This is a genomic window from Streptomyces regalis (genome assembly GCF_001509475.1).
In the GTDB taxonomy this organism is placed as follows: Bacteria; Actinomycetota; Actinomycetes; order Streptomycetales; family Streptomycetaceae; genus Streptomyces; species Streptomyces regalis.
Genome location: NZ_LLZG01000400.1, coordinates 1 through 42,280, shown reverse-complemented (window position 1 = coordinate 42,280; position 42,280 = coordinate 1). Strand labels below are relative to the sequence as shown.

The window sequence follows — 42,280 nt, the reverse complement described above, 5'->3', positions numbered from 1 at the left end:
CGAGCGCCGTACGGCGGGTTCGGGGCGGGCGGCGGGTAGCCGTACGACGGCTGCTGCGAGGGCTGTGGGTGCTGCTGCGGGGTGCCGTACGCCGGGTGGGGCGGAGTGCCCGGTCCGGGCGGCGAGGTCGGGCCGCTCTGTTGCGCGGCCAGGGTGGGGAGTTGGTCCGGCGGCGTCGCTCCGGCGGCCGGAGCGTGCTCGGGGGAGGCGGCGGGAGTCGGCTCCCCGGAGCCCGGCACAGCCCCGGAGCCCACCTCCGGCGAACGCACCTCCACCGGGCCGCCCTGAGCCGCCGGGCCCCCCTCCGAGCCAGGCCGGACCGACCCCACCGGACCCACCGGACCCACTGGCCCCACCGGATCCTCCGCATCCAGCAACCGCACCGCGTGCCGCCCCAGCTGCGCCACCAGCGCACTCGGCAACCACGGATCCCGGGACCGCCCCCCGGAGACGGTGTCCTCGGCCCCCGTACGCTCCAGGATCCGGTCCAGCGTCGGCCGGGCGCCGGGGTCCTTGCGCAAGCAGTCGTGCACCAGCTCGGCGATCCCCTCGGGCACCCCCTCCAGATCGGGCTCCTCCTGGGCGATCCGGAACATCACGGCGTGCGCGCCGCTGTCGACGGATCCGAAGGGCAGCGTGCCGGTCGCGGCGTAGGAGAGCACCGAGCCGAGGCAGAACACGTCGCACGCGGGCGTGATCCGGTCCCCGCGCACCTGCTCGGGTGCCATGAACCCCGGCGACCCTATGAGCGCGCCGGTGCGCGTGAGCCCGCTCTCGCCGACCGTCTCCAGCGCGCGGGCGATCCCGAAGTCGATGACGCGGGGCCCGTCGATGGTGACCAGGACATTGGACGGTTTCAGATCCCGGTGCACTATCCCCGCGGCATGGATGTCCTTGAGCGCATACGCAAGACCGGCCGCCAGGATCCGTACCGAACGCTCGGGCAACGCCCCGTGGTCGCGCCCGACGACCTGCTGCAGGCTGGGCCCGGCCACATACCCGGTGGCGACCCAGGGCACGTCGGCCTCGGTGTCCGCGTCGAGCACCGGCGCGGTCCAGAACCCGCCGACCTGCCGCGCGGCCTGCACCTCCTGCCGGAACCGGGCCCGGAACTCCTCCTGTGCGGCCAGCTCCCGCCGTACGAGTTTGACGGCGACGGTACGGCCGCGATCCGACCGGGCGAGATACACGTCCCCCATGCCGCCCGCGCCCAGCCGCGCCAGCAGCCGATACACCCCGATCTGCTGCAAATCGCCCGGCCCCAGCTGCTCCATCACACGCCCCAACCCCACCCACGCAAACCCCCGCTTACGCAACGGCCCCACGATAGTGCGGCATATGCGGAGGTGAGCGGGGCTGCGCCTACGGTTCCGTAACAGGAACGGCGATCTGGTCGAGCACCTTCGACAACCGTTCCAGAATCCGTACGGCATCGGCGAGTTCCGCCTCCCCGAAGGCCTCAGCCAGCAGCTCCGCGAAGGCCGCGTGCCCGGGATTGATCCGGGAGATCGCCGCCCGCCCCTCCTCCGTGGGCGCGAGGAGCTTGGCGCGGCGGTGGGCCGGGTTGGGCCGGTACTCGGCAAGCCCCTTCTCCACCAGCAGGTCGGCGATGCGCTGCACGCTCTGCCGCGTGATACCCATGGCACGGGCGATCCCGGAGACGGGGAGGGGTTCACCGAGCACCGCGCCCAGCACCTGCCACCAGGCCGCCGTCAGCCCGGCCGGCCGGGCCAGTTCCTCGGCGACCGCGAGGAACTGGCCGTTGAGCCGGAAGACACCGAGCGCGCTGCGGCTGAGCAGGTCCTGGCGTTCGCGGCTCACAGAACGCCGGCCTTCTCGAGTACGGCGTACGCCGTCGCGTCGGAGTCGTGGAACAGGCGGTACCAGGCGTCGACGGCCTCGTCGTCGTACACGTGCAAGAGCCGAAGGACCTCCCGGGCGAAGGCGACGGGTTCGGTGGGCCCGGCGGTGACGAGCCCACCGTCGGTGACGGCGTCGGCCTCGACGTACCGCTCGCCGCCGCCGTACCCGGTCGCGGCCAGGTAGAAGGAGACCGCGCTGGTGTGGTCCCGGTCGTCGAGCAGGCCTTCGCGGGCCAGTCCGGCCGTCGCCCCGCAGATCGCGGCGACGGGCACACCGGCGTCGAGGAACTCCCGCGCCTTGCGGGCGAAGGGGGCAAGGTCGTCGCCTGCGTCCCAGAGGTCGGCGCCCGGGAGTATCAGCAGGGACGCGTCGGACGGCCGTACGTCGTCCAGGGCCAGGTCGGGCTGGATGCGCAGGCCGCCGACGGTGGTGACGGGTTCGCGGGTGGGGCCGACGGTGCGGATCTCGTATCCGGCGCGGGCGAGCTGCGCGGTGGCGTGGCCCGGCTCCCAGTCGGCCAGGCTGTCGTAGACGGCGAGGTACACGGGCTTGCTCATGGCTCCTCCTAAAGACCCCGAATATGACAACATGCTGTCACTTGGACAGTCTGCTGTCAATGACATTCTCGTGACCCGCGTCCCCCCCTCCTCCCCCCCCGCGTCGACAACCTGTCGCGGAAACCGGCCGACCGCAGACAGGACGCCGATATCGCGCCCGTAGCCCCGATACCTACGCTCGCCGCATGACCCCTCACCCCCATCCCGAGGTCGGCGCCGCCGTGAAGGCCGCGGACCGTGCGCATGTGTTCCACTCCTGGTCCGCGCAGGAGCTCATCGACCCGCTCGCCGTCGCCGGCGCGGAGGGGTCGTACTTCTGGGACTACGACGGCAGGCGCTACCTCGACTTCACCAGCGGGCTCGTCTACACGAACATCGGCTACCAGCACCCGAAGGTCGTCGCCGCGATACAGGAGCAGGCCGCACACCTGACCACCTTCGCGCCCGCCTTCGCCATCGAGGCCCGGTCGGAGGCGGCGCGGCTGATCGCCGAGCGGACGCCGGGTGACCTCGACAAGATCTTCTTCACCAACGGCGGCGCGGACGCCGTGGAGCACGCCGTACGGATGGCGCGGCTGCACACGGGGCGGCCGAAGGTGCTGTCGGCGTACCGCTCGTACCACGGGGGCACCCAGCAGGCCGTGAACATCACCGGCGACCCGCGCCGCTGGGCCTCCGACAGCGCCGCGGCCGGTGTCGTGCACTTCTGGACGCCGTTCCTCTACCGCTCCCGTTTCTACGCGGAGACCGAGGAGCAGGAGTGCGCGCGGGCGCTGGAGCACCTGGAGACGACGATCGCCTTCGAGGGGCCGTCGACCGTCGCCGCAATCATCCTGGAGACGATTCCGGGGACGGCGGGGATCATGGTGCCGCCGCCGGGATACCTGGCCGGGGTCCGTGAGATCTGCGACAAGTACAGGATCGTCTTCATCCTCGACGAGGTCATGGCGGGGTTCGGGCGGACCGGGGAGTGGTTCGCGGCGGACCTGTTCGACGTCACGCCGGACCTGATGACCTTCGCGAAGGGCGTGAACTCCGGGTATGTGCCGCTGGGCGGAGTCGCCATCTCCGGGGCCATCGCGGAGACGTTCGCGAAGCGGCCCTACCCGGGCGGTCTCACCTACTCCGGGCACCCGCTGGCCTGCGCGGCCGCCGTCGCGACGATCAACGTCATGGCGGAGGAGGGCATCGTCGAGAACGCCGCCCGGCTGGGCGCCGAGGTGGTCGGACCGGCGTTGCGCGAACTGGCCGAGCGGCACCCGAGCGTCGGGGAGGTGCGGGGCGTGGGCATGTTCTGGGCGCTCGAGCTGGTACGGAACCGGGAGACCCGCGAGCCCCTGGTGCCGTACAACGCGGCCGGCGAGGCGAACGCCCCGATGACGGCGTTCGGCTCCGCCGCGAAGGCGGGGGGCATCTGGCCGTTCGTGAACATGAACCGCACGCATGTCGTACCGCCGTGCAACGTGAGCGAGGCCGAGCTGAAGGAGGGGTTCGCGGCGCTGGACGCTGCGCTGGCTGTGGCGGACGAGTACGCGGAGTGACGGAGCCGCCACCGGCCATCGCTTCTCAGCGCAGGTCCGCATCATCCAGCCCGTCCGGCGTTTGAGGACGAGGCCCGTTCAGGGCCGAAGCGGGGGTCTGGGGGCCGTAGGCCCCCAGGAGGCGGGGGCGAGGAAACCGCCGTTCCCCGCAGAAGTACCCCCGACACCCGAACGCGTAAGGTGGCGTGCTCGTAGACATATACGTGCACGCCACCCCATCGCGCCGACGGGAGACGCCCTGACCATGCCCGCCAACGGCAGCAACGGCTCCGTAACCCGGAGCACCCTGCGGCAGCAGATCGCGGACGCGCTGCGGGACGAAGTACTGGCCGGGCGGCTGCAGGCAGGACGGGAATTCACCGTCAAGGAGATCGCCGAGCAGTACGGCGTCTCCGCAACCCCGGTACGCGAAGCCCTCGTCGACCTCTCCGCGCAGGGCCTCCTGGAGGCCGACCAGCACCGCGGCTTCCGCGTACACGAGTACTCCGTCAAGGACTACCGCGGCATCATCGAGGCCCGCGGCCTGGTCATCGACGGCATGTTCCAGGTCCTGGCCACCGAAGGCGCCGGCCACCGGGACGCCGACGACCCCCGCGTCCTGACCGCCGTGGCCGGGGTACGCCGCCGTGCCGAGGAGGCCCAGCGCGCCGCCACCGCCGGCGACCTCACCGTGCTCATCGGCTACGACCTGCGCTTCTGGCGCGAACTCGGCGCCCTCTTCGGCAACCCCTACCTCGCCGACTTCCTGCACCGGCTGCGCGTGCAGTCCTGGGTCTGCGCGGTCCAGCATCTGCGCCGCCTCGACGACCTGCGCGGCCACCTGTGGTCCCGGCACACCGACCTGGTCGACGCCCTGATGCTCCGCGACCTGCCGACGGCCCGTTCGATCATCGCCGCCCACGACGCGGACTCCCTCGCCCTGATCGAGCGACTGGCGTCCGGATGAGCCAGGAGCGGGAGCTGCCGGAGGAACCCGAACTCCCGGACCTCTCCGTGGTCATCCCCGGAGAAGCTGGTGGGCGGGCCGGGTAGGTGGGTCGACGGAGTGTGGGTATGGGACCTGCACGAGCGGGGACTTGCATGACAAGCCCCAGAAGGGCCTCATGAAGACCCGCATAAGGGGATCCGCCCCCGAGCCGCACCGATTACCCTTCCCTGACCAACGTGCTACGCGAGGAGCCCTCTTTTGGCCTGTGACCTGTGGCTGGTGCCGCTTGTCGACGTGTTGTGCCACACCCCCGACAACCCCTTCGCCGAGGAACTCGCGCAATACAACAAGGTGCTCGCCGAGGCCGGGCTGCCACCGGTGCCGGTGTACCAGTACATGCCGGGCCTGTCCGGCGACGTCGCCCCGGTCGCCGGCTTCGACTACGACGCGCTGCACTTCCTGCGCCGCGCGTACCTGCTCCAGGTGTGCCAGCTGCCGGTGACGCCGGTCGACGAACTGGGCGGCGACTACGAGCAACTCCTGGAGATGTTCGAGACGACGGCCCAGCAGTCGCACCTGGTCTGGCACTACGACCACGCGGGCGCGTACGTCCCCGTCGACTTCCCGAACCCGCTCTCCAACGAGGAACTCCTCGCGGGCGGCGGCCCGTTGGGCTCCTCGCAGGCGCTGCTGCGGGAGCTGGAGTTCGTGGCCCCGGTCATCGGCATCGACCCGGCCAACCCCCCGACGGCCCCCCAGCCCCCGCTCGCACCCACGGCCCTGGAGGAACCGGCCGTCGCCGCCCCGTACGACCCGAGCCCCTTCGCCCGCGAACGGCACGTCTGGCTGGGGCTGCACGCGGCAGCGACACGGAGCCTGGCGCAGGGTTCGATGATCGTCTTCAGCTGACCTTCAACTGGGACAGCCCTTTCTGCAGGTCGTCGAGGTTCATGACCGGCGTGTAGTCGACCTTGGCATCGAGTTGCAAGAAGAGACCCTCCGCGAGCGGGGGCATTTGGGAGCTGTCCTGCATGTCGAAGACCAGGAGCATGGTGCGCTGCCCCTGGTCGACGGTGAAGTAGGAGGCCTCCGGCTTGATCCGCTCCAGAAGCTCCTGGACCACCTGGGGCATCTTGCCGCTGCGGATGAGGTCGTTCGACTTCTCGGTGTCGAGATTGGCCTTGAGCAGCACGCGCATAGCACTCACCTTCTTCTGTGATCGCCCCCCACCACCGCACGCTAGGGGCGCTGCGCGCGCTTCGCCCGCTCACGGCTCCATCGGGTGGACCCCTAGGGGCCGAACGTGAGGGGCCCGTTGATGTCCCGTGCCTGGACGACGGGCCCCTGGAACGTCCCCCCGGAGATCTCGTTGTGCACGTCGCCGGCGCCGGTCCGCGCGTCGTCCCACGCCTCGGCCCGGTGACGCCAGGTTTCCAGGGCCTGGGCGAAGGCCGGATCCTGCCCGGCCCGCTGGGCCAACACCTCGGCGAGCTCCCTGGCTCGTTCCGCGTCGTCCGCCGCCGTACCGAGGGCGGTCAACTCGGCCTCGCCGCATGCGGGCTGCCCGGACGGCCGACGCCTGACCAGGTCCCGCAGCGAGGCCCAGATCTGCTGGCCGGCGGCGCCTGCGGTGCGCCGGCGAGGGCCATGAGCAGTTCAGGTGCGATCTGATCCACGAACACACTCTCCCATCACTTCACTGCGGTGTGGTCTCGTAGCGGGCAGTCTGGGCATGGACGTCGTTCACGATCTTCTGTGCCAGTTCCGCTTCGTCGTCGGGCACCTCGACCCGCACCCACAGCAGGAACGCATGGTCCTCGCCCTTGTCCAGGTCCCTGAGGCCCCAGCTCCGTTTCATCGACGTCCGGTACCGGGTCCCGTCGGCGGCGGAGCCGATGGCGTAGTACGTGCGGTCCTTGTCGTCCTCCCGCCAATCGGTCCGGTCGTGGTCGGGGATCCGGTCCAGGAAGTCGCGGGTCTCGCGGCTGTCGCACGAGGAGCCGCAGTACCGGGACCTGATCTCCACGCTCGTCTTCGGCACCCACCCCGCACGCTCCCACTCCGGCACCCTCCCGCAGCTGTAGCCCACGGTGTCCTTCGCGACCTCCTCCGGACGAAGCGGGCAGTGGAGGTGCTTGGGGGCACGGAAGACGAAGTAGGTGTACGGCAGGTACCAGAGGTAGGAGCGTTCCCCGGCCCGCCAGACCGCGCCGTGCAGGGCACGCGCCGGGCGGCGCTCGTAGTGGGCGAAGCGGTTGTCGGTCTCGGGGACGCGGGTGCGCGGCACGTCCGCCAGGGAGCGCTCGTCGTTCTCCGACGACGGCACGGCGTCGGAGAGTCCGGCCCGCCGCAGGGCGTTGCGGGTGAGGATCCGCGCGACCTCCGCGACCCTGTCCCGGGTTGCGAACTCCTCTGCGTAGGTGACGGAGAGAAGGACGTTGTCCACGCGGACCACGAAGGATGCCTCGTACGGGACTGTCTCCAGGGCGGTGCGGCGTGGCTGGGCGCTGTGCCCCACCATGCGGACGGACTGGTCTCCCAGTCCGGCGTCCGCGGTCGACTGAGACCCCGCGGCCAGGTTCCGCCGGATCTCACCGATCCGGGTGGCGGAGCCGAGCGCCGCACGGTACGGGCCGCCGGTGGTTCCTTCCCTCTTGTACAGCAGGGCCGACATGGTCACCTGAACGTCCGGCGCGAACGGCGACTGTTCGCCGGCCTGGCAGTGCTGCCGGCCGGTCGCGAGCTTCCTGCCGTCCACGGTGAGCCGTGGCAGGTCCGCGGCCAGCAGGTCGCAGGCGGCGGGCAACTGGGTCCTCGGCCCGGGGGCGGCGGCCATCACGAAGGGCCCGCGGGCCACGGCACCACCGACGGCGAGCAGCAGCAGGACGACGATCACGGCGGCCGTCCGTCGCACCGGCCTGGCTCTCCGGGTGGCCGTCGGCGATTGTTCGCCGTCACCCTGGACGGTGGCGTGCGCCGCGAGCCGGTCCCGCAGCTCGACGTGGCGGAACCGGTACACCCCGCCGCTCTGGCGCAGGACGCCCCGCCGGTGCGCGTCGTCGAGGAAGGCCATCAGCCGTCGGGGCAGGTCTCCCCTGAGGGCGACGTGCCCCCGGGCCAGGGCGAATCCGAACCACGCCGACTCCACCAGCGAGCCCAGGACGCAGCTGAGATACGCGAGTCCGAGTGTCCGGATCCAGGTGTCGATCGAGGCGATGTCCTGCCCGCCGTTCGTGTTCCAGAAGAGGAGCAGGCCGGCCGCCGACAGGCCGAGCAGTTCGACGGGCAGATACTCCTCGCCGTCCCTGGCGTAGGCGAGCCAGCCGAAGCGGATCGCCGCGCGCCGGTCGGCCAGCAGCAGGGCACGCGGGGAGGGCGCGACGGACGGGTCCGCCGGACTCCACAGCGGCTTCAGCGGCTTCCGGCACATCCGCCAGAGGACCACGACGGTCACCAGCCCGAAGAACTGCGCCGTTGTGCTCCCCCCGTAGTCCAGGACGAGCCACCAGAGGAACGCGAGGGCGCTCACCGAGAGGGCGGCGGACGCCTGGTTCGGGCCCCGCCGCAGCCCCGCCCGCACCTCCTGCCCCGTCGGCAGGCGCAACTGCCGCGGCCCGTTCTGCGGCCGCGTCCGAAAGACGTGGACGCAACCGAGCACGACCAGCGCCAGCACCGCGTACCCGCCGACGAACGACAACCCCACCCACCGATCCCACCAGGGCGTCCCGTACTCCCCATAGGAAACGGCGAGACAGCACACCGCGAACGCCGGCAGCAGCGCCGCCGTCCGCAGCAGCCGCGGCACGTCCTCCACCAGCCGCCACCAGGCGAACTCGTGCTCGCCGCCCGCCTTCATCCGCGCCGCGAGGAACGCGAGCCAGGCCCGCGCCCGCTCCGGGTCCCAGTTGCCGGGCCGGTCCCGTACGTCGTGCGAGGCGCTGTAGGCGACGCTCAGGAAGGCGTCCAGGAGATGCCGCTCGACATCCCGCCGGGTGCCGAACGCGCCGGGTGCGAGCAGTTCCTGCGGGTCTGTGCCGGACCCGCCGTACGCCTCCCGGGCGAGGCCCGCCATGAGCGGCGCGCCCAGCACGCCGCGCAGTCGGCGTACCTCGGGCGAGTCGTCGGAGTCGCTGGTGAGCCGCCGCAGGACGGGGGCCCACTTGGCGTCGGCGGCTCCCTCCGGGTTCAGATAGCGGTCCAGGGCGAGGGTGCTCAGCGGCCGCAGTTCGATCTCGGTGCGATCGAAGACGCTGCCGTCCCTCACATGCCGCCGGTACTCCGGCTCCCGGCTGGTCAGCACGAACGGGCGGCGGCCCGACGTACTCGCCCGGAGTTGCTCCAGGGCGTCGGCCCGCAGTTCGCCCGGGAGTTCGTCGAAACCGTCGAGGACCGGCAGCACCCGCTGCGTCTCGATCAGGCGCCGGGCCACGTCGGCGGCGGGCGCACCACGCACCGGCGTACAGGCACGCGGGTGGGCCGCCGCGATCTGTGCCCCCATCCATCCGATCAGCCCCTCGCGAGGGTTCCAGGACGCCAGCGGCACGACGACCGCGACCGGCGCCGCCGAGCCGGGCGGGCGGGTACGCACCAGTTCCTCGGCGAGGCGCAGGGCCAGGATGGACTTCCCGGCGCCCGCGCCGCCGAGCACGACGAGGCGGCGGGTGGGCAGTCGGGTGAAGTAGGCGGCAATGGAGAGCTGACCAACAGTGCCGGAGCCGGAGTCGATGTCTGCGCCGGGTCCGCCGCCGTGGACCGTCGTCCAGTCCACGTCGAGCGGGTACGGGTCGTTGACCTGCGTCAGCCGCTCGTCCTGGGCGTACTGCAGGGCGAGGTCCCGGGCGAGCGCGTCGGCGGCCCGGCCGAGGTTCTCCTCCGACAGCCACGCGGCCTCAGCGCGCCGTACGGCGGCCTCCCGGACGCTCAGCACGACGTACAGCGCGACGGCCAGCCCCAGCAACGCCGTGCCCGCGAGCGTGGGCCCGATACCGAGTCGGCGCAGGGGCGGCAGTTCGGGTGCGTTCAGGAGGCAGACCAGCCCGAGCACGGCGAGCGCGCCGCAGCCGACGATCCGCATCGGCGCCCCGACCTGGAGGATCAGGCGGTCGACCCGACCGACCATGACGACCGGCCCGTGGAATGTCCCCGAGTCGATCCTGTTCTGCACCGAAGTGCCGCCCCCGTCGCTCCGCACGCTCCCGTCCCCGTTCCCTCCGCCACACTCCTCTGCTCAACTCCCCTTACCCGCTTACCCGTTCCCCACGAACACCAGGGCCCCGGCCCATCTGAGCGGACCGGGGCGCCGGGCGAGGGCACCCGGCGGGCACCCTCGCCTTGTGGTCATCGCTGGCGCGGCAACCTGATGGTCCGTACGAGGGGCATGTCCGCGTACAGGTCGGGTTCGACGGTCAGCACATGGCGCCCGTCTGGCCAGTCCGGCGTCGGCCGGGACAGATGGACCGCGTGGCCGAGCCGCCACTCCACCCCGTCACGCAACAGCCCACCCACGGTGGACGCCCCGGCGAAGTCCAACTCGACGATCTCCACGGCGGGCAGCGCTCCGACATGCTCGGCAAGTCCCTTGCGCATGCCGTCGGCAGCGGCCAGGCAAAGCGCCGGAACGTACACATGCCGAGTGGGCCCGTGCTCGGTGTTCGCGACGAACTGAGAGGCCAGCGAGTTCCCCGAGCCGAGCGCCAGCAGGGCCGACTCGTCGAACACGACGCCGGTCGACCCGGCCCTCGCCGCGCTCACAGGCTGTCCACGGGCCGACCGGCCTCAAGGTCCTGCCAGACCTTCTCCACCCTGTCGTGGTCTTCGTCCGTGAGCGTCACCCCGAAGTGCGTCTCGCAGTACGCCTTCGTCTCCTCGTACCGCTTCCGCAGCTCCTCCTTGGTCGGCGTGGCCCCCGCCAGCTCGGCAATCAGGTCACGCATGGTCATCCCGCGCTCGCGGGCGAGGACCATGAGGCGGTCACGGACAGCGGGGTCGACCTTGACGGTGGTGTCAGCCATGACGACAGTATACCGTCGGTATACCACCTCAGGCCGCTCTAGTGCGACGGTCATCGAAAACACTCCATTTCTCTCGAAGGAACCGCCAGGCGAACCCTCGCCGCCTACGGAAATCAACCTCAACAGCCCCGACAGGAACGCCTGTTGGTGCCACCCGGCGATGCAGCCCGTCCCGCAGCCGAGCCTCGATGTGGCCGTACGCCGAGCCCGCCCACCGAGGCCAGCCACCCGTCACCGCCGCCCGCACCTGGGCACTGCTCGCGCCCCGCCGCCACCACTCCTCCACCAGCGGCGCGAGCCGCCGCGCCTCGGCGCCGTCGAGCGTGAGACGCCGGTCGTACTCCCCGAGCAGGAGGAGCAGACGGACGGCTGCGGCGGTCCGCCTGCCCGGCGACGCAGCCCGGCCGGGCACTTTTTTGGTTTCACCCGTTCGTGGCGCGGCTTCGTACGGGGCGTCGAACACCTCGTAGACGACGGAGAGTTGGCCTGCCGCCCCGTCGCCGCGCCCGTCCCGCACGACCCGCCGCAGATACCGTCGTTCCTCCAGTTCACGCAGGGCGGCGACGATCCCCGCCCGCTTCTCGACACTCGGCGAGGCCAGCGCGCGGAGGGTGACGCGGGTGTGGTGCGGGAGGGCCAGCAGGTACGTCAGTACGCTCACCGCGCGCCAGGAGATGCTCCGGTCACGGAGAAGGGCGGCAGACAGGCCTGAAAAGACGCGGGCAGGCGTCGTACGATGAGTACGCATCCGGAGGGACTGCTCCTGGTGTCGAGCCCCCGGGTGTTGGCGCACCGCGGGGGCATTTCTGTTGGCGTGACTCTAAGGCCACGCAGAGCGACGATTGCAAGTCGAAACCGCCTTTTCCCGGGCGGAAGTTCGCGTTCTTCACTCCTGAGAGTGAAGGGCGGTGCACAGCAGACGCGTGTGGACGAGGCGGTCGGGGGTCGTGGGCCGATAGCGCCAACTCAAGGGCCAGGTCGGACCGTTGAGCGCGGGTACCGGGATGTACGAGACATGGCCCGCGCTTGCGGTGAAGCGGGTGACGCCGTCGGGCCAGGCACGATGGGACACGCTGCCCACGGGCACGAGGAAGTACACCCCGCGCCGACCCGTCGCCGTCTCGACGATGGGCCCCGGATCGCCGCCGGTCATCCGCGCCAGCCAGTCGGCGACGTCCCGGCCCTTCTCGCCGTCGACTCTGATCGCGTCGAACTGGACGCCTGCCTTGCGGAGTTGAACGCCGGTGGCCGGGAGCCAGGTCAAGTCACTTTGCGTATTCACGGGGCCAGTTTGCGGGTGCGGGGCTAGCGTGATCCATGACTCTGAGTCGTCGGTTGAACACGGTTGAGTGGCGACGTCCGTGAGTTGTGACCGGTTGAGTTCGGTTGAGTTCGGAGGTGACCGCAATGGCGCGGGCGGAGAACAAGACGGAGGCAGGCGGTACGGCCCATTTGGTCGCCGCCCTGGCGAAGGCGTTGCGGGAGCAACACGGGTTGACGCAGCCGCAGTTGGGCGAGAAACTCGGGTACACGGCGGCGGCAATCAGCGCGATGGAGACGTGTGCGCAGCCCGCGAGTGATCAGATGCTGGTGGGGTTGGAGCAGGAGATCGGGGGCGGGCTGGGGGTCTTCGAGAAGGCACGTGAGTTGATGCGGCTGGACAAGTACCCGGCGCAGTTCAAGAACTACGTCCTGCTGGAGCAGCGGGCGTTGACGCTCTCCACGTACGTCACCTTCGTGGTCCACGGCCTCTTCCAGACGGAGGAGTACGCCCGTGCGCTGATCGGCGGCGGCTATCCACCGCTCAAGGACGAGCGCGTGGAAGAGCTGGTCGAGGCGCGGTTGGCGCGACGGTCGCTCTTCGACCGGGATCCGACGGCACTGATCGAGCTGATCATCGAGGAGTCCGCACTGCGACGTACGATCGGCAGCCGGGAGGTCATGCGCGGGCAGCTACTGCGCCTCGTGGAGTGCGCGAAGCGCCGCAACGTCACGGTCCATGTGCTGCCGATGGGCTGCGGGCTGGACGGTGAACACGCTGGCGACCGCGGTGACGTGACGCTCGTGGAAACCCCCGATCACGAGCACCTCGTCTACCTGGAGCCCCAGGACGAAAGCATCCTCGTCAGCGAGCCTGCCAAGGTGACGACATACATGCACCGCTATGCGAAGATCCGATCACAGGCCCTGGGTCCACGGGAATCGCTGGGCCTCATCGAGCAGTTGGCAGGAGAATTCCAGTGACCGGCACCCTGCGGTGGTTCAAGACCAGCTACAGCAGTGACAGTGGCGGCGAATGCCTCGAAGTCGCCTACGCCTGGCGCAAGTCGTCGTACAGCAGCAGCAGCGGCGGCGAATGCGTCGAAGTCGCCCTCTGCCCCCACACCGCCACCACCATCCACATCCGCGACTCCAAAAACCCCGACGGCCCAAACCTCACCGTCTCCACCGACGCCTGGGCCCTCTTCATCGGCGACGCCGCCCACTGAGGTCGCCGTCGAGGCGTTCCTTCAGTGCCGCCCCGGCCTTGAACAGGACATCGTGGATGCGGGACTTGTCGAACAGGGGAACATCCAGGTCCCTGACGGTTTCATTGACGTCCTGCATCCGCTGGAGCACCTCGCGGGGCAGCCACAGGCCGGCGTAGGGCGAGGGCGACGGAAGGCGCGGGACGCCCCGGCGGTACGGGCGGCCGGGATCGTCGTACTTCGCATGCCGGGCCAGGAGCAGGGCGAACCTCGCGTTCAGGTCGGCGTGGGCCAGGACCGGCAGCTTGGCGGAAGGGTGCTCGGCCTGCGCGACGGCCTCCTCGGAGAGGCCGATGTGCGGGATGACCAGTTCTCTGGGCAGAGCGAAACCGCTGAGGCGCACATAGTCGTAGGAGGCCAGGGCCGGCTGCGCGTGCGCCATGCTCACCGTCGGCTTCCCGAAGTGGGCCCAGATGACCGCGAGCGGGTGCAGAGCGGTGCCGCGCAGCCATGCGTAGCGCAGCACGTCGTCGTCGCTCTGCGCGGTGCGTATCCGCTTCTCGGCGAGGCGGGCAGCGCGGAACAGTGGTGAGGCGAACTTCCGGGACTCGTCCCCGGGTTCGAGGGCTCCGCGTATGAGCGCGACGATCTGTGGGGTGTCGTCCGACGCGTTGGGGTCCATCTCTTCAGGCCACTGGTACGGCCGCATTCCGTCAAGAAGCCAACGTTGTCCCCAGTTGCTCGTGTGAATGCTCAACTCCATGGTTTCAAAGGGGAGTTAATGCCTACGCTGGTTTGCGGAGCAGTCAGTGGTTCGTGAGCGACGGGGGATGCCCATGGAAGACGAAGTCCAGTCCACTCATGTGCGCAACGAGATCTGTGACGGATATTACGGCGATGTCGTCATGGCGGGCAGCATCCGCGGCGATGTGCACTTCCACCAGGGCCAGCGCGACGAACTGAGCAATCTCCAGAACCCGGTCATCGTCCGGGTGCGGCGGCAGCCCGGTTCGACCTTGGCCGACCTGGTCGTGGACGCCGACCCGCCGAGGCCCATGGCGCCCAGCGGCACGCTCTACATCGTCACTCTGCAGGCCCGGCCCACGACGCGGGCGGTGATTCTGCGCGCTGCCCGGGTCGTCGTGGAGTCCCGTCGGGCTCCTCGACCGGCCTGTCTCAAGCCCAGGATCGGCCGGGCGATGGCGCCCCGGTACTTCAAGACCGAGCTGGACACCGACCCGCCACAACTGCACGCGCAGGGGCCGGACTTCCCGTTCTCCATCAGCGCCACCGACGTGGAGGAGTTCCACTTCGAGGCCGTCGTGCGGAGCTACGAGGTCCGCTGGCGGATCGAGCTCGACTGGGAGTGTGCGGAATACGAGGGAACCGTCGTCATCGACAACAACGGCGAGCCGTTCGAGGCGTACCCAGTGGCCGCGCTCTATTCCGAGGACCGCGCTCCGTCCCCGATCAACTCGGGCTGCGGGTTCATCGGCCATGAACCCGGCTGCCCGGCTCTCCGCTTCGAGTCCGAGCCGGCCCCAGCGATCCGGCCCACTCAGCGGGCCGCCGTGTCCGACGACCCCTATCGTGCGGTACTGGACCGGGACGCCGGCCTGCGGGTGACCGATCCCGACGACCCGGCCTCCTGGGACGACTACCGCGCGCTCGCCAGTCAAGTGCGGATGCTGCTCGGCCGCCCGGACTTCGCCGGCCAGGAGTCCGCGCAGTTCCGTGACCTTCTCGTACGCGTCGTGCGCTACTTCTTCCTGTCGGGCCAGCATCAGGTCGGTATCACCGTCGCGCGCCCGGTTCACCGCCAGTGGGCCGCGAACCTCGGGGAGGATCACCGGGACACCCTGGCCATGGCCAACAGGCTCGCCGGATGCCTCTTCGGCTCCGGGAAGCACCAGGAGGCGCGCGCCCTGTGGGAGGACGCACTTCCCCGGCTCTGCAGGACACTGGGCGAATCGCACGCCGACACCCTGAGCGTTGTGGGCAACTTGGCCGCGAGCCTCAACGCGCTCGGCGAGCATGAGCGTGCCAGGGATCTGATGGAGGACAGGCTGCGGTTGAACAGGCAGGCGCTCGGCGACGACCACGCCGAAACCCTGCACGCGGTCTCCAACCTGGCGATCAGCCTCTACCAAACCCGGGACTTCGAGGGGGCGCGGGCTCTTCAGGAGGACGCGCTCACCCGCTATCGGCGCACCCTCGGCGAGGACCATCCCCAGACCCTGCACGAGGCCGCCAACCTCGCCTTCACCCTCGAGGAACTAGGAAAGGCCGAGGCCGCGAGGGCACTGGACGAGGACACCTGGCAGCGCCGCCGACGAGTGCTGGGCGAGAACCACCCGCAGACCCGGGCGTCAAAGGCGCGTTGCCGTCGGGAAGGCCCCGCGGGTCCCTAGTTACCGGGGTTCCCGAAATGAATGGACCCGTGGATGTCCCGCGCCTGGACGAGATTGCCGTGGACCGTGCCCTCGGACCGGTTGGTCACGTCACCGGAGCCGGTCGACGCCGGTGGCGCGGGCGCGGGCTCCAGTGCCTCGGCCTGACGGCGCCAGGCGTCGAGTGCCGCGGCGAAGTCGGGGTCCTGGCGGGCGCGCAACGCCAGGACCTCGGCCAGCGCGCCGGCCCGCTGCTCGCTGGCCGTCGCCTGCGCGAGAGCCGTCAGCTCCGCCTCGCCGTCCGATGACCGGCGGGTGACCAGTTCACGCAGCGTCGTCCAGATCTGCTGCCCCGCCGCACTCGCGGTGCCGCCCGCGACGGCCATGAGCAGTTCGGGTGTGATCGGGTCCATGGGCGCCTCCGATGTCGTCCAGGACTGAGCCTAGGGCACCAGAGACGATCACGGCGCTCGAACTCCCGTATGCCGAAGCCCTGTTGGCCTACCGTGTATCTTGCCGACGATCCGACAAGAGCCATCGCGCGAGGGGCACATGGCGCACGAGGGACCCGACCCGGCCGGGAATCCGGAGCAGCCGGGAAGTACGACGAACATCAACCTCGGCGACACCTTGAACCTGGTGCAGACCGGGGTCTTCAAGGGCAACGTCGTCTTCGCCGGAGGCAGCGGCACACCCTGGCCGGCCTTCGCCTGGCTGACGGCGTCGATGCTGCTGTCCGCCGCGGCGGGGCTCCTCGGCTGGCTGGCACTGGACCGCGTCTCGTCACCAGCGCCGGCTGGCCCGACGTGGGCGCTGGCCGGGGCCGGGCTCACCTGCCTGGGCGGCATGAGCTGGGGGCTGCGCAGGTGTTCGGCGGCGTGGCGGGCGTACCGCAGTCTCGGCATGCGCCACCGGCTGCTCGTCGCCGCCGACCATCTGGCCCACGCGACCGCGGCAGCCTGGCAGAAGGAAGAGAAGGCGCTGCGGCTGTACGACCCGAAGGCCATGCCGGTGCGCTGGCGGACGGCCACCGGCCACGACAGTTGGGAGATCATCTGCGACGGCGACAAGGACGTGTCACCGCGCGACCTGGACGGGCAGTTCGCGGACATCCTGGCGGTCTTCCGCAAGGTCCCCTCGCGCCGCCTGGTCGTCCTGGGCGGACCAGGGTCGGGGAAGTCCGTCCTCGCCGTGCGCTTCCTGCTGGACTACCTCACTGACCGCCGCGAAGACCAGCAGACCGCACCCGTCGCCGTACTCCTGTCCTTGTCCTCCTGGAACCCGTCAGCGCAGCCGAAGTTCATGGAGTGGGCCGCGAGCCGGATCGCCCGTGACTACCCCGCGCTCGCCGACATGGGCGGCACCGGTTCCTCGGCGGCGGCCGAACTGCTGGACAACGGACGGCTGCTGCTGGTCCTGGACGGATTCGACGAACTGGCCGCGGAGGCGCGCCCCCAGGTTCTGAGGGCCCTCAACGCCATGCGGGGCCGCGATGAGGGCAAGGTGCTGCTGACCAGCCGTCCTGCCGAGTACGCGGCGGCGGTCGAGGAAGCGGGGTTCCTGAGCGCCGCCGCGGTGATCGAGCTCGAATCGCTCGGCACCGAGGACCTACGGCACTTCCTGCCGCTGACCGTCGGCACCAACGGCCGTAAGACCTCGGATGGTTCGGACAACCACGACGGCCCGGGCGGCAAGGACCCGTCCGGCGACTCCAAGTGGCAGCCCGTCCTGGACGCCCTGTCGGGCAGCGGCTTGGTCCACGGCCCCGACGGCGAACAGAAGTCGGCCCGCGCCGCCATGCTCCGCGACGTGCTGTCCACCCCCCTGATGGTCGCCCTCGCACGCACCGCCTACAGCGACACCTCCGCCTCCCCCGACGAACTCCTCAAGTCCAAGCGGTTCCGGAAACGCGAGAAGGTCGAGGACCATCTGCTCGACCAGTTCGTCACGGCGGTCTACCGCACACCTCCGAGCACCTACTCCACCCCCACCGACCGCTGGTCTGCCGATGAGGCCAGGGATTGGCTCAGGTCCCTGGCCCGGCGGCTGCAACGGCTCGGGCTGCGCGAGATCGTCTGGTGGCGGCTGAGCCCCGGCGTCCCCGAGGCCTGTCGGCTGGCGCTGGAGACGGCCGCTCTCGCGCTCACGCTCGGCGTGACCGGGTGGCTGGTGTTCGGCCAGCCGCAGCGGACGGAACAGCCGCCTCCGCCGGCCGCGCTGATCGTTCAGTCGGCGGTCTGTCTGATCGCGCTGCTGACCCGACGGCCCCGCGGCACGGACACCGGGATCGCACCACGCCGCCTGGTGGTGCGCGGACGGCTGCGCGCGTTCGTCACACAGGCCTCGCTCGCGGCCGCCGTCGTCCTGCCGGTCGGGTTGGCGATGCGGGTCAACCCGGTGATCCTGGCCGTACTTCCCTTGCTCTTCGGCATGCGCAGGCTCGTCGACCACGCCGTCGACATCTCCCGGGCCGGCAGCCCGCAGGAGTTGCTGCGGGCCGACCGTACGGCGGTGGTGGTGCTCGCCCCCGTGTACGCCCTGCGCGGCGAGGGCCCGGGCGCGGTCCGCTCCTGGCTGCTGGCCTTCGCGGCCCTCGGCCCCCTGCTCGTCACGGCCGCCTGGCACCGCACCGGCGGCCGTGATGTCGTGGGCCCGCTCATCTGGACCGCCGGCGGAGCGAGTTCGTTCATCGCGCTGGCCCTGCTCGGCGTAGCCGGATCGGCCTGGTGGGGATTCACGGCCACGCGCATCGCCCTCGCGCTCACCGGCCGCCTCCCCTGGGGGTTCGCCTCCTTCCTGGAGGACGCGCACCGTCGCGGGGTGCTGCGTCAGGCGGGCGGGGTCTACGAGTTCCGCCACGCCCGCCTGCAGGACCGGCTCGCCGGCGGCACCGCCCCGCAGCCCGCACCGCCGCGCCGCGCGCTGCTGCCTCCTCCGGGGGCCAACCTCACGGCCATGCCACTGGCCCTGGTCGCCCTGCTCAGCGTGAGCTTCACGCCGGGTGCGCCAGGGCCGTACGACTTCGCCGGCGTGTACTGCCCGATCCTCGACGACCTCCCGCAGGGCTATCACGCGTCCCTGGCCGACGACGACACCGACGCGACCGCGGGCGACGAATCCGACGTGGACGCGGCGGACGACTGGAAGGCGCTCAGCTGTATGTGGACCGGCGAGACGGACATCGACTCCGCGCCGCCCCTCGACGGCAGCTCCTGGATACCGATGCCCGACACGAGTTACGTGGGTACCTACAGCCTTCAGTTCCGCATCACCGTCGTACCGCCCAAGACGTCCCGCAGTGCCGTCGACATGGCCTCGTGGGCATTCGACGAGCTCAGACGCAACTACGGCGACCAACGCGTCCCCGGTCTGGGGGACGAGGCGCTGATCGACGGTCTTCAGGGCGGGATCTCCCGGGTCCTCGTCCGCACCGGGAACATCGTGATCCAGACGACCGTGACGGAGCAGCGCAGCGCCTGCCACTCGACGGTAGGGAACATCGCCGTCACCCAGACCGCACAGACCTTGCGGGAACTCGGCGTCAAAAGGGGTATCGCACCGCCCGATTACGAGGCCGATCGCTGGTGCGGCACGAGCAGCGGAGCGCAGGACGAGGATGCCTCCGAGACACCCGACCCCACTCCGTCGCCCGCTCCGGAGGAGACGGAGGAGGAGCCGCCGCTGCCGACGGAGCTGACGATCGAGTCCGACGGCACCCGCAAGTCCCATGACTGTCGGGGCGGTCGGGTGGAAGTCTACGCCGACGAGGTGCAACTGACGCTCAATGGCAACTGCGGGGAGGTGTCCGTCCACGGCGAGCTCAACTACGTCGCCGTGTGGCACACGGACGAGCTGAGCGTCGGCGGCAACCGCAACACCGTCTACTGTGTGGAGGCGGCGAAGGACGTGTACCGCCAGCCCGCTCTCCCTGGCGAGCGGTACACGACCTACCACACGATCATCAACTGTTACCCGTGACCGATCGCCACAGGTCCCGCGCTGGTCCTACAGGAACCCCCGGGTCAGAACTTGCCCGCGTTCAGGGCCTTCTGGAGGTAGCGGGTGGTGTCCGGGCCCCACTTGCCGTCGACGCCCGAGCCCACCTTCTTCTGGAGGGCCTTGACCGTCTGCGGACCGATGACGCCGTCCGCGGTCACCTTCAGGTAGCCCTGGAGGGCCTTCTTCGTGAGCGGGCCGAAGGAACCGTCCACGGACAGCTTCGCGCCGTGCGAGTTCAGCGAACGCTGGAGCGCGGCGCAGGTCGCGGGGCCGAACTGGCCGTCGACGACGAGCTTCCCGGCACCCGGCGGACGCGGAGTCGGCTTCTGCGGCTTGGTGCCGCCCTTGAGGGCGGACTTCATCATCTTGTCCGAGGCGGGCCCGTACTCACCGTCGGCGGTGAGGCCGTACTTCTTCTGGAAGGCCTTCACCGCCGACTCGGTGGCAGGGCCGAAGTCCCCGTCGACGACCAGCTTCGAGCCCATGACCTTGTTCAGGTTGCCCTGGAGGGTCTTCACCGCCGCGCCCTTGGAACCCCGGCGCAGGATGCCGTCGGTGGGCGGGAGCGGCGCGGCGTTGCCGTAGGCGGGGCGGCCGTAACCCACGATCTCGGAGGAGTAGCGGTCCCGGCGCAGGACCTTGTCGCTGGTGTTGCCCTCGATGGTGGTGATCTTGCCGCTGGAGTGCACGGCCTCGACCACGCCGACGTGGTCGATGTTGTCGATGGACCGGGTGCCGCTCCAGTCGAAGAACACGACGTCGCCCGCGCGGATGCCGCCGACCCCGTAGTGCCAGCGCCCCTTGGACTGGAACCTCCGGGCGTGTCCGACCGTCCACGCGTGCTTGCCGAAGATCGCGTCGAGGTTGTCCGACTTGGCGGCGGCGTAGCTGACGGTCATGTTGCACCACGCGTCGTCGAAGCCGTACCAGTCGGTGATGAAGTTGTTGTTCGAGCCGGGCGGGTTCTCACCGGTGCCGATCAGCTTGCGCATCTGCGCGAGCATCCCTTCCACGGATCCCATGTCACACCACCCCGTTCTCGGGGAACGCGGCGATGTCGCCCTTGACCACGACCTTCGGGTCCTGGCTCACCTTGCTCTGGTCCGGATCGACGTCGAAGATGCCGGCGCCGCCGCGCGGCTCCACCGCTCGCGGGGCGGCTGCCGTCGCCTTCACCTGCGCTTCCTGTTCGGTCATGCTCTTCCCCCATGGGTTCTGCCGACAGATGCCGGGGGTACGGCAACTGCCGTGCCCCCTCAGGAAGTTGAGTCTGCTGGGACGGCGGAGACCTGTCGTTGGCGTGGCGCGCACTGTTTCTGTGCAGGGAGCGCACCCGCGCGAAAGCCGGTCGGCGTGATGCCGTACGCGGCGCGGAACGCCCGGCTGAAGTCGGCCGGCTGGGCGAAACCCCAGCGCGCCCCGATGGTGTGGACGGGCAGATGACGCAGCGCCGGGTCGGTCAGGTCGCGTCGGCACCGCTCCAGCCGCTGGGCCTTGATCCAGGCGGCGACGGTCAGCTCCTGCCCCTGGAAGAGCCGGTGCAGATAGCGGGTGGAGATGTGGTGTGCGGCGGCGACCTGGTCCGGCGTAACCCGCCGGTCGTCGAGGTGGTCCAGGATGTACAGCTGGATCCGGCCCAGCAGTACCGGGGCTGCCGGGCCCTCGTCGTCGCCGAGCCGGTGGTCGAGCAGGGTCCGCGCCAGCTCGGTCACCGCCGTGGCCAGTCGCAGTTCGTCGATCGGCCCGTACGGCGTCTCGTCCCGCGCGAGGCCGGACAGGAACTCCGCTACCAGCAGGGCGAGTGGTTCACGACCCGGCAGCTCCCGCGCGACCAGTCCCTGCAGGCCGTCCCGCTCCGCCCACGGCAGGTGCGCGGTGACCACCGTGTTCCGCGGTCGGGTCAGGTGCAGGCGGAACGGCCGATCCGTGTCGAGCAGTACCGGGCCGCGGGCCCCGACCCGCACGCTCCGCCCTGCCTGTTCGAGCACCGCCTCGCCGCCCGGCGCCAGGACGAGGTGGTACCGGGCCGCGCGTGCCCCGCCCGGCCCGGGCGTCCCCCGTACCTCCGCGGCCGGACAGTCCACCGCGGACACCCGTACGACGCCCAGCTGCCGCGCCCGCACGGTCGCGCGGAACCCCTGGTCGGCCGAGACGCTGACCGGCCCGTACAGCCCGCTCAGCACCTTGGCCCATGCCGTGACGCCCCGAACCGTCCTGTCCTCGCGGATGGCCGGGTGCGCTGACTCCGTCGCCCCGGCGGCGCCCGCCGGTCTCCCCCTGAATGACTGAGTACGCATGACGTCAGGGTGACGAACGCACATAAACGTCCGATGGATGCGCACGGAAACGCCCGGCCGGAGGACCGGCCGGGCGTTTCCACTCCCTGTCCTACAGGAACGAGTTGATCTCGATCGTCTCGTCCCGGCCCGGACCCACGCCGATCGCGGAGATCGGCGCGCCGGACATCTCCTCGAGCGCCTTGACGTAGTTCTGGGCGTTCTTCGGCAGGTCGGAGAAGGACTTGGCCTTGCTGATGTCCTCGCTCCAGCCCGGCAGCATCTCGTAGACCGGCTTCGCGTGGTGGAAGTCGGACTGGGAGTACGGGAGCTCCTCGACGCGCTTGCCGTCGATCTCGTACGCCACGCAGACCGGGATCTCCTCCCAGCCGGTCAGGACGTCCAACTTGGTGAGGAAGAAGTCCGTCAGGCCGTTCACGCGGGTCGCGTACCGGGCGATCACCGCGTCGAACCAGCCGCAGCGACGGTCACGGCCGGTCGTCACACCCCGCTCGCCGCCGATGCGGCGCAGCGCCTCGCCGTCCGCGTCGAAGAGCTCGGTCGGGAACGGGCCGGCGCCGACACGGGTCGTGTACGCCTTGAGGATGCCGATCACCCGGCTGATCTTCGTCGGGCCCACACCCGCACCCGTGCAGGCGCCGCCCGCGGTCGGGTTCGAGGAGGTGACGAAGGGGTACGTGCCGTGGTCGATGTCGAGGAGGGTGCCCTGGCCGCCCTCGAAGAGGACCACCTTGTCGTCCTCCAGCGCCTGGTTGAGGACCAGGACCGTGTCGGCGACGTACGGCTTGATCTTCTCGGCGTAGCCCAGCAGCTCCTCGACGACCTGGTCGGCGGCGATCGCGCGCCGGTTGTAGAGCTTGGTGAGAATCTGGTTCTTGGCGTCGAGGGCCGCCTCGACCTTCTGCGACAGGATCGACTCGTCGTAGAGGTCCTGGACGCGGATGCCGACGCGGTTGATCTTGTCGGCGTAGGTCGGGCCGATGCCGCGACCGGTCGTGCCGATCTTCCGCTTGCCGAGGAAGCGTTCCGTCACCTTGTCCACCGTCACGTTGTAAGGCGTGATGATGTGCGCGTTTCCGCTGATGAGGAGCTTGGACGTGTCGACGCCGCGCTCGTTCAGACCGCTCAGCTCGGAGAGCAGGACCGACGGATCGACGACGACGCCGTTGCCGATGACCGGGGTACACCCCGGGGAGAGGATTCCGGAAGGGAGCAGGTGGAGGGCGTACTTCTGATCACCCACGACTACCGTGTGGCCGGCGTTGTTGCCGCCCTGGTAGCGCACCACATAGTCGACGGATCCGCCTAGCAGGTCCGTCGCCTTTCCCTTGCCTTCGTCACCCCACTGAGCACCGAGCAGCACAAGTGCGGGCACGCGCGTACACCCCTTCCGGGCGGGGCATGTCCAAGGTCAGGGGTGTACACGGAGGGTCTTGACCGTGTACACCACGACAGGTCGCGACCGTCGTTGGCCGTGAACCGTCGGACCGGATGGCCCCGGAATAGACGAAGCCCCTGGCGCAATAGCGCAAGGGGCTCTTGCACAAAGATGCTACCCGAGGAAGCGAGGCATGGCCGAGGTGGTGACTTTCGCGACGTCCGATCAGCTGCTGGTGGTGATCGATCCGGTCGCTCTGAGGACGGACGGGGAATCCGTCAGGATCGCGAAAGACGTGCTCAGCGCGGGTGCGGCGACGAAAGTGTGCTTGCCGGAGGGGCCGGAGGAATTCGCCCGGGCACTGGCTCGGCGCGGGTCGCGACGGCCGGTGGTGGTCGGCGACGACCGGGCTCTGCTGCGGGCGGTGTCGCTGCTGCACCGGCGGCGGGAGCTGGCCGAATGTGTGCTGTCGGTGGTGCCGGTCGGGGCGGCCCTGTCCCTGGCCGGTTCGCTGGGGGTGCCGACGGGAGCGGTCGCGGCCGCCCGGGCGGTCCTCGACGGGGTGGAGCGACGGCTGGATCTGCTCGTCGATGACAGCGACGGGGTGGTGCTGGGGGCGCTGCGGATCCCGCCGATACGGGACCCTGCCGGGCCAGCCGGCAGGAACGGGGCCGACGGAGCCCTCGGGGCCAACGGGGCGACCGCGGCGGGGCCGGGTGCGGGGCGGTCCTGGTTGCGGACGTGTCAGTCGCTCGTACGGACGCTGGCGCCGTCGCGGGCCACGTCCGCTGCCGCGCCCGGGCCCTCCCGGCTGCGGGTCGAGATCGACGGGACGACGCTGGTGGACCTCGACCAGCCCTTGGAGGCGGTGTCGGTCGCGCCGGGGGCCACGGGAGTGGCCGAGGTCGAGGTACGTCCGGCTTCGGTGGGGGCGGAGGCCTCGCCGCTGCTGGCCGAGGGACGGACCGTGACCGTGTCGGGGGCGCACTTCCGGTACCGGGCGGACGGGGTGGTGTCGGGGCCGGTGCGGACGCGGACGTGGGTGGTGCGGGAGGGGGCTTGGGGGCTTACGGTGCCGGGGGCGGGGTGAGCGGTCAGTCGTCTTCGCCTTCGGGGGCCTGGAAGCCAGTGGTGTCGAGCGTGCAGTCGAACGGGGCGGGGATCGGGAGCTTCTCGCCGAACGGCCTGGTGCAGTGTGACTCGTAGCCCTTGGCCGAGGGCGTCCAGAACACGGTGGCCTGATCTTCCTGCATGTCGAGGAGGAGGTAGACGGGGACGCCTGCCCTGCCGTAGACACGGACCTTGTCGGTCAGGTCGTCGTCACGGGTGGAAGGGGAAGTCAGCTCGGCGACGAAGGAGAGGGCTTCGCCGTCCAGACGGTTGCTGGTAGTCCGGAACGCTCGTCGAGGTGCCGCGTGGACATCTGGTCCGTATGCACGCTCATCCCCCGGGAAGACATACAGATTCGGCCCGTAGCTGACGCGGTGCCCCTCGGGAAGACAGGGCCGGAGCTGATCGCAGACCAGTTCCATGACGTCGGTGTAGTACCCCTTCGAAAACGGCGACAAGACGATGCTCCCCCTGATGATCTCGGCCTTGTAGCCGTCCGGCATGATCAGCTCGTCGAGGTCGTCCAGCAACACCTCGAAGCCGCGGGGCTCGGTACCGCTCATCGTCGGTCGCTCTGTCATCAATGTCATGATGCACCCTCCCTCTGAGGCAGACCAGCCGCAACCCAGCGTAGCCACTCCGTCACGCTCGCGCAGTCGATCTTCCGATTTGGAGATCACCCCTGGCCGAAGGTCTTCTCGCGGTGCACCCGCCACCGCTCCATCATCGCCGCGACCTCGCCTTCGATGAACTCGAAGAAGGCGAGCGTCTCGGCCAGGCGGCGACCTGCCGGGGTGTCCCCGCCGAGGCTGTTGACACCCTCGCGCAGAGCCGCCTCCCACCGCTTGAGGACGGCCTCGCGGTTGGTCAGGGCCTCGTACCACTGGTCGCCGTGCACCCGGTAGCGCTCCCGGCGCGAGCCGGGCTCCCGCTCGCGCGAGACCATGTGCGTCTGGGCCAGGTAGCGCACCGCGCCGGAGACCGCCGCGGGGCTGATCTGCAGCTGCTCGCTCAGTTCGGCGGAGGTCAGCACACCCTTGTCGGAGGCGAGGAGCGCGGCGAAGACACGGGCGGCCATGCGCTGCATCCCGGCCTCGACGAGCTGCGCCGCGAACGACTCCACGAACTTCGACACGGACTCCGCGTCACGGCCGGCCTCGACTGATTCCGTCATTCGTCCATCCTAAAGGGCCTTCATACGCTTCCTTAACTTCACAAATTTCTGAAAGAAGCGTACGTTCTGAAGCATGACGAAGGCAATCACCGTCTCCGGACTGCACAAGTCGTTCGGCAAGACGCATGCGCTCGACGGCCTCGACCTGGACGTCGAGACCGGCGAGGTCCACGGCTTCCTCGGCCCCAACGGCGCCGGCAAGTCCACCACCATCCGCGTCCTGCTCGGCCTGCTGCGCGCCGACGCGGGCGCCGCGCAGGTGCTCGGCCGCGACCCCTGGGCGGACGCGGTGGAGGTGCACCGGCGCATCGCCTACGTACCGGGGGACGTCACCCTGTGGCGGAACCTGTCCGGCGGCGAGGTCATCGACCTCTACGGCCGTCTCCATGATGGGGGCCGCGCGAAGCGCGTCAGGCAGGGTGGTGGTGGGCGACGGGCGGGCGGCCTCGACACCCGACGCCGTGCCGAACTGGTCGAGCGGTTCGAGCTGGACCCGACGAAGAAGGGCCGCACCTACTCCAAGGGCAACCGCCAGAAGGTCGCCCTCGTCGCCGCGTTCGCCTCGGACGTGGACCTGCTCATCCTCGACGAGCCGACCTCGGGCCTGGACCCGCTGATGGAGGAGGTCTTCCAGCGCTGCGTCGAGGAGGAGCGCGAGCGCGGCCGTACGATCCTGCTCTCCTCGCACATCCTCAGCGAGGTCGAGGAGCTCTGCGACCGGGTCAGCATCATCCGCAAGGGCCGTACGGTCGAGAGCGGTTCGCTCGCCGACCTGCGCCATCTGACGCGCACGAGCGTCACGGCCGAACTGGCCGGCCCGCCCAACGGGTTGTCCCATCTGCCGGGCGTCCACGACCTCGCCGTTCAGTCAATTGGGAGGGGTCAGGGCCGCCGGGTCCGGCTCCAGGTCGACACCGACAAACTCGACGCCGTACTGCGGTCGCTGAGTGAGTCGGGTGTGCGGTCGCTGACCTCGACGCCCCCGACGTTGGAGGAGCTGTTCCTGCGGCACTACCAGGAGAAGGCGGCGGCCCGATGACGACGCTCGCGGTACCGAGGTCCGGCCGCCAACTCGCGGGCACCGGCACGCTGTTGCGCTTCGCGCTGCGCCGGGACCGGGTGATGATCCCCATCTGGGTCGGCGTCAACGCGCTGATGGTCCTCTCCATGCCGAACACGCTGAAGAACCTGTACGACACCCCGGCCGAACGCGCCGACCTGCTCCACCAGGTGGCGACCAACGCCTCCTTCCGCGCGCTGATCGGCCCGGTCTTCGACACCGACCTCGGCGCGCTGACGGCCTGGCGCGGCGGCGTGTACGCCGGTGCCCTCGCGGCCGTCATGAGCCTGATCATCGTCGTACGGCACACCCGGGACGAGGAGGAGAGCGGCCGTCAGGAACTGGTGGCGTCCGGGATGGTGGGCCGCAGGGCGTCCCTGACGGCGGCCCTGCTCGCGGCGGCGGTTGCGAACGCGGTACTGGCGCTGCTGGTGGCGGCAGGGCTGGCGGGCCAGGGGGCGACTGGGGCGCTGGCCCTCGGGCTGGGGCTGGCGGGCGTGGGGATGCTGTTCTCCACGATGGCGGCGATCCTGGCGCAGCTGACGGAGAGCGCACGGCTTGCCCGGGGTCTCACGGCAGCGGTGCTCGGCACGGCCTTCGTACTGCGTGCGGCGGGCGACTCGGCCACGACCGACGGCTCCTCGGTGCTGACGTGGCTGTCGCCGCTCGGCTGGCTGGAGAACCTGCGGCCGTACGCAGACGAACGCTGGTGGGTGCTGCTGCTGTTCGCGGCGGCGGTGGCGGTCCAGGCGGCGATGGCGTACGAGCTGGCCGGACGCCGGGACGTGGGCATGAGCTTCCTGCCCACCCGCCCGGGACCGGCTATGGGGCGCTTGGGTACGGCAGGCGCACTGGCCTGGCGACTCCAGCGCGGCAGCGTGTATGGCTGGAGCATCGGCTTCTTCCTGGCCGGGGTCGTCTACGGCGGGCTCACGGAGGGCGTGGCCGACCTGGTCGGCGACAACGAGAACGCCCGCGAGATCTTCCAGCGCATGGGCGGGCAGTCCGGCATCACCGACGCCTTCCTGGCCTCGATGGTCGGCATGCTCGGGCTGATCGCCGCCCTGTACGTCGTCGGGTCGGTCCTGCGGCTGCACGGCGAGGAGACCTCGATGCGGGCGGAACCGGTGCTGGCGAACGCCGTCGGCCGGCTGCGCTGGGCCGGCGGTCACCTGATGATCGCCTTCACCGGAGCCGCGCTGATCATGCTCCTAGCAGGGCTGGGTTTCGCCGTCGGCTACGGCAAGCAGCTCGGCCCGATTCTGGGGGCCTGCCTGGTGCAGCTCCCCGCGGTGTGGGTCGTCGGCGGGCTGGCGGTCCTGCTCTACGGTGTCCTGCCGCGGGCGGCGGTGGCGGCGTGGGGTGTGGCCGGGGCGGTGCTGTTGATCGGCTGGGTCGGGCCGGCGCTGGATGCTCCGCAGGCGGTGCTGGATGTGTCGCCGTTCGGGCATCTGCCGAAGCTGCCGGGCGGGGGGATGGAGTGGGGGCCGGTGCTGGTGCTGCTGGGGCTGGCGGTGGTGCTTACCGCCGCGGGCCTGGCGGGGCTGCGGCGGCGGGACATGACGACCTGACGGGGCGGCTCAGTCGACGTACTGCTTGAGCTTCTCGGTGTCGAGTTCGATGCCGAGGGGCTCTGGCAGGCACAGCTTCGCGCCGAAGGCAGCTCGGCGACTGTAGCGGTATCCGACGCGCGGGTCCGGCTCGCTGTACAGGGTGACTGTGCAGTTGCCACGGTCGATCAGCAGATAGAACGGGATGCCAGCCTCGCCATAAGCCCGGGGTTTCTCCACACGGTCCCAGTGGTGCGTGTACGGGTCATGCGACGTGATCTCCACCGTCATCAGCACACCGTCGGGATCGGACCAGTCCCCGTCCCCCGAGAAGTGCCCGACCGGCGCCAGCACGCCGTCGGGCAGGACGCGGCCCTGGCCATGTGCCTCCACCTTCAGTCCCCGCGACGGGTAGAGGCCGAGCTCGGGCCTGGACTGCATCCACTGGTGGAGCAACCACATGACGAGACTGCCATGGTTGCCATGGGTCGCCTTCTTGAGCCCGATCCGACCGCCAAGGAACTCGAAACGGACGGTCTCGATCTCGCGCTCGGCAAATGCCGCGATCCGCTCGAATTCCGCCACCAACAGCTGATCCGAAGTGCCCGTCGTGGTGCCTCCCTTCGCAGGCGGGCACCAGCTTGACGAGTCACTCGTGAACGTCGCTCGGAATCTCTCGGTGATCAGCCGAACGTGTGATCACCCCACCTCGACGCGCAGCCCCTCCAATCCCCGGATCACAAAGTTCGGCTTCCGCTCCGGCTCCGCCGCCAACCACAACGTCGGCGCCTTCTCCAGCAGCGCCGTCATCGACGCCGCCAGCTCGATCCGGGCCAGCGGAGCACCGATGCAGTAGTGGATCCCGGCGCTGAAGGAGATGTGCGGGCTCTCCTTGCGCGTAAGGTCCAGCTGGTCCGGGGCCTCGAAGACCGCCTGGTCATGGTTCGCGGAACCGAACAGCATCGCGATCTCCGCGCCCCTCGGGATCACCGTTCCGTCGATCTCGATTTCGTCCAGGACCCAGCGTTCGAAAAGCTGGAGCGGGGTGTCGTAGCGCATCAGCTCCTCGATCGCCGAGGGGACCAGGGAGTGGTCGGCGCGCAGGGCCGCCAGCTGGTCGGGGTTGCGGAAGAGGGCGTACCAGCCGTTGACGGTGGCGTTCACCGTGGCCTCGTGGCCGGCGTTGAGGAGGAGGACGGCCGTCGAGATCATCTCCTGCTCGGTCAGGCGGTCGCCCTCGTCGTACGCCGCGATCAGGCCGGAGATCAGGTCCTCGCCGGGCTCCTTGCGGCGGGCCGCGATCAGCTCGCGGAGGTACTCGGTGAACTCGACCGAGGCACGGACCGCCCTGGTCGCCGTCTCCTGCGACGGGTTCAGCTCGTACATCCCGCAGATGTCCGCCGACCAGGGCCGCAGCTGCGGCCGGTCCGGCTCCGGGATGCCCAGCATCTCGGCGATCACGGCGACGGGCAACGGCTCCGCCACGTCCGTCAGCAGGTCGCCGCCGCCCTTCTCGACGAGCGCCGCCACCAGGTCACCGGCCAGCTCCCGCACATACGGCTTCAGCTGCTCCACCGTGCGCGGCGTGAACGCCTTCGACACCAGCCGACGGATCCGGGTGTGGTCCGGCGGTTCCAGGTCGAGCATCCCGTGGTCGTTGAGGACGTGGAACGGCTCGTGCTCCGGCGGCGGCGCTGTCCGCCCGAAGTCCTCGTGCGTGAACCGGTGCTGGTAGGTCCGGCCGAGGCGGCGGTCGCGCAGCAGCGCCGAGACGTCCGCGTGGTGCGGCACCAGCCACTGGTTCGTGGGCTCGAAGTACTGCACCCGGCCCCGGGCACGCAGTGCGGCGTAGGCGGGGTACGGGTCGGCCAGGAACCCCGGGTCCCAGGGGTCGAAAGCGAGGTCGGAAGGAGCTGCCATGCACGGACGTTAGACCGCCGCCCCCCTCTGTGACCAGGGGTCTAGGCCGCGCCGAAGTCGGGGAGAGTGATCGTGCCGTCCTCGGCGAGAGGGAAGCCGGGGTTGTGGGCGACCTCCCAGGCGTGGCCGTCGGGATCGACGAAGGCGCTGGAGTAGAACCCGATGGCGTTGACGGCCGCCGGCTTGGTGACGGTCCCGCCGGCCCCTTCCACGGCCGCGAGGAGCGCGTCGACCTCGGCCTCGGACCGGACGTTGTGCGCGAGGACGATCCCGCCGAAGCCGCCCGCCTGCCCGGGCTCCAGACCGCAGTCCCGCGCCAGCTTGTCCCGGCCCCACAGCACCAGCCCCAGGCCACCCGCCTGGAAGAAAACGGTCTCCTCGACCTCCTGCCCCCGCCAGCCCAGGGCCTCGTAGAAAGCCTTGGACCGGGCGAGGTCGGAGACTCCCAGCGTGATCAACGTGATGCGCTGTTCCATCCCCTCACCGTACGGCTCAGCCCTCAGCCCGGCGTGACCAGCCGCGCCTCGTATGCGAAAACCGCCGCCTGCGTACGGTCCCGCAGGCCCAGCTTCACCAGGATCCGGCTGACGTGGGTCTTGATCGTCGACTCGGCGACCACCAGCCGCTCGGCTATCTCCGAGTTCGACAGGCCCTGCGCGATCAGCACCAGCACCTCCGTCTCCCGCTCGGTCAGATCCCCGTACGCCGCGTGCGCGGAGGACATCAGGCGCGGGGAGTCGGACAGCTTCGAGAACTCCGTGATCAACCGGCGGGTGACGGAGGGGGCGAGGAGGGCCTCGCCGGCCGCCACCACCCTTACCCCGTCGGCGAGTTGGCGCGCGGAGGCGTCCTTCAGCAGGAATCCCGAGGCTCCCGCGCGCAGCGCCTGGTACACGTACTCGTCGAGGTCGAAGGTCGTCAGTACCAGCACCTTGGCCGCACCGTTCGCCGCGACGATCTCCCGGGTGGCTTCGATGCCGTTCAGCTCCGGCATGCGGATGTCCATCAGCACGACGTCGGGGGAGAGATCGCGGACCCGGTCCACCGCCTCCCGACCGTTGACGGCCTCGCCGACGACCTCGATGTCCGGCATCGCGTTCAGCAGGACCGAGAAGCCTTCGCGCACCATCATCTGGTCGTCCGCGATCAGCACGCGGATGCTCATGAGCCGTCCTCTGTCGTCGTGGTGACCGGCAGGAACACCGTCACCTCGTAGCCCCCTTCGTCCGAAGGGCCCGCCGTCATCTCGCCGTTCAGCATGGTGACGCGCTCCCGCATGCCCGTGATGCCGTGCCCGGCGCCGGGCGAGGGCTTCACCAGTGCCGGCGCGGGCGGCGGGCCGTTGACTATGCGCAGGCCCAGGCCGCCGAGGACGTAGCCGATCTCGACGCGGGCGCTCGCGCCGGGGGCGTGGCGCAGGCTGTTGCTCAGCGCCTCCTGCACGATGCGGTACGCCGACAGCTCGACGCCCTGCGGGAGTGCGCGCACCGCTCCGGTCACCGTCTTCTCCACGTCCAGACCCGCGTCGCGCACATTGGCCAGCAGCGCGTCCAGGTCGGCGAGCGTGGGCTGCGGGGCGTCCGGCGCTTCGTAGTCCTCGGCACGCACGACGCCCAGCACGCGGCGCAGCTCGGTCAGGGCCGCCACCGCGTTCTCCCGGATGGTGGCGAAGGCCCGCTCCAGCTCCGGCGGCGGGTTCTCCACCCGGTAGGGGGCGGCCTCGGCCTGGATGGCGACGACCGACATGTGGTGGGCGACCACGTCGTGCAGCTCGCGGGCGATGTTCGTGCGCTCCTCCAGCAGGGTGCGCCGGGAGCGCTCGTGGGCGGTCACCGTCTGCTGTGCGGTCACCTCTTGCCGGGCCTCCCTGCGGGTGTGCCAGACGGCGACGACCAGCAGGACCAGCGCGGAGAAGACCAGCATGGGGGCGGTGTCGTCGCCGTAGTAGTACCCCGGGCCGAACAGCACGTCCGCCGCGAAGCCGTACGCCGCGGTGACGGCCCACATGTACGCGGCCGTGCGCGGCCTGGTGCGTATCGCCACGACCGTGAGCACGATCAGATGGCAGGCGAAGCTGCCGGGCAGCCAGGGCCAGCCGTCCGAGGAGCTGCCGAAGACCTGGCTGACCGGGGTGGCCGCCATGGACAACCAGAACGCTCCGACCGGCCGGAGCATGGTCAGCAGGATCGGGATCACGGCGAGCGGACCGAGCAGCACGGCCGCGCTGTCGTTGTCGACGGTGGCCATGAGCAGCGCGATCAGGGCGGCCGTGGCCAGCACGGCGTGCGGTGTCCAGCCCGCGTACTCCCGCAGGCGGCCCGGCAGCCGACGGGTCAGCCATCCGTCGACACTCATCCGCGGCAGCGGGCGGTAGGCGAAGGCGTCGTGGAACAGGTCCTGCCGCAGCCCGTGCAGGGCGCCCGCGGCCAGCCGGAGCTCCGGGGTGCGCTGCTTGGCCGCGTCCCCCGGCGGGGTCGGCATCTGGGTCGTCTCGGTCACATACAGAACGGTAGGCGCAAGGCCGTGTCACGGTCGTCCCCACGGAGAGGGGTTCCCGCAGGTCCATCTCAGGTACTACGGGTATCCCCGCTGGTCGTGCCCGGCGCGGGCCCCGCCGGGACCCGCGGTCAGTATCCGGCCGGCCGCACCAGTCCCGACTCGTAGGCGAACACCGCCGCCTGCGTCCGGTCGCGCAGCCCCAGCTTCACCAGGATGCGGCCCACGTGGGTCTTCACGGTCTGCTCGGCGACGACGAGGCGTTCGGCGATCTCCGCGTTCGACAGGCCCTGGGCGATCAGGGCGAGGACCTCCGTCTCCCGTTCGGTCAGGTCGCCGACGCGTTCCTTGAGCGGGGCCCGGGGCCGGTCGTCCAGGCGGGAGAACTCGGCGATCAGACGACGGGTGATGCCGGGCGCGAGCAGCGCGTCGCCGGCCGCCACGACCCGTACCGCCTCGGCCAGCTGGTCGGCGGAGGCGTCCTTGAGGAGGAAGCCCGAGGCTCCCGCGCGCAGCGCCTCGTACACGTACTCGTCGAGGTCGAAGGTGGTCAGCACCAGCACCTTGATGTGCGGTGACTCGGTGGTGATGCGGCGGGTGGCCTCGATACCGCCGAGTTCGGGCATGCGGATGTCCATCAGCACGACGTCGGGGGTGAGTTCGGCGACCTTCGCGACCGCGTCCAGGCCGTCGACCGCCTGGCCGATCACATCGATGTCGGGCTTGGTGTTGAGCAGCACGGTGAATCCCTGCCGGACCATCTGCTGGTCGTCGGCGATGACTACGCGGATGGGGCTGCTCGTCATGGGGACGGTTCTCCTGTCAGGGATGGGCAGTGGGCGGGGTGTCGCCCCGCGGGAGGAAGGCCGAGACCGCGAAACCGCCCTGCTGGGTAGGGGCCGCGGTGAGGTGGCCACCGAGCATCGCCGCTCGCTCGCGCATGCCGAGCAGGCCGTGTCCCGCGCCTGGGGAGGGCGGAACGCGTTGCTGCGGGCGGGAGTTGACGACGCCCAGATGCAGGCCGTGGAAGTCGTGGGAGATCTCGACGCGCACTTCCGAGCCCGGTGCGTGCCGCAGGGCGTTGCTGAGCGCCTCCTGGACGATCCGGTACGCGGACAGTTCCACGCCCGTGGGGTACTGGGGAGCCTCGCCCCTGATGTCGGTGACGACGTCCAGTCCGGCGGCACGAGTGTTGTCGATGAGGGCGTCGAGCCGGTCGAGCATGGGCTGGGGGGCGTCCGGGGCGGCTGCGGTGCCGGGTTCGCCGAGGCCGTAGGGGTCCTCCCGGTTCTCGGAGCGCAGGACGCCCAGGACGTGGCGCAGTTCGGTGAGCGCGTCCAGGGCATTCTGCCGGATGCCCGCGAGGTTCTCCTTCAGCTCCTCGGAGGGGTTCTCCACCAGGTGCGGGGCCACCTGGGCCTGGATGGAGATCACCGACATGTGGTGGGCGACCACGTCGTGCAGTTCGCGGGCGATGTTCGTGCGCTCCTCCAGCAGGGTGCGCCGGGCCCGCTCCTCGGCGGTGATGGTGGTCTGCCGGCCGAGTTCTGCACGGGCCTCCCGGCGACCGCGCAGCGCCGTGCCGAGCAGCACGACCACCGCGAACAGGATGATCGCGAGCACTCCGGTGGGCTGGTAGTCGCGCGCCCCCCACAGCCCCTGGATGACGTAGGTGACGAGCGCGGTCAGCACCAGCGTCTCCAGGGACACCCGAGCGCGTACCCGCAGGGCGAGCAGGAGCAGCACGGCCATCTGACCGATGATCCCGGCCGCGGTCCAGGGCCAGACGAAGTCGTGCGCGCCACCGGCCAGCAGCTGGCGGCGCACCTCTACGGCGCCCCCCACCATGGCCGCCGTCGACAGCCACCACGCGGGGACCGGCCGCCACAGCGCGAGGATGACCGCGCCACCCTGCGCGAGCCCGATCAGGAAGGCGACCTGGGCGCCCACCCCGCCGTTGTCCTGCAGTTGTGCCACGGCGCCGAGGGTGACGCCGAACGCGACCAGGCACAGCACGCCGTGCGGCAGCCAGCGCACCCACGTGGAGGGGGGCAGCGGGTCCGCCCTGAGGGTCCACAGGTCGTCGCGCAGTACCCGCAGCCAGCGCCGGACTCGACTCACGAACGCGTGCTGGATCCCCGTCTCCGTCACGCGACCAACCCTAGGCATGGTGGTGTTCCTTCGCCGCACTGCCGCGAGATGCCGGGTGGGACCGGACGACCCTGGACCGGCGGCCGGTCGAGCGGCGAGGGCCTTGCTCGTAGGTGCGGAATGCCGTCCAGCACAGGGCCAGGGCCAGGGTGAACAGGGGGAGCCAGGCCAGCCGGGCCGCCACCCAGCCGAGGTGGTCGGGGACGGTGTGCAGGCCGGGGAGGTGGCCTGCCGTCAGGCCCGTGGCTGTGGTCGCCATCAGGGCCGTCTGGTGCCAGAGGAAGATCGTCATCGCCGAGAGGTTGAGCAGGGCCACCGCCGCCCAGGCCAGGGGGCGGCGCATCGTGCGGCGCAGTGGCTCGCGAAGGAGCAGGGCGAGGCCGCACTGGGCCAGGCCGAAGGTGACGGCGGCCAGCGTGGGCGGGTTGAGGTTGGAGATTCCGGCGCCGGGGACGCCGACCATGGACGCGGGGTATCCCGCCCAGGCGATCAGTGCGGCCGTGGCCGCTGCGCCGCCCGTCAGCAGGATCCAGCCGGCGCGGCGGCGCTCCAGCTCGCCCCGGGTCCAGGCCGCTCCCAGGGTGTATGGCACCAACCAGCCGGCCGCCACGTTCGCCCAGCCGAGCCAGGCGGGGCCGCCCAGGCCGAAGCGGATCAGGTCCACATGGAGGACGACCGCGAGGGGCCAGAGCGGGTTGAGGCGGAGGAGCAGGGGCGTTGCCGCCGTCAGCGCGGCGAAGACCAGCAGGAACCACAGCGGGGACAGGGCCAGTTTGAGCAGGGTGTGGATGGTGCCGGCGTCCGTGCCGGAGAGGAGCAGCAGGACCGACGCCACCGTCCACAGGGTGAGGATCGCCGCCACCGGCTTGAACAGGCGGGACAGACGCGACGCCAGCCACTGTCCGTACTCCCCCACTCTCGAATTCGCTCGAGCGGGAGGTGTCCCCACGCCGCGCGCTCGGGCCGAGGTGTAGCCGCGGGTGGCCACATGGCCGCCGACCAGGAAGAACACGGCGAGGGTCTGGAAGACCCAGGAGATCGGGGCCAGCCAGGGCATGTAGTGGAGCGGGCTCGCGGTGCGCAGGCCGACTCCGCCGTCCGCCACCAGGGCCGTCACCAGCCAGTGGCCGAGGACGACACCGAGGATGGCGAAGGCCCGCAGGGCGTCGACGGCCCGGTCCCGGTCGGCGGGGGTGACGGCGTCGACACGGGCGGCGCCCCGGCGTATGCCCTTCCACGCGCCGCGCAGGCGCCCTTCAGCAGGGGACTCGGACTCGGACTCAGCCATGGGTCACCTCCGAGGTCTCGCCCAGGACGATGCGGGTCAGGTTGGCCAGGGACGTCGAGCCCGCCCTGAAGTAGTCGCTGTGGCCGCCGCCGCCCGCCGCGAAGACCCGGGCGCCGAAGGACGGGGACATCGGGTCGGTGCCGAAGCCGACGGTCGTGCCGAGCAGGTCGAGCCTGACGTGCGGCACCTCCGCCACCCAGTCGTCACTGCCGCGGGCCGCCCAGACGCGGGCCGGGGTGTGCAGGGCCGCCGCGGTGTCCGCGCCGGTGCCGGGGCTGCCGACCAGGACGATGTCGTCCACGTCCAGGTGGAAGGCCGCACGGCCGCAGACCACCGAGCCGTAGGAGTGGCAGAGGAGGGAAATGCGCGGTTTCCTGCCAGTCGGCCCGGCCGGCCCGTCCGGCCCGCCATCGGTGTTCGAGGAGCGGTCCGCGAGGGCGCGCAGCTGCCGTATGAACTCCCGCAGCTTCGGGGCCGCCTCCTCGGCTCGGCCCGCCGTCGTGACCGTGGTGCTGACCGTGGCCGGGGTTTCGTAGCCGAGCCAGGCGACCACCGCGGTGCCGGTGCCCTGCGGGGCTTCCCGGGTGAGGCGTTCGTGCAGGGCCCGGGCGGCGTCGCGGAAACGGTCGTATGTGTCGATGGACGTGTCGGAGCCCGGGACCAGGACCGCGATGCGCTCGGCGTGGGCCAGGTCGCCGAAGACCTCCGTCGCGAGACCGGCGCCGCGGCCGTCGAAGGAGAGGAAGTGGCGGGACGGTGCGGCCATCGCGCGGTCCGCCGCGGCCCGTTCGCGGTTGCCGTGGGCCACGGCCATGCGGGACGCCTCGGCGGCGTTGGCGCGGTTGGCCGCGTACGCCTCGTCCAGGGTCGCCGCCGTCACCGGTGCGAGGGCGGCCGGGGCCGGGGCGGGGATCTCAGGACGTGCGGCGCCGGACAGCGGGACGACCACGGCACCGGTGATCAGGGTGGCGAGCAGAGCTCGGCGCCCTCTGTGCCTGCGGTGGGTCTTCTTCTCCGGCTCGCCCGTCCCGGCTGCCCCCGTGGTGCGCCCCATGGTCGCCTTCCCCTTCCAGTCCGCCCGGCCAACGGGCTTGTCTGGAGGGGAAATTACGGATCCGGCTTCGTCGTCCGCGTCCCGCCAGGGAGCTCACCTGCGACGTAGCTCTCAGGTATTACGGGTATGAAGGGGCGCACCCCGTAGGAGACTGGCGCCGCCTCACCAAGCCAGCTGCGCGATCTCCTCCACCACCACCGCGCACGCATCCGCCGCCGGATCGATCAGCGGAAAGTGCCCGACGTCCTCCAGCAGCGTCAGACCGACCACCTCCCCGGCCTTCGCCGCCGCATCCGCGTACGACTCGGCGACCGCCTGCGGGACCACGATGTCCGCGCGGCCCTGGACGAGCGTCGTCGCGATGCCGGTCGGGAGCAGCAGCGCGGGGTCGGCGTAGGGCTGACGCTCGGCGAACTCCACTCCTGTGCCGAGGAGTTGCCGCGCGGCACCCCCGCAGACGTCCAGCTTGTCGGCGACCGTGAAGTCGGCGATCGGGGCCAGCGCGACGACACCCCGCAGCGGCACGGGACGGGCGATGCGCCAGGGGGCGTCCGCGGGGAGGACATGGCGGGCCGCCGCCCAGAGAGCCAGGTGGCCGCCGGCGGAGTGACCGGTGAGCACGGTCCGGCGTGGATCGGCCTGCGGGAGCGTCTCCCGTACGAGTGCGGGCAGCGCGTCCAGCGCGGCGGCCACGTCGTCGAAGGTGTCCGGCCAGCGTCCGGCGACCGGACCGCCGCCCGCCCTCGAATCCGCCGCGCCGCCCGCACCCTGCGTGACGTCCGCCCCCCGCCGGTACTCCACATTGGCCACGGCGAACCCCCGCCGAGCCATGAAGTCCGCGAACGGCGTGACATGCCGCCGGTCGTACGGAGCCCGCCACGCCCCGCCGTGCAGGACGACGACCAGCGGGGCCAGACCATCCGGCCCGGCCTCGCCGCGCGGCGCGTAGAAGTCGATCACCTGGTCGGGGTGGTCGCCGTACGAGGCGATGGCGTCGGGGTCGACGGGCGGGTGCGAGAAGGCCGACTCCTCTTCGGCAGCGGCCCGGGCTGCTGCGACGTCGTCCGGCATGCTCCAACCTCTCAGCAATGAAACGGATTTGGGGGAAAGCGGGGGTGGCGGACCAGGTGGGAATTCGGCGCGCTGGCGGGGACGGTATCAGGCGGGTGACGTGCGCCAACACACGGATGTCACGCTCGGTGAGGGCTAAACGGCCCTGTGGTTTCGTTACGCTGGCAGCGCGCATCGCACCACAGCTCGTACGTGCACCAAGGAGGCCGATATGTCCGCCGAACCCGGCACCGTACGTCCCGGAGGGCGTACCGCGCGTGTCCGTGCGGCCGTCCTGCGGGTGGCCGGAGATGTGCTCGTGGAGCAGGGTTTCGACTGCCTCGACCTCGCGGACGTCGCCCGCCGCGCGGAGGTGGGCAAGACGACCGTGTACCGGCGGTGGGGCTCGGTGACGGGGCTGGTGGCCGACCTGCTCGCCGACATGGCCGAGCAGTCGCTGCCGCGCGAGGAGACCGGGTCCGCGCTCGGGGACCTGCGGGCCAACGCGGCGCTGGTGCAGCGGACGCTGGCGGACTCCCGGCAGGGCGCCCTGTTCCGCGCCGTCATCGCCGCGGCGACCTGCGACGAACGCACGGCGCAGGCGCTGCGGCGGTTCTACGAGGTGAGGGTCGCGGAGTGGGCACCCTGCGTCGAACAGGGCGTCGCCAGAGGGGAGTTGCCCACCGGTACGGACGCGGAGGCGGTCGTACGGGCGGTGTCGGCCCCCCTCTACTACCAGCTGCTGACGACCGGGGTGATCCCCGACGCCCCCGCCGCGGAGCGCGCCGCGCGGGCGGCGCATGCGGCTGCCGTGGCGGGGGTGTACGTCGGTTAGGGCCTGTCCGGTGGATCATGCCGGCGTCGCGGTGCCTGGCACGCGCTCCCCAGAGGGGGGACCCCCAGCCGCGTTGTCGTCGGTCGCCGACTCCCCCACTCTCGACTTCGCTCGAGCGGGGGGACCCCCATCGCGTCGCCCGCTGCGGTAGCGGCTGATCGACACGGCTCCTCCGCCTTGCAGCTGCACGCACCAGGCACCGCTCGGCTCGGCCGGTCTGCACTGTTTCTTGCAGCCGGCCTGATCCGCCGGACAGGCCCTAGCGTCTCCGCGCCTCCCCCAGCACCTCGGCCAGCACCCGCGCCGCCCGCTCCACATCCGCGAACCCGACGTACAGCGGCGTGAAACCGAAGCGCAGCACGTCCGGGTGGCGGAAGTCGCCGACCACGCCCCGTTCGATGAGCGCCTTCATCACGTCCCCGGCACCCTCGCAGCGCAGCGCGACCTGACTGCCGCGCTCCGCATGGGCCACCGGAGTGACCGACTCCACGCGCCCGTCCGGCACATACGCCCCGACGCACTCCAGGAAGAAGTCGGTCAGCGCGAGCGACTTGGCCCGCACCGCCTCGATCGACACGCCCTCCCAGACGTCCAGCGCGGCCTCCAGGGCGAGCATGGAGAGGATGTCCGGCGTGCCGACGCGACCGCGCAGTGCGCCCGCCGCCGGTGCGAAGTCGCTGCGCATGCCGAAGGGCTCGGCGTGCGAGTTCCAGCCGGGGAGCGGGGAGTCGAAGCGGTCCTGCAGGTCACTTCGCACATACAGGTACGCCGGCGAACCCGGCCCGCCGTTCAGGTACTTGTACGTGCAGCCGACCGCCAGGTCGACGCCGTGCTCGTCCAGCCCCACCGGCAGCGCACCCGCACTGTGACAGAGGTCCCAGACGGCGTACGCCCCCGCCGCGTGCACGGCGGCCGTGAGTGCGGGCAGGTCGTGCAGCCGGCCGGTGCGGTAGTCGACGTGGTTCAGCAGGACGGCGGCCGTACGGCCGGACAGCGCGCCCGGCACCTGCGCCGGGGTCACCGGCCGCGGCGCACACCCCGTCATCCGCGCCGCCGACTCGGCGATGTACCCGTCCGTGGGGAAGGTCGTCGCGTCGACCAGGATCTCGTCCCGGCCGCCCCCGCCGACAACGGGATTCGCCATCCGCACGGCCGCAACAACCGCCTTGAAAACATTGACACTTGTCGAGTCGCCGACCACGATCTGGCCGGGCGCCGCCCCCACCAGCGGAGCGATCCGGTCGCCGATCCGCTCGGGCGCGGTCCACCAGCCGCTCTCGTCCCAGGACCGGATGCGCAGCCCGCCCCACTGGCGCCGTACGACGTCCTCGACCCGCCCCGGGACGTTCGCCGGGAGGGCGCCCAGGGAGTTGCCGTCGAGGTAGACAACCTCATCCAGTACGAACTGCTTGCGGGCAGCGGCCAGTTCGTCGGCCGCGTCCAGCGCCCCCGCCTTGGCGGCGAGTTCCGCGAACTCAGACATGAGACCTCGCCGTCCACAGCTCCGGGAACACGTTCTTCTGCGCCCGCTTCTCCAGCCAGGCCACCCCGGCCGAACCGCCCGTACCGGCCTTGGCGCCCATCGCGCGCCGGGTGGCGACCAGGTGGTCGTTGCGCCAGCGCCAGACCAGCTCCGCCACATCGGTCAGCGCCTCGCCGAGGCGGGCGAGCTCGGAGTTCTGGTCGCCTGCGTAGATGCCGGTCCAGACGGCCTCCACCGCGGCCGACGGCTCGTACCGCTGCGACACGTCGCGCTTCAGCACGCTCTCCGGGACCGCGCAGCCGCGCCGGGCGAGGAAGCGCAGCACCTCGTCGTACAGGCTCGGCTCATGCAGCGCCTTCTCCAGTTCCGCGTGAACGCGCGGGGCGCCGCGGTGCGGGACCAGCATGGACGCGGACTTCTCGGCGAGCAGGAACTCCATGCGCCGGTACATCGCCGACTGGAAGCCGGAGCCCTCACCGAGGGCGCTGCGGTACGCGTTGAACTGGGCCGGCGTGAGCTGGCCGAGCGGCTTCCAGGAGGCGTTCAGGGCCTCCAGTTCCCGTACGGAACGCTTGAGCGCGTCGATCGCCACCGGCACCCGGTCCTCGCGGAGGGCGTTCGTCGCCGTCTCCCACTCGTGGACGATGACCGTGAACCACAGCTCCATCACCTGGGTCGTGACCAGGAAGACCATCTCTCCGGGGTCGTCGGAGAGGGTGTGCTGGAGGTGGGTGAGGACATCCGCCTGTACGTAGTCCTCGTACGGCGTGGTGCCTGCGAAGTCGAGATGCGGAGTCGACGGCTCTTCAGCCTCGTGAGCCTCGTGGGACATCGCTGTCTCCTGTTGTAACTCCGGGTAGCGGTCCGCCCCTGCCGTTATCGACACGGGGGCCCCGGTCCCCGCCGGGCATCTTCTTCGATGGTCCGCCGAAAAGGCAAGGCCCGCCTGATCACACAGGCGGGCCAGAGGTTCTCGTTCTTCGACTACCCCAGGGTCTGGGCCGCCGTCGGCGAGGAGTCCTTCAGGAACTGCGTGCAGCGCTCGTACTCCTCCTGCTCGCCGATGGCTCCGGCGGCGCGGGCGAGGCCGTGCAGGGCACGCAGGAAGCCGCGGTTCGGCTCGTGCTCCCAGGGGACGGGACCGTGTCCCTTCCAGCCGTTCCGGCGCAGCGCGTCCAGGCCGCGGTGGTAGCCCGTACGGGCATAGGCGTACGACTCCACGACACTGCCCCGCTCGAACGCGTCGTCCGCCAGCTGGGCCCAGGCCAGCGAGGAGGTCGGGTGCTTCGCGGCGACGTCCGCGGGCGCGGTTCCGCCGGCGAGCAGCTCGCGCGGCTCGGGGTCGTCGGGGAGGTGGGTCGGGGGCGGGCCCCCGAGGAGGTTCTCGTGAATCGTCATGGGTTCCAGTCTGAGGCATCGGACGCCACGACCACGGGCTCAGGTCCCACCGGATGCCTACGCCAGAAACCTCTGGCGGCCGTGTGCCGGGCACAAACACGACCATCCCTGGCCCCCACCCACCCGCAGGGGCTTCGCCTCACGGTGCTGACGGTCACGTCCCAGCGCCGGTCGGTCATCCAGCCCGTCCGGCGTTTGAGGACGAGGCCCGTTCAGGGCCGAAGCGGGGGTCCAGGGGGCGGCAGCCCCCTGGCGGGGTCGAAGGGGCGGAGCCCCTTC

42 protein-coding genes are annotated in these 42,280 nt (G+C 70.8%); 11 read left to right on the top strand and 31 right to left on the bottom strand.

The window, feature by feature from the left end; genetic code table 11:
- From ADL12_RS43450 to ADL12_RS43440, 3 genes are all read right to left on the bottom strand, one after another.
- Positions 1-1,274 (bottom strand): serine/threonine-protein kinase (locus tag ADL12_RS43450; RefSeq protein WP_208614743.1); only part of this gene is annotated, 1,274 nt, incomplete at its 3' end.
- Positions 1,275-1,362: 88 nt separating this feature from the next.
- Positions 1,363-1,821: a MarR family winged helix-turn-helix transcriptional regulator gene (locus ADL12_RS43445; RefSeq protein WP_062713875.1), complete on the bottom strand. Its 459-nt coding sequence runs from the start codon at positions 1,819-1,821 to the stop codon at positions 1,363-1,365.
- Complete coding sequence (locus tag ADL12_RS43440) at positions 1,818-2,420, bottom strand: type 1 glutamine amidotransferase family protein (protein WP_062713873.1); 603 nt, start codon at positions 2,418-2,420, stop codon at positions 1,818-1,820. The genes ADL12_RS43445 and ADL12_RS43440 overlap by 4 nt, the downstream gene beginning before the upstream one ends.
- Positions 2,421-2,605: 185 nt before the next feature.
- Between ADL12_RS43440 and ADL12_RS43435 the strand changes: the two genes are divergently transcribed.
- From ADL12_RS43435 to ADL12_RS43425, 3 genes are all read left to right on the top strand, one after another.
- Positions 2,606-3,961: an aspartate aminotransferase family protein gene (locus ADL12_RS43435; protein WP_062713871.1), complete on the top strand. Its 1,356-nt coding sequence runs from the start codon at positions 2,606-2,608 to the stop codon at positions 3,959-3,961.
- A gap of 244 nt (positions 3,962-4,205) precedes the next feature.
- Positions 4,206-4,907: a GntR family transcriptional regulator gene (locus tag ADL12_RS43430; RefSeq protein WP_062713869.1), complete on the top strand. Its 702-nt coding sequence runs from the start codon at positions 4,206-4,208 to the stop codon at positions 4,905-4,907.
- Positions 4,908-5,147: 240 nt separating this feature from the next.
- A complete protein-coding gene (locus ADL12_RS43425; RefSeq protein WP_062713867.1) occupies positions 5,148-5,798 on the top strand; it encodes a phospholipase D-like domain-containing protein in 651 nt (216 codons plus the stop codon).
- On the opposite strand, the gene ADL12_RS43420 is transcribed toward ADL12_RS43425, so the two are convergent.
- From ADL12_RS43420 to ADL12_RS43390, 7 genes are all read right to left on the bottom strand, one after another.
- Entirely contained in the window at positions 5,791-6,087 is a 297-nt protein-coding gene (locus tag ADL12_RS43420; RefSeq protein ID WP_062713866.1) for a hypothetical protein, read from the bottom strand. The two genes, ADL12_RS43425 and ADL12_RS43420, sit on opposite strands and share 8 nt — an antisense overlap.
- A 92-nt stretch (positions 6,088-6,179) precedes the next feature.
- Positions 6,180-6,428 (bottom strand): hypothetical protein, encoded by a 249-nt coding sequence (locus tag ADL12_RS57415; protein ID WP_244188261.1) that lies wholly within the window; start codon positions 6,426-6,428, stop codon positions 6,180-6,182.
- 157 nt (positions 6,429-6,585) lie between these two features.
- On the bottom strand, positions 6,586-10,080 hold the full coding sequence (locus tag ADL12_RS43410; RefSeq protein ID WP_062713865.1) for an NACHT domain-containing protein: 3,495 nt from the start codon (positions 10,078-10,080) through the stop codon (positions 6,586-6,588).
- 146 nt (positions 10,081-10,226) lie between these two features.
- Entirely contained in the window at positions 10,227-10,640 is a 414-nt protein-coding gene (locus tag ADL12_RS43405; RefSeq protein ID WP_062713863.1) for a PIN domain-containing protein, read from the bottom strand.
- Positions 10,637-10,900 carry a hypothetical protein gene (locus tag ADL12_RS43400; RefSeq protein WP_228044417.1) on the bottom strand — a complete coding sequence of 88 codons (264 nt, stop codon included), beginning with the start codon at positions 10,898-10,900 and terminating at the stop codon, positions 10,637-10,639. Before ADL12_RS43400 ends, ADL12_RS43405 begins: the two co-directional genes overlap by 4 nt.
- 28 nt (positions 10,901-10,928) lie before the next feature.
- Positions 10,929-11,561: a hypothetical protein gene (locus ADL12_RS43395; RefSeq protein ID WP_062713859.1), complete on the bottom strand. Its 633-nt coding sequence runs from the start codon at positions 11,559-11,561 to the stop codon at positions 10,929-10,931.
- Between the two features lie 225 nt (positions 11,562-11,786).
- Positions 11,787-12,182, bottom strand: coding sequence for a hypothetical protein (locus ADL12_RS43390; RefSeq protein WP_062713857.1), 396 nt, complete (start codon positions 12,180-12,182; stop codon positions 11,787-11,789).
- A 125-nt stretch (positions 12,183-12,307) separates the two neighbouring features.
- Between ADL12_RS43390 and ADL12_RS43385 the strand changes: the two genes are divergently transcribed.
- Together ADL12_RS43385 and ADL12_RS43380 are read left to right on the top strand one after the other, a co-directional pair.
- Positions 12,308-13,144 carry a helix-turn-helix domain-containing protein gene (locus ADL12_RS43385; protein ID WP_062713855.1) on the top strand — a complete coding sequence of 279 codons (837 nt, stop codon included), beginning with the start codon at positions 12,308-12,310 and terminating at the stop codon, positions 13,142-13,144.
- Positions 13,141-13,389: a DUF397 domain-containing protein gene (locus ADL12_RS43380; RefSeq protein WP_062713851.1), complete on the top strand. Its 249-nt coding sequence runs from the start codon at positions 13,141-13,143 to the stop codon at positions 13,387-13,389. Before ADL12_RS43385 ends, ADL12_RS43380 begins: the two co-directional genes overlap by 4 nt.
- Here the strand turns inward: ADL12_RS43380 and ADL12_RS43375 are convergent.
- Positions 13,367-14,050 (bottom strand): hypothetical protein, encoded by a 684-nt coding sequence (locus ADL12_RS43375; RefSeq protein ID WP_062713850.1) that lies wholly within the window; start codon positions 14,048-14,050, stop codon positions 13,367-13,369. The genes ADL12_RS43380 and ADL12_RS43375 overlap by 23 nt on opposite strands.
- Positions 14,051-14,204: 154 nt before the next feature.
- Here ADL12_RS43375 and ADL12_RS49340 point away from each other — a divergent pair, with 154 nt between their 5' ends.
- Positions 14,205-15,779 carry a tetratricopeptide repeat protein gene (locus ADL12_RS49340; RefSeq protein ID WP_063806810.1) on the top strand — a complete coding sequence of 525 codons (1,575 nt, stop codon included), beginning with the start codon at positions 14,205-14,207 and terminating at the stop codon, positions 15,777-15,779.
- Here ADL12_RS49340 and ADL12_RS43365 read toward each other — a convergent pair.
- Entirely contained in the window at positions 15,776-16,171 is a 396-nt protein-coding gene (locus ADL12_RS43365; protein WP_062713849.1) for a hypothetical protein, read from the bottom strand. The two genes, ADL12_RS49340 and ADL12_RS43365, sit on opposite strands and share 4 nt — an antisense overlap.
- 139 nt (positions 16,172-16,310) lie before the next feature.
- Between ADL12_RS43365 and ADL12_RS43360 the strand changes: the two genes are divergently transcribed.
- A complete protein-coding gene (locus ADL12_RS43360; protein ID WP_062713848.1) occupies positions 16,311-19,736 on the top strand; it encodes an NACHT domain-containing protein in 3,426 nt (1,141 codons plus the stop codon).
- A gap of 44 nt (positions 19,737-19,780) precedes the next feature.
- Here ADL12_RS43360 and ADL12_RS43355 read toward each other — a convergent pair whose 3' ends face one another.
- From ADL12_RS43355 to ADL12_RS43345, 4 genes are all read right to left on the bottom strand, one after another.
- Entirely contained in the window at positions 19,781-20,779 is a 999-nt protein-coding gene (locus ADL12_RS43355; protein ID WP_079052601.1) for a peptidoglycan-binding protein, read from the bottom strand.
- A gap of 1 nt (position 20,780) precedes the next feature.
- Entirely contained in the window at positions 20,781-20,954 is a 174-nt protein-coding gene (locus ADL12_RS54655; RefSeq protein WP_159053478.1) for a hypothetical protein, read from the bottom strand.
- A 59-nt stretch (positions 20,955-21,013) separates the two neighbouring features.
- A complete protein-coding gene (locus ADL12_RS43350; protein ID WP_159053477.1) occupies positions 21,014-22,054 on the bottom strand; it encodes a helix-turn-helix domain-containing protein in 1,041 nt (346 codons plus the stop codon).
- Positions 22,055-22,145: 91 nt separating this feature from the next.
- Positions 22,146-23,429, bottom strand: coding sequence for an adenylosuccinate synthase (locus ADL12_RS43345; protein ID WP_062713845.1), 1,284 nt, complete (start codon positions 23,427-23,429; stop codon positions 22,146-22,148).
- A 196-nt stretch (positions 23,430-23,625) separates the two neighbouring features.
- Between ADL12_RS43345 and ADL12_RS43340 the strand changes: the two genes are divergently transcribed.
- On the top strand, positions 23,626-24,522 hold the full coding sequence (locus ADL12_RS43340) for a diacylglycerol kinase family protein (protein WP_062713844.1): 897 nt from the start codon (positions 23,626-23,628) through the stop codon (positions 24,520-24,522).
- A gap of 4 nt (positions 24,523-24,526) precedes the next feature.
- Here the strand turns inward: ADL12_RS43340 and ADL12_RS43335 are convergent, their stop codons facing one another.
- Both ADL12_RS43335 and ADL12_RS43330 read right to left on the bottom strand, forming a co-directional pair.
- Positions 24,527-25,132: a Uma2 family endonuclease gene (locus tag ADL12_RS43335; RefSeq protein ID WP_062713843.1), complete on the bottom strand. Its 606-nt coding sequence runs from the start codon at positions 25,130-25,132 to the stop codon at positions 24,527-24,529.
- Between the two features lie 86 nt (positions 25,133-25,218).
- On the bottom strand, positions 25,219-25,716 hold the full coding sequence (locus tag ADL12_RS43330) for a GbsR/MarR family transcriptional regulator (protein WP_062713841.1): 498 nt from the start codon (positions 25,714-25,716) through the stop codon (positions 25,219-25,221).
- 73 nt (positions 25,717-25,789) lie between these two features.
- Here ADL12_RS43330 and ADL12_RS43325 point away from each other — a divergent pair, with 73 nt between their 5' ends.
- Entirely contained in the window at positions 25,790-26,755 is a 966-nt protein-coding gene (locus ADL12_RS43325; RefSeq protein WP_062713839.1) for an ABC transporter ATP-binding protein, read from the top strand.
- Complete coding sequence (locus ADL12_RS43320; protein WP_062713837.1) at positions 26,752-28,347, top strand: ABC transporter permease; 1,596 nt, start codon at positions 26,752-26,754, stop codon at positions 28,345-28,347. Before ADL12_RS43325 ends, ADL12_RS43320 begins: the two co-directional genes overlap by 4 nt.
- 9 nt (positions 28,348-28,356) lie before the next feature.
- Here the strand turns inward: ADL12_RS43320 and ADL12_RS43315 are convergent, their stop codons facing one another.
- The 10 genes from ADL12_RS43315 to ADL12_RS43270 form a co-directional block, all read right to left on the bottom strand.
- Positions 28,357-28,917, bottom strand: a complete 561-nt coding sequence (locus ADL12_RS43315; protein ID WP_062713836.1) for a Uma2 family endonuclease — start codon at positions 28,915-28,917, stop codon at positions 28,357-28,359.
- A gap of 108 nt (positions 28,918-29,025) precedes the next feature.
- The gene (locus ADL12_RS43310) at positions 29,026-30,246 is read right to left on the bottom strand and encodes a cytochrome P450 (RefSeq protein WP_062713835.1); all 1,221 of its coding nucleotides are present in this window, start codon (positions 30,244-30,246) and stop codon (positions 29,026-29,028) included.
- A 41-nt stretch (positions 30,247-30,287) separates the two neighbouring features.
- Positions 30,288-30,722 (bottom strand): VOC family protein, encoded by a 435-nt coding sequence (locus ADL12_RS43305; protein ID WP_062713834.1) that lies wholly within the window; start codon positions 30,720-30,722, stop codon positions 30,288-30,290.
- A gap of 23 nt (positions 30,723-30,745) precedes the next feature.
- Complete coding sequence (locus ADL12_RS43300) at positions 30,746-31,411, bottom strand: response regulator (protein ID WP_062713833.1); 666 nt, start codon at positions 31,409-31,411, stop codon at positions 30,746-30,748.
- Positions 31,408-32,745 (bottom strand): sensor histidine kinase, encoded by a 1,338-nt coding sequence (locus tag ADL12_RS43295; RefSeq protein ID WP_062713832.1) that lies wholly within the window; start codon positions 32,743-32,745, stop codon positions 31,408-31,410. The genes ADL12_RS43300 and ADL12_RS43295 overlap by 4 nt, the downstream gene beginning before the upstream one ends.
- 128 nt (positions 32,746-32,873) lie before the next feature.
- Positions 32,874-33,548, bottom strand: a complete 675-nt coding sequence (locus ADL12_RS43290) for a response regulator (RefSeq protein WP_062713831.1) — start codon at positions 33,546-33,548, stop codon at positions 32,874-32,876.
- Positions 33,549-33,564: 16 nt separating this feature from the next.
- Positions 33,565-34,911 carry a sensor histidine kinase gene (locus tag ADL12_RS43285; protein ID WP_062713830.1) on the bottom strand — a complete coding sequence of 449 codons (1,347 nt, stop codon included), beginning with the start codon at positions 34,909-34,911 and terminating at the stop codon, positions 33,565-33,567.
- Positions 34,904-36,181: an acyltransferase family protein gene (locus tag ADL12_RS43280; RefSeq protein WP_062713829.1), complete on the bottom strand. Its 1,278-nt coding sequence runs from the start codon at positions 36,179-36,181 to the stop codon at positions 34,904-34,906. Before ADL12_RS43280 ends, ADL12_RS43285 begins: the two co-directional genes overlap by 8 nt.
- Positions 36,174-37,235, bottom strand: a complete 1,062-nt coding sequence (locus tag ADL12_RS43275; protein WP_062713827.1) for an alpha/beta hydrolase — start codon at positions 37,233-37,235, stop codon at positions 36,174-36,176. Before ADL12_RS43275 ends, ADL12_RS43280 begins: the two co-directional genes overlap by 8 nt.
- Positions 37,236-37,397: 162 nt before the next feature.
- A complete protein-coding gene (locus ADL12_RS43270; RefSeq protein ID WP_062713826.1) occupies positions 37,398-38,306 on the bottom strand; it encodes an alpha/beta hydrolase in 909 nt (302 codons plus the stop codon).
- Positions 38,307-38,517: 211 nt separating this feature from the next.
- On the opposite strand from ADL12_RS43270, the gene ADL12_RS43265 reads away from it, so the two are divergent.
- The gene (locus ADL12_RS43265) at positions 38,518-39,120 is read left to right on the top strand and encodes a TetR/AcrR family transcriptional regulator (protein WP_062713825.1); all 603 of its coding nucleotides are present in this window, start codon (positions 38,518-38,520) and stop codon (positions 39,118-39,120) included.
- Between the two features lie 259 nt (positions 39,121-39,379).
- On the opposite strand, the gene kynU is transcribed toward ADL12_RS43265, so the two are convergent.
- The 3 genes from kynU to ADL12_RS43250 form a co-directional block, all read right to left on the bottom strand.
- The gene (gene kynU, locus ADL12_RS43260) at positions 39,380-40,603 is read right to left on the bottom strand and encodes a kynureninase (protein WP_062713822.1); all 1,224 of its coding nucleotides are present in this window, start codon (positions 40,601-40,603) and stop codon (positions 39,380-39,382) included.
- Entirely contained in the window at positions 40,596-41,435 is an 840-nt protein-coding gene (locus tag ADL12_RS43255) for a tryptophan 2,3-dioxygenase family protein (protein WP_062713821.1), read from the bottom strand. Before ADL12_RS43255 ends, kynU begins: the two co-directional genes overlap by 8 nt.
- Positions 41,436-41,587: 152 nt before the next feature.
- Entirely contained in the window at positions 41,588-42,001 is a 414-nt protein-coding gene (locus ADL12_RS43250; RefSeq protein ID WP_062713820.1) for a DUF3151 domain-containing protein, read from the bottom strand.
- Positions 42,002-42,280 lie beyond the last annotated feature (279 nt).

Excerpts from the sequence above, each read along its gene's own strand:
- ADL12_RS43440 (WP_062713873.1), bottom strand. The coding sequence starts at position 2,420 with ATGAGCAAGCCCGTGTACCTCGCCGTCTACGACAGCCTGGCCGACTGG.
- ADL12_RS43435 (WP_062713871.1), top strand. The coding sequence starts at position 2,606 with ATGACCCCTCACCCCCATCCCGAGGTCGGCGCCGCCGTGAAGGCCGCG.
- ADL12_RS43430 (WP_062713869.1), top strand. The coding sequence starts at position 4,206 with ATGCCCGCCAACGGCAGCAACGGCTCCGTAACCCGGAGCACCCTGCGG.
- ADL12_RS43420 (WP_062713866.1), bottom strand. The coding sequence starts at position 6,087 with ATGCGCGTGCTGCTCAAGGCCAATCTCGACACCGAGAAGTCGAACGAC.
- ADL12_RS43400 (WP_228044417.1), bottom strand. The coding sequence starts at position 10,900 with ATGGCTGACACCACCGTCAAGGTCGACCCCGCTGTCCGTGACCGCCTC.
- ADL12_RS43385 (WP_062713855.1), top strand. The coding sequence starts at position 12,308 with ATGGCGCGGGCGGAGAACAAGACGGAGGCAGGCGGTACGGCCCATTTG.
- ADL12_RS43375 (WP_062713850.1), bottom strand. The coding sequence starts at position 14,050 with ATGGACCCCAACGCGTCGGACGACACCCCACAGATCGTCGCGCTCATA.
- ADL12_RS49340 (WP_063806810.1), top strand. The coding sequence starts at position 14,205 with ATGGAAGACGAAGTCCAGTCCACTCATGTGCGCAACGAGATCTGTGAC.
- ADL12_RS43365 (WP_062713849.1), bottom strand. The coding sequence starts at position 16,171 with ATGGACCCGATCACACCCGAACTGCTCATGGCCGTCGCGGGCGGCACC.
- ADL12_RS43360 (WP_062713848.1), top strand. The coding sequence starts at position 16,311 with ATGGCGCACGAGGGACCCGACCCGGCCGGGAATCCGGAGCAGCCGGGA.
- ADL12_RS43355 (WP_079052601.1), bottom strand. The coding sequence starts at position 20,779 with ATGGGATCCGTGGAAGGGATGCTCGCGCAGATGCGCAAGCTGATCGGC.
- ADL12_RS54655 (WP_159053478.1), bottom strand. The coding sequence starts at position 20,954 with ATGACCGAACAGGAAGCGCAGGTGAAGGCGACGGCAGCCGCCCCGCGA.
- ADL12_RS43350 (WP_159053477.1), bottom strand. The coding sequence starts at position 22,054 with ATGCGTACTCAGTCATTCAGGGGGAGACCGGCGGGCGCCGCCGGGGCG.
- ADL12_RS43340 (WP_062713844.1), top strand. The coding sequence starts at position 23,626 with ATGGCCGAGGTGGTGACTTTCGCGACGTCCGATCAGCTGCTGGTGGTG.
- ADL12_RS43335 (WP_062713843.1), bottom strand. The coding sequence starts at position 25,132 with ATGACATTGATGACAGAGCGACCGACGATGAGCGGTACCGAGCCCCGC.
- ADL12_RS43330 (WP_062713841.1), bottom strand. The coding sequence starts at position 25,716 with ATGACGGAATCAGTCGAGGCCGGCCGTGACGCGGAGTCCGTGTCGAAG.
- ADL12_RS43325 (WP_062713839.1), top strand. The coding sequence starts at position 25,790 with ATGACGAAGGCAATCACCGTCTCCGGACTGCACAAGTCGTTCGGCAAG.
- ADL12_RS43320 (WP_062713837.1), top strand. The coding sequence starts at position 26,752 with ATGACGACGCTCGCGGTACCGAGGTCCGGCCGCCAACTCGCGGGCACC.
- ADL12_RS43310 (WP_062713835.1), bottom strand. The coding sequence starts at position 30,246 with ATGGCAGCTCCTTCCGACCTCGCTTTCGACCCCTGGGACCCGGGGTTC.
- ADL12_RS43305 (WP_062713834.1), bottom strand. The coding sequence starts at position 30,722 with ATGGAACAGCGCATCACGTTGATCACGCTGGGAGTCTCCGACCTCGCC.
- ADL12_RS43300 (WP_062713833.1), bottom strand. The coding sequence starts at position 31,411 with ATGAGCATCCGCGTGCTGATCGCGGACGACCAGATGATGGTGCGCGAA.
- ADL12_RS43290 (WP_062713831.1), bottom strand. The coding sequence starts at position 33,548 with ATGACGAGCAGCCCCATCCGCGTAGTCATCGCCGACGACCAGCAGATG.
- ADL12_RS43285 (WP_062713830.1), bottom strand. The coding sequence starts at position 34,911 with ATGCCTAGGGTTGGTCGCGTGACGGAGACGGGGATCCAGCACGCGTTC.
- ADL12_RS43280 (WP_062713829.1), bottom strand. The coding sequence starts at position 36,181 with ATGGCTGAGTCCGAGTCCGAGTCCCCTGCTGAAGGGCGCCTGCGCGGC.
- ADL12_RS43275 (WP_062713827.1), bottom strand. The coding sequence starts at position 37,235 with ATGGGGCGCACCACGGGGGCAGCCGGGACGGGCGAGCCGGAGAAGAAG.
- ADL12_RS43270 (WP_062713826.1), bottom strand. The coding sequence starts at position 38,306 with ATGCCGGACGACGTCGCAGCAGCCCGGGCCGCTGCCGAAGAGGAGTCG.
- ADL12_RS43265 (WP_062713825.1), top strand. The coding sequence starts at position 38,518 with ATGTCCGCCGAACCCGGCACCGTACGTCCCGGAGGGCGTACCGCGCGT.
- kynU (WP_062713822.1), bottom strand. The coding sequence starts at position 40,603 with ATGTCTGAGTTCGCGGAACTCGCCGCCAAGGCGGGGGCGCTGGACGCG.
- ADL12_RS43255 (WP_062713821.1), bottom strand. The coding sequence starts at position 41,435 with ATGTCCCACGAGGCTCACGAGGCTGAAGAGCCGTCGACTCCGCATCTC.
- ADL12_RS43250 (WP_062713820.1), bottom strand. The coding sequence starts at position 42,001 with ATGACGATTCACGAGAACCTCCTCGGGGGCCCGCCCCCGACCCACCTC.